The organism is Salinivibrio sp. MA440 (genome assembly GCF_001996265.1).
GTDB classification, from domain to species: domain Bacteria; phylum Pseudomonadota; class Gammaproteobacteria; order Enterobacterales; family Vibrionaceae; genus Salinivibrio; species Salinivibrio costicola.
Genome location: NZ_MUFI01000007.1, coordinates 1 through 57,671, shown reverse-complemented (window position 1 = coordinate 57,671; position 57,671 = coordinate 1). Strand labels below are relative to the sequence as shown.

The 57,671-nt window shown below is 49.1% G+C and carries 53 protein-coding genes and 1 rRNA gene (1 of these 54 running past the window's edge); 30 read left to right on the top strand and 24 right to left on the bottom strand.

Going from position 1 to position 57,671, the window contains the following annotated elements; all coding sequences use genetic code 11:
• On the top strand, nucleotides 1-188 hold the 3' end of the coding sequence (gene tcdA / locus BZG80_RS03500; protein WP_077678753.1) for a tRNA cyclic N6-threonylcarbamoyladenosine(37) synthase TcdA. The gene continues 622 nt to the left of window position 1, outside the view; the window shows 188 of its 810 coding nt (coding positions 623-810); the start codon falls outside the window, past its left edge; the stop codon is at nucleotides 186-188.
• 53 nt (nucleotides 189-241) lie between these two features.
• Here tcdA and phaC read toward each other — a convergent pair whose 3' ends face one another.
• The 6 genes from phaC to BZG80_RS03470 all read right to left on the bottom strand — a co-directional run bounded on the left by phaC (nucleotide 242) and on the right by BZG80_RS03470 (nucleotide 6,683).
• Nucleotides 242-2,065 carry a class I poly(R)-hydroxyalkanoic acid synthase gene (phaC, locus tag BZG80_RS03495; RefSeq protein WP_077678752.1) on the bottom strand — a complete coding sequence of 608 codons (1,824 nt, stop codon included), beginning with the start codon at nucleotides 2,063-2,065 and terminating at the stop codon, nucleotides 242-244.
• A gap of 79 nt (nucleotides 2,066-2,144) precedes the next feature.
• A complete protein-coding gene (locus BZG80_RS03490) occupies nucleotides 2,145-2,492 on the bottom strand; it encodes a phasin family protein (RefSeq protein ID WP_021022030.1) in 348 nt (115 codons plus the stop codon).
• Nucleotides 2,493-2,549: 57 nt separating this feature from the next.
• Nucleotides 2,550-3,761: an acetyl-CoA C-acetyltransferase gene (locus BZG80_RS03485; RefSeq protein ID WP_077678751.1), complete on the bottom strand. Its 1,212-nt coding sequence runs from the start codon at nucleotides 3,759-3,761 to the stop codon at nucleotides 2,550-2,552.
• A 15-nt stretch (nucleotides 3,762-3,776) separates the two neighbouring features.
• Complete coding sequence (locus tag BZG80_RS03480; RefSeq protein ID WP_077459746.1) at nucleotides 3,777-4,517, bottom strand: SDR family oxidoreductase; 741 nt, start codon at nucleotides 4,515-4,517, stop codon at nucleotides 3,777-3,779.
• 506 nt (nucleotides 4,518-5,023) lie between these two features.
• Nucleotides 5,024-5,449, bottom strand: a complete 426-nt coding sequence (locus BZG80_RS03475; RefSeq protein WP_077661063.1) for a SufE family protein — start codon at nucleotides 5,447-5,449, stop codon at nucleotides 5,024-5,026.
• A gap of 22 nt (nucleotides 5,450-5,471) precedes the next feature.
• On the bottom strand, nucleotides 5,472-6,683 hold the full coding sequence (locus BZG80_RS03470) for an aminotransferase class V-fold PLP-dependent enzyme (protein WP_077678787.1): 1,212 nt from the start codon (nucleotides 6,681-6,683) through the stop codon (nucleotides 5,472-5,474).
• A gap of 355 nt (nucleotides 6,684-7,038) precedes the next feature.
• Between BZG80_RS03470 and BZG80_RS03465 the strand changes: the two genes are divergently transcribed.
• The 4 genes from BZG80_RS03465 to rlmM all read left to right on the top strand — a co-directional run bounded on the left by BZG80_RS03465 (nucleotide 7,039) and on the right by rlmM (nucleotide 10,162).
• A complete protein-coding gene (locus tag BZG80_RS03465) occupies nucleotides 7,039-7,944 on the top strand; it encodes a transcriptional regulator GcvA (RefSeq protein WP_021022025.1) in 906 nt (301 codons plus the stop codon).
• On the top strand, nucleotides 7,941-8,579 hold the full coding sequence (locus tag BZG80_RS03460; RefSeq protein ID WP_077678750.1) for an alpha/beta family hydrolase: 639 nt from the start codon (nucleotides 7,941-7,943) through the stop codon (nucleotides 8,577-8,579). Before BZG80_RS03465 ends, BZG80_RS03460 begins: the two co-directional genes overlap by 4 nt.
• Nucleotides 8,576-8,974, top strand: coding sequence for a DUF423 domain-containing protein (locus BZG80_RS03455; RefSeq protein WP_077459744.1), 399 nt, complete (start codon nucleotides 8,576-8,578; stop codon nucleotides 8,972-8,974). Before BZG80_RS03460 ends, BZG80_RS03455 begins: the two co-directional genes overlap by 4 nt.
• A gap of 102 nt (nucleotides 8,975-9,076) precedes the next feature.
• Complete coding sequence (gene rlmM / locus BZG80_RS03450) at nucleotides 9,077-10,162, top strand: 23S rRNA (cytidine(2498)-2'-O)-methyltransferase RlmM (RefSeq protein ID WP_077459743.1); 1,086 nt, start codon at nucleotides 9,077-9,079, stop codon at nucleotides 10,160-10,162.
• On the opposite strand, the gene xni is transcribed toward rlmM, so the two are convergent.
• The 5 genes from xni to queF all read right to left on the bottom strand — a co-directional run bounded on the left by xni (nucleotide 10,159) and on the right by queF (nucleotide 17,440).
• A complete protein-coding gene (gene xni, locus BZG80_RS03445; RefSeq protein ID WP_077678749.1) occupies nucleotides 10,159-10,929 on the bottom strand; it encodes a flap endonuclease Xni in 771 nt (256 codons plus the stop codon). The two genes, rlmM and xni, sit on opposite strands and share 4 nt — an antisense overlap.
• 80 nt (nucleotides 10,930-11,009) lie before the next feature.
• Nucleotides 11,010-12,371, bottom strand: coding sequence for a nucleotide 5'-monophosphate nucleosidase PpnN (gene ppnN, locus BZG80_RS03440; RefSeq protein ID WP_077459741.1), 1,362 nt, complete (start codon nucleotides 12,369-12,371; stop codon nucleotides 11,010-11,012).
• 120 nt (nucleotides 12,372-12,491) lie between these two features.
• Nucleotides 12,492-14,051, bottom strand: a complete 1,560-nt coding sequence (locus BZG80_RS03435) for a GGDEF domain-containing protein (protein WP_077678748.1) — start codon at nucleotides 14,049-14,051, stop codon at nucleotides 12,492-12,494.
• Between the two features lie 76 nt (nucleotides 14,052-14,127).
• On the bottom strand, nucleotides 14,128-16,533 hold the full coding sequence (locus BZG80_RS03430) for a hypothetical protein (protein ID WP_077678747.1): 2,406 nt from the start codon (nucleotides 16,531-16,533) through the stop codon (nucleotides 14,128-14,130).
• 58 nt (nucleotides 16,534-16,591) lie between these two features.
• Nucleotides 16,592-17,440, bottom strand: a complete 849-nt coding sequence (gene queF / locus BZG80_RS03425) for an NADPH-dependent 7-cyano-7-deazaguanine reductase QueF (RefSeq protein WP_021022017.1) — start codon at nucleotides 17,438-17,440, stop codon at nucleotides 16,592-16,594.
• 63 nt (nucleotides 17,441-17,503) lie between these two features.
• On the opposite strand from queF, the gene syd reads away from it, so the two are divergent.
• Nucleotides 17,504-18,052 (top strand): SecY-interacting protein, encoded by a 549-nt coding sequence (gene syd, locus BZG80_RS03420; protein ID WP_021022016.1) that lies wholly within the window; start codon nucleotides 17,504-17,506, stop codon nucleotides 18,050-18,052.
• The gene (locus tag BZG80_RS03415; RefSeq protein ID WP_077459739.1) at nucleotides 18,049-18,828 is read left to right on the top strand and encodes a Zn-ribbon-containing protein; all 780 of its coding nucleotides are present in this window, start codon (nucleotides 18,049-18,051) and stop codon (nucleotides 18,826-18,828) included. Before syd ends, BZG80_RS03415 begins: the two co-directional genes overlap by 4 nt.
• Nucleotides 18,829-18,860: 32 nt before the next feature.
• Here the strand turns inward: BZG80_RS03415 and BZG80_RS03410 are convergent, their stop codons facing one another.
• The 4 genes from BZG80_RS03410 to BZG80_RS03390 form a co-directional block, all read right to left on the bottom strand.
• Nucleotides 18,861-19,139 carry a hypothetical protein gene (locus BZG80_RS03410; RefSeq protein WP_077678746.1) on the bottom strand — a complete coding sequence of 93 codons (279 nt, stop codon included), beginning with the start codon at nucleotides 19,137-19,139 and terminating at the stop codon, nucleotides 18,861-18,863.
• 32 nt (nucleotides 19,140-19,171) lie between these two features.
• The gene (locus BZG80_RS03405) at nucleotides 19,172-19,405 is read right to left on the bottom strand and encodes a DUF2789 family protein (protein ID WP_077459738.1); all 234 of its coding nucleotides are present in this window, start codon (nucleotides 19,403-19,405) and stop codon (nucleotides 19,172-19,174) included.
• A gap of 927 nt (nucleotides 19,406-20,332) precedes the next feature.
• Entirely contained in the window at nucleotides 20,333-20,647 is a 315-nt protein-coding gene (locus BZG80_RS03395) for a DUF3301 domain-containing protein (RefSeq protein WP_021022011.1), read from the bottom strand.
• Nucleotides 20,637-21,689 (bottom strand): DUF3549 family protein, encoded by a 1,053-nt coding sequence (locus tag BZG80_RS03390; RefSeq protein ID WP_077678745.1) that lies wholly within the window; start codon nucleotides 21,687-21,689, stop codon nucleotides 20,637-20,639. The genes BZG80_RS03395 and BZG80_RS03390 overlap by 11 nt, the downstream gene beginning before the upstream one ends.
• 140 nt (nucleotides 21,690-21,829) lie before the next feature.
• Here BZG80_RS03390 and BZG80_RS03385 point away from each other — a divergent pair, with 140 nt between their 5' ends.
• Nucleotides 21,830-22,150: a YqcC family protein gene (locus BZG80_RS03385; protein WP_077576821.1), complete on the top strand. Its 321-nt coding sequence runs from the start codon at nucleotides 21,830-21,832 to the stop codon at nucleotides 22,148-22,150.
• 8 nt (nucleotides 22,151-22,158) lie between these two features.
• The gene (gene truC, locus BZG80_RS03380; protein ID WP_175993541.1) at nucleotides 22,159-22,896 is read left to right on the top strand and encodes a tRNA pseudouridine(65) synthase TruC; all 738 of its coding nucleotides are present in this window, start codon (nucleotides 22,159-22,161) and stop codon (nucleotides 22,894-22,896) included.
• A gap of 34 nt (nucleotides 22,897-22,930) precedes the next feature.
• Here the strand turns inward: truC and BZG80_RS03375 are convergent, their stop codons facing one another.
• The 3 genes from BZG80_RS03375 to map are packed head-to-tail and all read right to left on the bottom strand — an operon-like array spanning nucleotide 22,931 to nucleotide 26,835.
• On the bottom strand, nucleotides 22,931-23,308 hold the full coding sequence (locus BZG80_RS03375) for a DUF3461 family protein (protein WP_021022007.1): 378 nt from the start codon (nucleotides 23,306-23,308) through the stop codon (nucleotides 22,931-22,933).
• A gap of 60 nt (nucleotides 23,309-23,368) precedes the next feature.
• On the bottom strand, nucleotides 23,369-25,987 hold the full coding sequence (gene glnD, locus BZG80_RS03370) for a bifunctional uridylyltransferase/uridylyl-removing protein GlnD (protein WP_077576823.1): 2,619 nt from the start codon (nucleotides 25,985-25,987) through the stop codon (nucleotides 23,369-23,371).
• Nucleotides 25,988-26,040: 53 nt separating this feature from the next.
• Nucleotides 26,041-26,835 carry a type I methionyl aminopeptidase gene (map, locus tag BZG80_RS03365; RefSeq protein ID WP_021022005.1) on the bottom strand — a complete coding sequence of 265 codons (795 nt, stop codon included), beginning with the start codon at nucleotides 26,833-26,835 and terminating at the stop codon, nucleotides 26,041-26,043.
• 462 nt (nucleotides 26,836-27,297) lie between these two features.
• Between map and rpsB the strand changes: the two genes are divergently transcribed.
• The 19 genes from rpsB to BZG80_RS03270 all read left to right on the top strand — a co-directional run bounded on the left by rpsB (nucleotide 27,298) and on the right by BZG80_RS03270 (nucleotide 49,295).
• Nucleotides 27,298-28,026, top strand: coding sequence for a 30S ribosomal protein S2 (gene rpsB / locus BZG80_RS03360; RefSeq protein WP_021022004.1), 729 nt, complete (start codon nucleotides 27,298-27,300; stop codon nucleotides 28,024-28,026).
• Between the two features lie 133 nt (nucleotides 28,027-28,159).
• Nucleotides 28,160-29,002, top strand: a complete 843-nt coding sequence (gene tsf, locus BZG80_RS03355) for a translation elongation factor Ts (RefSeq protein WP_021022003.1) — start codon at nucleotides 28,160-28,162, stop codon at nucleotides 29,000-29,002.
• An 83-nt stretch (nucleotides 29,003-29,085) separates the two neighbouring features.
• Complete coding sequence (gene pyrH / locus BZG80_RS03350) at nucleotides 29,086-29,814, top strand: UMP kinase (protein WP_021022002.1); 729 nt, start codon at nucleotides 29,086-29,088, stop codon at nucleotides 29,812-29,814.
• A gap of 53 nt (nucleotides 29,815-29,867) precedes the next feature.
• Complete coding sequence (frr, locus tag BZG80_RS03345; RefSeq protein WP_021022001.1) at nucleotides 29,868-30,425, top strand: ribosome recycling factor; 558 nt, start codon at nucleotides 29,868-29,870, stop codon at nucleotides 30,423-30,425.
• 75 nt (nucleotides 30,426-30,500) lie between these two features.
• Nucleotides 30,501-31,271 (top strand): isoprenyl transferase, encoded by a 771-nt coding sequence (locus tag BZG80_RS03340; protein ID WP_021022000.1) that lies wholly within the window; start codon nucleotides 30,501-30,503, stop codon nucleotides 31,269-31,271.
• A gap of 15 nt (nucleotides 31,272-31,286) precedes the next feature.
• On the top strand, nucleotides 31,287-32,138 hold the full coding sequence (locus BZG80_RS03335) for a phosphatidate cytidylyltransferase (RefSeq protein WP_021021999.1): 852 nt from the start codon (nucleotides 31,287-31,289) through the stop codon (nucleotides 32,136-32,138).
• 18 nt (nucleotides 32,139-32,156) lie between these two features.
• Nucleotides 32,157-33,353, top strand: coding sequence for a 1-deoxy-D-xylulose-5-phosphate reductoisomerase (ispC, locus tag BZG80_RS03330; protein ID WP_077678744.1), 1,197 nt, complete (start codon nucleotides 32,157-32,159; stop codon nucleotides 33,351-33,353).
• Nucleotides 33,350-34,705 (top strand): sigma E protease regulator RseP, encoded by a 1,356-nt coding sequence (rseP, locus tag BZG80_RS03325; RefSeq protein WP_021021997.1) that lies wholly within the window; start codon nucleotides 33,350-33,352, stop codon nucleotides 34,703-34,705. Before ispC ends, rseP begins: the two co-directional genes overlap by 4 nt.
• Nucleotides 34,706-34,738: 33 nt before the next feature.
• Nucleotides 34,739-37,168: an outer membrane protein assembly factor BamA gene (bamA, locus tag BZG80_RS03320; protein WP_077678743.1), complete on the top strand. Its 2,430-nt coding sequence runs from the start codon at nucleotides 34,739-34,741 to the stop codon at nucleotides 37,166-37,168.
• Nucleotides 37,169-37,188: 20 nt separating this feature from the next.
• Complete coding sequence (locus BZG80_RS03315; RefSeq protein ID WP_021021995.1) at nucleotides 37,189-37,698, top strand: OmpH family outer membrane protein; 510 nt, start codon at nucleotides 37,189-37,191, stop codon at nucleotides 37,696-37,698.
• A gap of 14 nt (nucleotides 37,699-37,712) precedes the next feature.
• Nucleotides 37,713-38,738 carry a UDP-3-O-(3-hydroxymyristoyl)glucosamine N-acyltransferase gene (gene lpxD / locus BZG80_RS03310; RefSeq protein WP_077459730.1) on the top strand — a complete coding sequence of 342 codons (1,026 nt, stop codon included), beginning with the start codon at nucleotides 37,713-37,715 and terminating at the stop codon, nucleotides 38,736-38,738.
• 84 nt (nucleotides 38,739-38,822) lie between these two features.
• Nucleotides 38,823-39,275 carry a 3-hydroxyacyl-ACP dehydratase FabZ gene (gene fabZ, locus BZG80_RS03305; protein WP_025744337.1) on the top strand — a complete coding sequence of 151 codons (453 nt, stop codon included), beginning with the start codon at nucleotides 38,823-38,825 and terminating at the stop codon, nucleotides 39,273-39,275.
• Between the two features lie 2 nt (nucleotides 39,276-39,277).
• The gene (lpxA, locus tag BZG80_RS03300) at nucleotides 39,278-40,066 is read left to right on the top strand and encodes an acyl-ACP--UDP-N-acetylglucosamine O-acyltransferase (RefSeq protein WP_021021992.1); all 789 of its coding nucleotides are present in this window, start codon (nucleotides 39,278-39,280) and stop codon (nucleotides 40,064-40,066) included.
• Complete coding sequence (lpxB, locus tag BZG80_RS03295; RefSeq protein WP_077678742.1) at nucleotides 40,066-41,220, top strand: lipid-A-disaccharide synthase; 1,155 nt, start codon at nucleotides 40,066-40,068, stop codon at nucleotides 41,218-41,220. The genes lpxA and lpxB overlap by 1 nt, the downstream gene beginning before the upstream one ends.
• A complete protein-coding gene (rnhB, locus tag BZG80_RS03290; protein ID WP_077459727.1) occupies nucleotides 41,213-41,812 on the top strand; it encodes a ribonuclease HII in 600 nt (199 codons plus the stop codon). Before lpxB ends, rnhB begins: the two co-directional genes overlap by 8 nt.
• Before the next feature lie 45 nt (nucleotides 41,813-41,857).
• Nucleotides 41,858-45,337 carry a DNA polymerase III subunit alpha gene (dnaE, locus tag BZG80_RS03285; protein WP_077678741.1) on the top strand — a complete coding sequence of 1,160 codons (3,480 nt, stop codon included), beginning with the start codon at nucleotides 41,858-41,860 and terminating at the stop codon, nucleotides 45,335-45,337.
• A 55-nt stretch (nucleotides 45,338-45,392) separates the two neighbouring features.
• Entirely contained in the window at nucleotides 45,393-46,352 is a 960-nt protein-coding gene (accA, locus tag BZG80_RS03280; protein WP_021021988.1) for an acetyl-CoA carboxylase carboxyl transferase subunit alpha, read from the top strand.
• A 97-nt stretch (nucleotides 46,353-46,449) separates the two neighbouring features.
• Nucleotides 46,450-47,751 (top strand): tRNA lysidine(34) synthetase TilS, encoded by a 1,302-nt coding sequence (tilS, locus tag BZG80_RS03275; RefSeq protein ID WP_198532914.1) that lies wholly within the window; start codon nucleotides 46,450-46,452, stop codon nucleotides 47,749-47,751.
• Between the two features lie 194 nt (nucleotides 47,752-47,945).
• The gene (locus BZG80_RS03270) at nucleotides 47,946-49,295 is read left to right on the top strand and encodes a sodium-dependent transporter (protein WP_021021986.1); all 1,350 of its coding nucleotides are present in this window, start codon (nucleotides 47,946-47,948) and stop codon (nucleotides 49,293-49,295) included.
• A gap of 71 nt (nucleotides 49,296-49,366) precedes the next feature.
• On the opposite strand, the gene BZG80_RS03265 is transcribed toward BZG80_RS03270, so the two are convergent.
• The 6 genes from BZG80_RS03265 to tsaA all read right to left on the bottom strand — a co-directional run bounded on the left by BZG80_RS03265 (nucleotide 49,367) and on the right by tsaA (nucleotide 54,634).
• A complete protein-coding gene (locus BZG80_RS03265; protein WP_077576830.1) occupies nucleotides 49,367-49,555 on the bottom strand; it encodes a DUF4250 domain-containing protein in 189 nt (62 codons plus the stop codon).
• Between the two features lies 1 nt (nucleotide 49,556).
• Nucleotides 49,557-49,760 carry a YaeP family protein gene (locus BZG80_RS03260; protein WP_021021984.1) on the bottom strand — a complete coding sequence of 68 codons (204 nt, stop codon included), beginning with the start codon at nucleotides 49,758-49,760 and terminating at the stop codon, nucleotides 49,557-49,559.
• A gap of 62 nt (nucleotides 49,761-49,822) precedes the next feature.
• On the bottom strand, nucleotides 49,823-50,677 hold the full coding sequence (locus BZG80_RS03255; RefSeq protein WP_021021983.1) for a GGDEF domain-containing protein: 855 nt from the start codon (nucleotides 50,675-50,677) through the stop codon (nucleotides 49,823-49,825).
• A 122-nt stretch (nucleotides 50,678-50,799) separates the two neighbouring features.
• On the bottom strand, nucleotides 50,800-51,930 hold the full coding sequence (locus tag BZG80_RS03250; protein WP_077678739.1) for a patatin-like phospholipase family protein: 1,131 nt from the start codon (nucleotides 51,928-51,930) through the stop codon (nucleotides 50,800-50,802).
• 218 nt (nucleotides 51,931-52,148) lie between these two features.
• Nucleotides 52,149-53,864: a proline--tRNA ligase gene (locus BZG80_RS03245; protein WP_077669437.1), complete on the bottom strand. Its 1,716-nt coding sequence runs from the start codon at nucleotides 53,862-53,864 to the stop codon at nucleotides 52,149-52,151.
• A 44-nt stretch (nucleotides 53,865-53,908) separates the two neighbouring features.
• Nucleotides 53,909-54,634 (bottom strand): tRNA (N6-threonylcarbamoyladenosine(37)-N6)-methyltransferase TrmO, encoded by a 726-nt coding sequence (gene tsaA, locus BZG80_RS03240; RefSeq protein WP_077678738.1) that lies wholly within the window; start codon nucleotides 54,632-54,634, stop codon nucleotides 53,909-53,911.
• A 120-nt stretch (nucleotides 54,635-54,754) separates the two neighbouring features.
• Here tsaA and gmhB point away from each other — a divergent pair, with 120 nt between their 5' ends.
• Entirely contained in the window at nucleotides 54,755-55,315 is a 561-nt protein-coding gene (gene gmhB / locus BZG80_RS03235; protein WP_108744098.1) for a D-glycero-beta-D-manno-heptose 1,7-bisphosphate 7-phosphatase, read from the top strand.
• Nucleotides 55,316-55,869: 554 nt separating this feature from the next.
• Nucleotides 55,870-57,637: ribosomal RNA gene (locus BZG80_RS03230) — 16S ribosomal RNA — on the top strand.
• Nucleotides 57,638-57,671: the final 34 nt, after the last annotated feature.

The following is a 57,671-nucleotide window of genomic DNA, read 5'->3' as shown; positions in this document are numbered from 1 at the left end:
AGCAGCTCAAATATCCGCAACCGGATGGTAGTGTGTGTGAGAGTAAATCATCGGCAGAAGGCCCTAAACGGATGGATTGTGCCAGTGGGTTTGGCGCCGCAACCATGGTGACAGCAAGTTTTGGATTTGTCGCGGTCTCACGTGTTTTACAAAAGCTAATCGCCGCTGATCAGCGTCGCGAAGATTAGAAAGTGGCGCCCCAGCCTGATCTGTCGGGGCGCCATTTTTGTGGGACGGTTGATTAAGCCTCTTCTTTTACCGGTTCAGATTCGGCTGATTTCGGCTCAACGTCCGATTTAACCGGCAGTACCTGGCGTACATATTCACCTGGTGCGGCATAAAGTACAGGGTAGCTGTCTGATCCCGTAGGGTAGGGCTCAACTTGTTCGTCGGGACTATAACTTCGTAACCATTTTTCCCAATGTGTCCACCATGATCCAGTCTGGTGAGACGCGCCTTCCAGCCACTCCTCTGCCGTATCTGCGAGGTGGTCATTGGTCCAATAGCCGTATTTTTTCTTCACTGGATGATTAACAATCCCTGCAATATGGCCGGACTCACCTAATACGAAGGTTTTATTGCCGCCGACATTGAGCGCACCACGGTACGTGCCTTGCCACAGAGCAATATGGTCTTCTTTAGTGGAAATAAAATAACTGGGAACTTTGATTTTATTGAGATCAATCCATACACCACCGACTTTAACGCCCTTATCTTGCACCAGCTTATTTTCGAGGTATAAATCGCGCAGGATAAAATTATGGGTTTTAGCTGCCACGTTGGTACTGTCACTGTTCCAATACAGCAAATCAAAGTCGACTGGGCTATTCCCTTTCAGATAGTTCTCGATGTAGTAGTTCCAATAAAGACTATTTTCCCGCAACAAGCTAAAGGTCACACTCAGCGATCGCCCATCCATATAACCGCGAGCAGTATTCTGCGCTTCTATGGCTCGGATGAGACTATCATTGATGTAAGCGCCAATTTCACCAGGCTGTGAGAAATCGAGTAAGGTAGTAAAGAAACTTGCCGACTTAATACGCGCTTTCATGCGTTTGGCAGAGTAGTAGGCAATGGTGCACGCTAATACGGTTCCACCAATACAATAGCCGACACCATTAATCTGTGATTGGCCGGTGATATCTTCAATCGCACTGACGGCTTTTACTGTCCCTTGCGTGACATAGTCTTCAAAGCCAATATCAGCTTGCTCAGCAGATGGATTGCGCCATGACATCAAGAAGACGGTGTGTCCCTGTTCTACTAACCAACGAACCAGTGAGTTTTTCTCGCGCAAATCGAGAATGTAATATTTATTGATAAAAGGCGGCACCACTAACACAGGGGTGGCATGGACGTTTTCGGTGACTGGGCGGTATTGAATAAGCTCAAACAGGTCATTTTTATACACCACGTCTCCTGGGGTGTTAGCAACGTCATCGCCAACGCGGAAAGCGTTATTATTGGTCATGCGTACTTTTAGGATGTCGGCGCTTGACTCCATGTCTTGCTTTAACTGCTCCATGCCACGCAGCAAGTTCTCACCTTTTGATTCCAGCGTCATTTTTAACAACTCTGGGTTGGTCGCGATGTAGTTGCTGGGGGCCATGGCATTAATGGCTTGGCGAGAGAAAAAAGAGAGACGCTCACGGGTTTTATCATCGAGTCCTTCGATGGCCTCAATGGTTTCCATGTAGGTACGTCCAAATAACAGATACGATTGCTTGATAAAGTTATAGAGGACATCTTCTTGCCACGCCTTGTCCTTGAAACGTTTATCGTCGCTACCTTCGCTGATCACTTCGTCCGTGTTATCACGGGCGAGCATGGCGTTCTGCCAGATTTGCATTTGTTGTTCCCACCACTGCATCTGTACTTGTAGAAGTGCAGCGGGTTGTTGAGCCGCGCCTTCCAGCAATTGAGCAGTGTCTTGCAGGCTGACTTCCTGCATGGCTTGATTAAACGGTGTGTCTACGGCTGCCTTGCCCTGCTCAAGATCCTGCCACCATTGCTGGTTTTGTTCTTGCAGCCTGGCAAGGTAGTCCGAAAAGAAGTGATGAAACATAATGTTGCCCTCTTGATCGGAAAAGCACTATAAATGCCTGCTACGGTGAGTAGCAGGCGATAGTGCAGTAACCCTGCCTTTATGCTGGGGTGCCGGCTTTCATGTTTTCAGCCGTGATTTTGTCGATATCTTCTTTGAACTCTTTAGCGATGTTTTGCAGTTTGGTGCTGTCATCCATCATTTGCTGAGACAGTTTGGTCAATGCTGCCAGTTGCTGGCTGCTAAATGATGTCATGCTGGTGACATCTTTGACTTCGCTGGCTGCTTTCATCTGCTCAAGACCGAGCGAGCTGTATGTGCGCATCGCATTCATTTGCAGTTCGGTGAGTGTTTCGACGTTTTTGGCTACCAGCTTGTTAAAATTAACGTAGGGAGCCAGGGCTTTTTCAGATTGCTCAGAAAACGCTTTAAACATATCTGTGTACATGGTGTATCTCCTGATAGTGTTGTTCTGGGGATTTACCCCAAGGTCGCAAGTGTCCGTTTATGCTTGTGTACGCTTAATTACTAAAGCCGTACCCATACCGCCGCCAATACACAAAGAAGCAACGCCATAGGTTTCGCCTCTTCGCGCAAGCTCGTGTAGCAAGGTCACAACAATTCGGTTGCCGGATGCACCAAGCGGGTGGCCAAGTGCAATTGCTCCGCCATTGACGTTAGCACGTGCCAAGATGGCATCGGGCGTCGTCTTGTGGTGCTCTGCTAGTTGGTGAACCACCCCGAGTGCTTGCGCAGCAAATGCCTCGTTGAGTTCAAACAAATCAATGTTATCGAGAGTGAGATTGGCTTTATCGAGTGCGGTGTTCACCGCACCTACTGGGCCTAACCCCATGACGCTAGGATCAACCCCGTGCTGTGAATAGGCACTTACTTCTGCTAATGGGGTGAGCCCATGTTTATTGACTGCCGATTCGGAGGCTAAGATCACCGCACTGGCACCATCGTTGATGCCTGATGCATTCCCCGCGGTCACCGAGCCTTCTTTATCAAAGGCGGGACGTAATTTTCCCAGCCCCTCAAGGGTTACGTCTTCTTTAGGATACTCATCGGTGTCAAAGGTAATGGTCTGCTTACGCTGCTTAATCTCAATGGGAGTGATCTCGCTTTTAAAGCGACCGGCTTCTATCGCTGCAACCGCTTTTTGCTGGCTGTGTAGGGCAAACTGATCTTGTTGCTCGCGAGTGATATCCATTTTTTTAGCAACGTTTTCTGCGGTGACGCCCATATGATATTGGTTATACACATCGGTGAGACCGTCATTGATGAGCAAGTCTTTCATCGCAAAGTTGCCCATCTTTTGCCCTGTTCGTAAGTTCCCGGCCGTTGCAAACGGAATCTGTGACATGTTTTCTACGCCAGCAGCGACCACAAGTTGTGCATCACCAGCGCGAATATGAGTAACAGCATCCATAATGCTTTTCATCCCACTGCCGCAGACCATATTGATAGAGTATGCGGGAACATGAGTAGGGATATCGGCATAGATAGCTGCTTGACGACCTATTCCCATTCCTTGTCCGGCGCTGACTACATTGCCAACAATCACTTCGTCGATAGCCTCACCAGTTAATCGACCTTCAGCTAATGCGCCTTTGATAGCATAGGCAGCCAATTGGCCGGTAGGGATATCTTTGAGCGTGCCTGAAAAAGCACCGATGGCGGTGCGTTTTGCCGCCACAATAAAAATGCGTTCCATCAATCTATCCTTGATTTATTGCATGTACAGGCCGCCGTTGACCGACAGCGTTTCACCCGTAATGTATGCGCCTGCCTCGCTTGCGAGGTAAGCCACGGAAGCCGCAATTTCTTCTGGCTTTGCCAAGCGTTTCATCGGGATTTGATTGGTAATCGACTCAAGTACGTCTTCGCGCATGGCCGTTACCATGGGCGTCGCGGTATACCCTGGCGCAACCACATTCACGGTGACGCCTGCGCGGGCTCCTTCGGCAGCTAACGATTTGCTAAAGCCCATCATCCCTGCTTTCGCTGCGGCATAATTTGCTTGGCCAAACTGGCCTTTTTGACCATTTACAGACGAGATATTAATGATACGTCCACCTCCCTTTTCGCACATGGCAGCGAACAAAGGTTGAGTGACGTTAAAGAGGCTATTGAGGTTGGTGTTGATGACGTCGTGCCATTTATCGGCATCCATCTTTTTGAATACACTGTCACGCGTGATCCCGGCGTTATTTACCAAGATATCGATTGTGCCTTCTTCTTCAAGCAGTTTAGCAAGACGTGTAGCGCATTGTTCTGTATCGGTAACATCAAGTTCGAATAGGCGCACTTGATCTTGTTTGAACCCTTTTTCTTCAAACCAGTCTTGTGCGCACTGACCACCGCCCGTGAAGTGTGTTGCAATGACGCGATAATTATCATCAACTAACTTTTCGGTGATCGCTGATCCAATGCCGCCTTTTGCGCCAGTTACTAATGCCAGTTTCTTCATCTATGACTCCATTCACTACAACAAGCAAATATAACGAGATGCCTGAAGCCGCATCTGGAACCACTTTAAACCAGAATTACAGTCATCCTTTCTTGTCTCATAACGGCAGCAAGAGTTATGCCAATAGTTAATAATCATGCTGCCGATATTATTAGGCAGTCTAACTTGTTGGTGTGACCCTTTTATGACTGCCTGCTTCTAAGCTAACGAATCTAGCCAAATACGCAAAGTATAAAAGCCTCGGATTACACATTCGCGATCTCGGTCAATTTTGATAGGTAATAATGCAATAATTTGTTAATAAGTTGTTATTTTTATGTGTTTTTATGTTTGTCTTTGTTTTCCGTTGGCGAGACTGAATGATCTGGAAGAAATCGATTGCACTCTTCTGTGCATTTCGATGGTGAATAGTCGGGTTGTCGGCATATGTGGGCAGTGGTGGCGCGATGTTTTAGGGGGGATAAGGTTAGAATGCCGTGACGATGAACCACGGCGTCCAACACAAATTAAGCGGTAAGGTGATGAACATATTGCACAATCGCATGCAAACCATTGGTGCGTGACTCACTTAAATGGTGCGATAATCCGGCTTGTTGGAAGACTTGATCTAAATCGAGAGCGTAAATGGCATCACTGTGTTGACCATGAACACAAGCGAGCACAACGGCTAATAGACCTTTAACGATTCTTGCATTTGAATCTGCAGCAAAGTAATGCCTTTCGTCATCCGAGTGATGTAAAAACCAAACATCACTTTCGCATCCACTGACAAGGCGCGCAGCATGCTTCTGTTCATCGGTAAACGTAGGCAAGCGTTTACCCCACACGATAAGCTGGCGGTATTTGTCCTCCCAGCTGATGTGTTGTGCAAGCATCTCGGTAACCATTTTTTGGTCGAGTTCACTGCCAAAGGGGTGAGTAGGTAAATCCATGGTAGATCCTGTTATGAAACGATTAAACACCGAGTAAATATAATGTTTTATCTAACGCTGTGAGGAAGCGTTGAATGTCTTCCTGATGATTATAGGCACCGAGTGATACACGTACGGTTCCCTCCACGCCCAGCGCTTTGATCAGCGGGTGCGCGCAGTGGTGCCCAGACCGTACTGCCACGTTTTGTTGGCTGAGCAGCTCAGCAATATCTGCGTGGTGTTCTCCTTCTACCACGAATGACACTATGGTGCTGTGTGGTTGGGGGCAGATTAGCTTGATGGCTGGGCGTTGTTTCAAGCCGTCGAGTAGCGCTTGGTAACAGTCACTAATATGGGTATCGATGGCTTGAGCGTCATATTGTTTTAGCCATTGAATGGCGGCAGCAAGGCCAATCGCCCCCGCTGTATTGGGCGTGCCTGCTTCAAAACGAGCGGGAATCGGTGCTAATGTGTGATCATCAAATGTGACGTCAGTAATCATTTTGCCACCACCGTGAAATGGCGCGAGAGTAGCCAATGCTTCTGGTTTTCCATAGAGCACGCCAATACCGGTTGGTCCATACAACTTATGTCCGGAAAACACATAGAAGTCAGCATTCAAGGTTTGCATACTGAGGGGCTCGTGAACGATCCCTTGTGCACCATCAATGATCACCGTTGCACCATGACGATGCGCGAGTGCGGTCATTGCTTCTATCGGGTGGCGTGTTCCGGTCACGTTACTGACATGACTTATCGCCACGATACGGGGGCGGGTCGTGAGTGCTTGTTGATAAGCCTCCATATCTAACTGGCCCGTGCTGACACAACAGGGGATCTTTACCAGTTGCGCGCCTGTACGCTGTGCGATCAGTTGCCAGGGAAGCAAATTAGCATGATGCTCCATTTCGCTGACGAGGATACGGTCGTTGGCGGTCAAAGTGTGGCTGAGGCTATAGGCAAGTAAGTTGATAGCTTCCGTTGCCCCTCGCGTCCAAATTATCTCACTAGGGTTTGCATCAATAAACGCCGCAACCTCACGTCGCGCTTGTTCAAACTGTGCAGTGGTGGATAACGAGGCTTGGTGTTGGCCGCGATGAACATTCGCAACCGGCGCCATGTAGCTTTGGCAAATGGCATCAATCACACACTGTGGTTTTTGTGCCGTAGCCGCACTGTCCAAATACACCCAGTCTGAGGCATTAAAAGCGGGAAACTGGGCACGCAATGCGTAGGGATCAAAACCGTCTGTCATAGTCATCGTCCAAAGTAAAATCTTGCCTATGATCGCCATCTCACTGGTGTAACTCAAGCGTGATACGTATTTAAGATAAAAAACGGACAAAAAAAAGCACTGAGCCAAGCTCAGTGCCAACAAATATGTAATGACAGACAATGTCAAAATACAGGAAGTTAAAAGTGGTAGATACGACTACCTGTCTAACCAGTGTTAGACAAATGCAAACACAACATCGCAACCACGGAAACAGTCTAAATAGAGAGACGTCACATGTGGATGCGGGATGCACTATAGGGTGTTGCTGGTATATCAGCAATCGACAATTTATAATGTCAACGATTAGAAAAATTAATGAATAGGGTGTCCGTTTATGGCAAGGCGTCTTCCTCCACTTAACGCGCTGCGCGTTTTTGAAGCAGCCGCACGACATTTGAGTTTTACTCGTGCAGCTGAAGAGCTCTTTGTGACTCAGGCGGCGGTGAGTCATCAAATCAAAGCGTTAGAAGAATTTTTGGGATTAAAGCTATTTCGTCGTCGTAACCGCTCGCTGTTGTTGACGGAAGAAGGTCAAAGCTATTTTCTTGATATTAAAGATATATTCTCTGAACTTTCTTATGCCACTGATAAAGTGTTAGAGCGAAGTGCCAAAGGAGCGCTGACCATTAGTTTGCCACCCAGTTTCGCGATTCAATGGTTAGTGCCGAGGCTCGCTGATTTTAATAAAGCGCATCCAGATATCGATGTTCGGATAAAAGCGGTTGATTTGGAGGATGGGTCATTAACCGATGATGTCGACGTAGCCATTTATTATGGCCGAGGCCATTGGACCGGTTTACGCTGTGACCTATTGTACCAAGAGTGCTTGTTGCCTGTTTGTTCTCCCATGTTGCTAGAGTCCGGCTATCCGCTCCAAGCGCCAGACGATCTCGTCCATCATGTTTTGTTGCATGATCGCTCACGCAAAGAATGGAAGGCGTTCGCAAAAGCCCATCAATTGAGTGAGGTGAACGTTGAGCACGGTCCTATTTTTAGTCATTCGTCGATGGTGCTTCAGGCAGCGGCCCACGGACAGGGCGTTGCATTAGGGAATAATGTGCTTTCCCAACCTGAACTGGCCTCTGGACGTTTGGTGCAACCTTTTGAGCAGGTGTTAAAAAGTGACAATGGTTTTTATCTGGTGAGTCAACAAAGAGACGCTGACACCGGGCGCATTACTGCGTTTCGAGAATGGATGCTAGCCACTGCAGCAAAAGAGCAAGCGAGTATGAATTTATGATAGATCTAGAATTTGATGGGCCTGATAGTGCCACTGATTGGGTGATTATTGCTCATGGTGCAGGCGCCGGCAAAGAGCATGAGTTTATGACAGATATCGCGACACGCATCGGGGTCGGTTGCCGTGTGGTGCGGTTTAATTTTCCCTATATGGAAAAGCGTCAGGAAGATGGCAAAAAGCGTCCGCCAGACCATGCACCTAAGCTACTTGCACACTTTGAAGCCGTGATTGATGCCATCGATAGTTTACGCCCAAAAGAAAGTCGTTTATGGCTTGCCGGTAAATCGATGGGAGGACGTATGGCCAGCCACCTTACCGGCCATTCATCAGTCAGCGGGGTGGTGTGCTTTGGCTTTCCTTTTCACCCTCCAGGCAAGCCTGAAAAATATAAAGGCGAGCATTTAGCGACCGTGACCAAACCGTTGCTCATTGTGCAAGGGGAGCGTGATACCTTTGGTCGGAAAGAAGAAGTGATGGGGTATTCATACTCATCAAGTATTGATATTGAGTTCGTTCCTGATGGCGATCATAGTTTCAAGCCGCGCAAAGCGTCAGGTTACACTGAGTCGGACAATCGGCAGTTTGCGGTCGACTGTCTACTGCGTTTTATTGAGCGCCAAGGAGCGAAAGCATGAAATTAAACCACTGGATCAGCCTAGCTGCTTTAGGCGCAGGACTGGCTGTCGGGCTAGGTGCCTTTGCAGCACATGGTTTGAAAATGGTTTTGTCCGATTATCAATTAGCTATTTTTAAAACCGGCGTTAACTATCAGATGTGGCATAGTTTAGCCTTGCTTGGACTGTGTGCACTTTCTTCACGGATCTCCACGCGGTTATTCAGCTGGGTCGCTTGGGCTTGGTTAGTTGGTATGATCGGCTTTAGCGGTAGCTTATACCTGCTTGCTCTCACGGAGATGCATTGGCTAGGACCGGTAACACCAGTTGGCGGCGTGAGCTTTTTAATCGGCTGGGGAGGGCTCGCTGTGGGCGCATGGCGTACAAACGTTTCTCTCTCTCATCCATCGCGTTAAAAGCGGCTATCTGCATTTCTTTCTTGTCGAGATGACAGATATAATGCGCAGCTTATTTTTATCATCACATAGCGTGATCCTATCGTCGAACCAGAGGGTGTTATGAACCAGGTTTTGCTTTACTGCCGTGCAGGATTTGAAAAAGACTGCGCCGCAGAAATCCAACAAAAAACCACCGAAATGGGCGTGTATGGGTTTCCGCGCGTGATAAATAACAGCGCGTATGTTGTGTTTGAGTGCTACCAAGAAGATGACGCTGAGCGCGTTGTGCGTGATTTATCGTTGGACTCGCTGATCTTTGCGCGCCAAATGATTGCTGTGACCGCCGCCTTGTCGAATCTTGACCCTGATGATCGTATCTCCCCGATTTTGGCGGTAGCGAGCGATCTGCCTAAAGGTGGCGATCTACGAGTGGAGACACCGGATAACGATGAGGCTAAAGCCTTATTGAAGTTTTGCCGTAAGTTTACCGTGCCACTACGCCAAGCCTTGCGCAAACAAGGCATCATGTTAGCCAAAGATAACCCCAAAAAACCGGTGATTCACTTATGCTTTACCGCACCGGGTACTTGCTTGGTGGGCTACTCGCTGACGACCAATAACTCACCTCATTATATGGGCCTACCACGGATGAAATTTCCGTCTGATGCGCCAAGCCGTTCGACATTAAAACTGGAAGAGGCCTTCCATCATTTTATACCCAAGGATGAGTGGGATACGCGTTTAGCGCCTGGCATGTGGGCGGTCGATTTAGGTGCATGCCCCGGGGGCTGGACCTATCAATTGGTTAAACGCTCGATGTTTGTCCATGCGGTGGATAATGGGGCTATGGCTGAAAGCCTGATGGAGACAGGACAAGTGTTTCATCATGCCGAAGATGGGTTTAAATTTGAGCCGACGCGCAAGAATGTGACCTGGTTAGTGTGCGACATGATTGAAAAACCATCGCGAGTGGCGCGGTTGATGGGAGAGTGGTTAATTGAAGGTTGGGCCCAAGAGGCTATTTTTAACTTGAAACTGCCGATGAGCCGACGTTATGAGCAGGTGTCAGAAAACTTGCAAACCCTAGGTGCATTTTTGGCTGACTACAATGTGCCGTATGAAATGCGCGCGAAACACCTTTATCACGATCGCGAAGAGATCACCGTGCACTTGCGCCGTGTGAAACGCCAGCAACGTGGCGGCTAACGTTCAAAGCGGATATCTTGCAGGTTAAAACCGAGTGGGATATCCGTTTTTAATTGGGCTACCTTTTTACAACGTTGGGCTAAATCCTGGTGCCCAGCGAGCTTTTTTTGCCATTTTTGTTCGACATCGCTTGCGGCGAAAATAGCCTCAAGCGTCTCGTACCGCTCAAGCAGCGTTGCTGCCGTTTTTGCACCAATACCGGGGACGCCGCTCACTTCGCTACTGCTGATCCCGGCCAGCCCCCAAAAATCGCACAGCTGTTCAGGACGCACACCAAACTGAGCATCAACAAACGCTAAATCGAGCCACCGGTGTTGGAAGTAATCACGAATGCTTAACGTGGGTTGTAATAGCTGGCAGTAGCCTTTATCGGTAGAAACAATCGTGACGTACTCATGACGCGCTGCCACTTTTAATGCCAAGGTAGCAATCATGTCGTCGGCTTCATCGCCTTGTGACAGTAACGCATCGACCCCTCGTTGCCAAAATGCTTCTTGGATCGTGTCTAAGCCTTGTTCTAGTGCCACAGGCATGGGCTTACGGTTTTGTTTATAGGTGGGAAGTATCTCGGCCCGCCAACCTCGATCAGGGCCAATATGATCAAACACGGCAACAATATGGCTAGGCTGGCTATGATTGATGATTTTATCCAAGGTTTTGATGCAAGATTGAGCAGTCGCATCGATCGATTCTTGATCCGGCTGGGCAGCGTGGACTCGGCGGATAAGATTCATCGCATCAATAATAACAACATGGAGCCTAGACATAATAAAAACCGGGTGTGCGTTTTATAAATGCCGCATTATACCCGGTTTTTGTTTAGGACGCAGGGCGTTAAAAGTCGTGCCTAAGTCTCGGAAACAATTTCATAGCAAGGCACATACGCAGTGCCAGGTAGCTTCATGCGTTGTTGTTCAACGAAACTTTGCAAAAGTTTATCCATTTTGGCCATCAAATACTTGTCGCCATCAATTTTAAATGGGCCATGGCGTTCAATATTACGCATCCCCTCATCTTTGACGTTACCTGCAACGATGCCTGAAAAAGCCTGGCGCAGCGAAGACGCGAGAAGCTCTGGGCGTTGATTCATGTGTAAGTTGAGGTTTGCCATATTTTCATGCGTGGGCGCGAAGGGATGCTGAAAGCCGGGCTCAATTTTTAATGACCAGTTATACGAGTAGGCGTCACCCGTTGCTTTGCGGTGCTCTTTGACGGCGGGCATGGCATTTTTCATCAAACGCGCGGCTTTGGCCGGATCATCAATCACAATTTCGTAGTATTGTGTGGCTTCTTCACCGAGTACATCACGAATAAAATTATCAATATCACGAAAATAGGCCTCGCTCTCTTTGGGCCCAGTGAGTACGATCGGCAGTGGCTGCGCGTGATTATCGGGGTGCATCATGATCCCGAGAATATAAAGTAACTCCTCGGCGGTACCGGCGCCACCAGGAAAAATAATGATACCGTGGGCGATACGAACAAACGCTTCTAAACGCTTCTCGATATCGGGCATGATCACTAATTCATTCACCATTGGATTGGGCGGCTCGGCGGCAATAATAGATGGCTCCGTCAGGCCGATAAAGCGGCTGTCATAAGTACGTTGTTTCGCATGACCGATGGCCGCGCCTTTCATAGGCCCTTCCATCGCACCTGGCCCGCAACCGGTGCAAATATCCAGCTCTCTCAGCCCTAACTCATGGCCCACTTCGCGGGTGTATTGGTATTCGATATCATTGATGGAGTGACCGCCCCAGCATACAACCAGGTTAGGATCGACATGGGGACGCAGTGCTTTGGCGTTGCGTAAGATACCGAATATTAAATTGGTAATATGTGGCGAGCTGTCTAGGTTTAGCGCCGGGCTGTGCTCGAGCTGCACATTGACATGAATGATATCTCTTAGCACAGAAAACATGTGCTCTTGAATGCCACGAATGATTTTACCATCGACGAAGGCATGCTCAGGCGGATTAACCAACTCGAGTTTGATCCCACGCTCTCGACGAAGCACTCGGATTTCGAAGTTTTCATGCTTTTCTAGCAGCGCTTTGGAGCTATCTGTATGACTACCAGAATTTAAAACAGCCAATGAGCAGTTTCGGTATAAACGGTATAAATCACTGCTGGCGCTGGTTTTTAAACGATCAACCTCAATTTGAGAAAGCAGATCCATCGTTCCTATGGGGCTAATGTGTGTGATCATAACGACAACCTCTTACGGACCGCCCCTCTTGAAAAGCCAAGTAGGGAAGATAGCACGGTGCTATAAAAATCAGTGTGTTAATTAAAAATACACACGCCAGCCACAATTGACCAGTAATAATTAACACCAAATAATTTGGTTGCGGCCACTGTTTTTGGCTTGATACAACGCTTGGTCTGCTCGTTCTAGAACGGGGGTTGGCGTATCTTGATCGCTAAAGAGGGTAGCACCAATCGATACGGTGATCGCGACGCGTTCGTTCTTGAATTTTAACGGCAGCTTGCGGATGGTATGGCTGATAGTGGCTAGGATTTCTGTGCGAGTATCATCGTTGGCATCGGGCAATAAGATCACAAACTCTTCACCACCAAACCGAGCTATAAAATCGGTGTCGCGCAAGCATTGATAAATTGTACGCGCGACGATTTTCAAGGCTTTATCACCGACTTCATACCCAAACTGTTGGTTAACTTGCTTGAAGTGATCAATGTCAATCACCGCGAGGCAAAACGGTCGTTGGTACTTCTTCCACAAACGGAACTCATGTTCGAGGCGATCATTGAGCGCGGCGCGATTGTAAACACGGGTCAGTGGATCCAGTAAACGCTTGCGTTCTTGGTCGCCAACATGACGGCGTTGATCCATCGTGTGTTCAGCCAGTGTACTCAGCTGGGTTTGATTGTGGCTCAGTTGCTCTTCGAGTGCGCGCTCTCGCGTTTTGAGGGCCTCGTTCTCTTTTGCTATGGCGTTCAGCGCGCCGAGTGTGCGTGTTAGTGCGGCCTCAGGATTGGACTCTGGCGTGCCTTTTAGGCCAAGTTCTTTTTCAATGTCAGTAATGGTGTGAGCTAGGCGCTGATCAACGCTTTGATGTGCCACCCGCAATTGTGTGGCGTGATCAAAAGCGCGCGTATTTTGCTGACTGATTGCAACCAGATCATCATTCACTTGGGAGAGAAACTGTTGTGATGCCTGACGCTCGGCTTGCGTAGCATCTAAAATAAGCCGAAGGGCGGACAGAGTGAGTGAGACGACAGTCGCTGGCGCGACATCGGTCAATAATTGGCGACGAATATCAAGCAACTGACTGCCAGCTTGACCATCAATATCGAGCTCGGTAATCAGGTTTTGTAGCTCATCTGCGACGCGACGAATTTGGTCTTTATCGAGCTCTATTTGCGCGTGTTGAGCGCGAGGGCGTGTGACTTGCAAGGTCACAGCCCGCTCGTAGAGCTGAAGTAGTCGGATCAAATGCTGCGTTCTTTCAGTATCACTGTTCGCCGATTTTGCTAGCAACTCGCGTAAATCTCGCTTGAGTTGAGCAGGCAGGCCGATAACACGTTGTAGCGTTTCACCACTGGTATGAAACTGCTCTTCGAGATGGGACTGTGCTTTTTTTTGTGTCATGTCTTGATGACTCACCATGCGTTCAATAACAGCTAAACGCGGAAGCAACGCGCTAACATCCTGCGCTGAGTATAATATGTCACGGAAGTCGGTTAGTTTTTGATCTACCGCGGTGTTTTTGCCTGTGCATGTCGCAATCAATCGCGATGCTAAGCGCTTGAGCGTATGGATCTCTCGACGCGACTTCAAAGCCAGCTCTCGATATGCTGAAGGCGCATGATGATGATCCGCCTGAGCGGTCTGTGCCGACAACGGTGATGGAGTTGACTTAGTCATTTGGTCGAAAAAACACCTAATTACATTCGCGATTCAGCATCACAGGTAGTGAGAATGCACCACCCATGGACGTTAGCTATACCGACTTATTGCTATCGTCATCAATAAAAGATGTTCGCTTTTTATCAGATTCGTGATCCTTCTGCCAGTCCATGAGGCCATTTGATGATGTTTTAACCTTTACTAGCCCAGACTCAATCCCTTTTAAACAGGCTTGGCGAAGGTTGGTATTGACGAAACTCGCCGCCGGCGCCGTATTAATCGCACTAAAGTGGACCCAATGACTTTCTTCACTTTGTTGAGCCAGTGCGCTTGCTTGATGTGTGGCGGTGAGCAAGATCTCTATCAGCTCCTGATCGTTGATCGAGGTATATGCGCGTGGCAAAAAGGGATACTCTGCTAAGCCAATGGCGACGTGTGGCGTTAAACGCGCTAGATGTTGAGGAGCAGCATCAATGGATGTGTGGTCATCAAGTAATTGGTCTGATGTGTCGACAGTAGCGTCCTTAGCGGGCGCTTCGTGGACGGTATTTTGGTATTGGGTGACAAAATCCTCTATCAATGTTTGTACAAATTGTGCGAGTGCTTCAGGTTTGGTGTTTTCGTCCCAGTTTGTCTCTATATAGATAAACAGGGTGTCAGCAAAATGGTACAGACGCCCAGATTGTGTCACACGTTCAGACAGATACTCACCGAGCTGGCGTTCTATGTCTTGAGCACGTTGGTAACCATGCAACAAAAACAATTCTTTGAGAAAAACCACGTCGAACATGGCGAAGCGTAGCCGATCACTGAGCGGTTGGTGAATCATGTCGTTGAGGTACCATTGCTCAAAATTGGCATTACTTTTTTCAAGCGAACGCGGCAATTTGGCATTAAGCATACGTAAGTTTCTCAGCCCAGTGCGAGGATGAGTGTAGAAGTCATCACGTAACTGCTCGAGTTCGGTTTGGCGTAACACTGCGGCGCGGTGGCGTAGATAGACAATGGCAATTAGGACACCCAGGCTGCCCAACAGAAAGTAATTGACTTTTTGTAGGTGCAACTGCTCTTGATGCGCCGTATCGAGCTGACGCTGTAATTCATCCATTTGTAACTGGCGTTCAACCACACGCTGCTGTTGCTTAAAGGTATCTGCTTGTTGCTGTTGCTTTGATTGAGCCTGTGTTGCTCGTAATTGCTCATATTCTCGCTGCATAGCGAGCGCAACTTGATATCGTTCCTGCGCCTCGAAAGCGTTTGATAATGCCTGATAGGCGTGGGTCATGGTGGTGATATCGTTTTCAGCCTCGGCGCGCTCAAGCGCGGTCTTGATTTCCTTTTCTGCTTGTTTGGGTTGCTCAAGCGCTAAATGTATTCGCCCTTGTAACAGCATGGCCTGAGTTGTCAGTGGCGAGTTTGGCAAACTCCCCACGAGTCGCAATGCATCCTGAATATAGCGATCACTGAGAGGAAAGTGTTTTAGCTCAAAGTAGGTGCGGGCGATGGCTAAGTGTATATCGGCGAGCGGTTGAGTTCGGCCAAGAGACTGCTCAACTTCGAGCGCATTAAAATAATGCACGAGTGCAAAATTATACCGAGATTGTTGCTCGTATAAGCTAGCTAATAAGCGCTGAGACGCTGAGAGTCGTCGGCTGAGTGAGAAGTGTTCGAAAAATGCCGCGGCTTGATTCGCATGCTCGAGTGCTTGCTCGAGTACACCTTGTTGAAAATAAAGTCGAGCAAGTTCCATATTGGCGTTCGCGATCAATGCGGTATATTCATTTTCACTGGCGATCCAAAAAGCGCTTAGCAGTTCAGTTAAGGCACTTTCGTGCTGTTCTTGTGCCAGTAAAAAACGTCCAAATGAGAGTTGAAACTCGACTTTGTCGCGAAGATCTTGTGGATCATTACTCAGCTGGCTGCGTGCATTTTCATACGCCACTAATGCCGATTCGTTATCTGATGTTTCAGCCAGTATGTTGGCGCGTAGTAAGGCACTACGAAAGCGAAGCTCTGGCCCATTGAGACTATTTTCCGGCAAGGCACTCATCGCCGTTTGTACTGCATCTAACTTTGCCAGTGCGCCTTGTTCATCATGGTCTAAGTGCCAAATAAGCGTCGCTTCAGTCAGAACGACTTGCACGTGAGTGTGTTTTAAATCGTACTCTTCAACGACCTGATACGCTTTTTGGAGCGCGGCTTTGGACTCAAGTGGCTGCTCCAAATGAGCATAAGCACGGGCGCTAATTAAATACGCATAAACCGTGTGCAACGGCGTCCGAATCGATCGATCGGTGTCATTGTTGACGTGTGAACGATTAGCCCCTGTCGTTAATCGTCGTTGGGCCAGGAATCGGTTGCTGATTTCTAAGGATTGGATAGGGGATGTATCCAATAATTTTTCGGCATCGGTCAAAACGGGCGAGGAGTGGATAGAAGCGAACGCCGCCATCGACGTCAACCAAAAAAGCAGGCCTACAAGTAGTGGGCTGATGCGCATGCGCCATCCTCTATGTATAAAAATGAAAGAAAGGCTGCCGATAAGCAGCCCCGTTTTGTTATTGTCGTGCTAACCGGTTATTTTCACTCGGGGTTTTGCCCATATTGGTACGATAGGGGTTTATGTCTAAACCGCCGCGGCGAGTATAGCGGGCATAGACGGTCAATTTTTCAGGCTGACAAAAGCGCATAATATCCATAAAAATGCGCTCAACGCACTGCTCGTGAAATTCGTTATGCTCGCGGAATGAAACCAGGTAACGAAGCAATTTCTCGCGGTTTATTTTCTTGCCCTTATAAGCAATTCTCACTGAGCCCCAATCGGGCTGGTGAGTGATTAAGCAATTAGATTTGAGCAAATGACTATGAAGGGTTTCGGACACAATGGCACCTTGCGCGGCGTCTTCTAGCCATTCAGGTTGGAAACGATAGTCATCAATACTGATATCTTGATGATCCAAGCACTCGCCTGATAGTCCCGCAATCACTTCCCCTTCTAGTTCACTGAGGGGCGATAAGGTGACGTCCACAGCTTCACCGGCACAAGCGGAAAGGTCGGTTTGTAGTGCATTCGCCACTTGCTGCCAGCTATCGAATCGGGTTTGGTTAAAACTATTGAGGTATAACTTGAACGATTTCGATTCCACTAGGTTTGGGCTGGATGCGGGTAATCGTACCTCGCCGATCGCAACTTGAGGTAAACCGTTCTTGTTTAACCAGGATAGTTCATAGAGCGTCCAGGTATCATAGCCAGTGAAAGGAAGCGACGCCTGATCGAGGCCGATAGCTTGGCGGTTTAATTCGCGCGGGACCGCACGCAGCTGTGACGGATCATATTCAGTTGGGTAATCAGTGTGTTGACCTAGCGATAGTTTGGCTAGGGCATCGGCATCTTGATAATTGCTCATACGGATCTGCTATTGATTCAAGTAGAATGGGTAAAGTTTACTGAATCTTGCTATAGGTTGCGAATGGAGAACACATTACATCGCGCCCTTTGGGCGCTAGCACAGAATTATGTTACCGCATGGCAGCATCAATATCAGAGTTTACCGTGCTCGGATGAGTATATCGGGCTCTCATCGCCTTGTATGGTCAGTGACAATGCGCATCAAGTACAGTGGCAGCCAGTTAAGCGTGAAACCGCCGCGGACTTTACCAATGTTGAGAAGGGAATATCGCTGCGTTTACACAGTGATATAAAAGATTTTTATAATGGCTTCTATTGCGCCGATTTACCGGTTCGGTTTGCGGGGGAGTCGATCTGTTTGGTGCAAGTTTGGAGCGATGACGATCTCGCACGCTTACAAGAAAATATTTTGGGGCATTTAATGATGCAACGTCAGCGTAAATTGACCCCGACTGTTTTCATTGCCACCACGGATGACGAAATGACGATCATTTCAATTGATAATATGAGCGGCGAAGTGGTGAAAGAAGGATTGAATACTGGCACTCGCGACGTGATAGCCAAAGATGCCGAAGCGTTTGTGACGGCGTTGGAGGTTGATGCTATATGATCCTGACAGAGCTGACGTTTGAGTGTTTCGATAACACCACAGTAGATGCCGTCGATCGTAAGCTTAATGGTTTAATGGACGCGCTGCGATATAACGGTCAGGTGCTTGGACGCGAATTTCCTATTCTCATGCAAGACGGGCAATTTCAGCTCCGTGTGGTGTGTCCAGATGAAGATGCGTTACAACCTAAGTATCATAGTCCTCAAGTCAAACGCGCGTTGCAACAATTGGCTGATGCGTGTTTGACCCAGCCAAAAGTACGCCTTTTGGGGCGCGATCTCAATTCGGAGCAAGCGGCGCCTAATGCGTCACCAAGTTGGCAAGTGTTGTACACAACCTTTGTGCACACGTGCTCACCGCTGCGCTGCGGGGATACGTTGCTACCTATCCCTTTATACCGTTTACCAGCCACCTTTAATGGTGACCATAAGTCGGTCGTCAAATGGCAAACGGAATGGCAGGCCTGTGATGAACTACAAATGGCGGGCGCCAGTGATGCCGAATTTGCTGGGCTTAACGAGATACAAAGCCCCCATACTCGGCTATTTCAACGGGGATGGGATTTGCGCGGTCGGATTGAATACCTAACGGGGATCCCGACTTATTACTATCAATATCGCGTCGGTGGCAAAGACAAGGACAGTGAGTTAACACGCCCTTGTCCGAAATGCGGCGCAGCGTGGCGATTAGATACGCCACTGCACGATATTTTCTTATTTAAGTGTGAGGCTTGCCGTTTGGTCTCAAACCTGTCTTGGGACTTTAAACTAACTTGATTGCTTGATTGCTTGATTGCTTGATTGTTGTATTACTGATTGTTCAACGTTGCTTCTAACCGGGCCAAACGCTCACTTAGCTGTATAATGTGTTGCTCAAGTTGATCGATCCGCTCAGCATCAGACAGGGTGATCTCGGGGGCTGACATGGCAGGCAGGGACTGATTTTTTTTGGCACTTTTGACGGCCTGAATGATCAGCGGCAATGGGACTTGTGTATCAAGTTGAGCTTTTATCTTTGCCACTGTCGCGCTTTGTCCTTTTGCGGCGAGCGCTTTTAACGCTCGCTCTAATGCTGCTTGATAGCTCATTTCATCTCCTTGGTTTAAAGTCAGCGGCAAGATTAGGGCTTTCTCAGTAATGCATCAAGCATATCAACTTGCTCAGCCCAGTCGGCATCCTCTTTTACGGCTTGCTCAATCAATGCCCGCTGCGCCGCGTTCCAAAAAGGAGCCTCCACCAGCGTTTGTCCGTCCACCAGACAGTGGCTGGATAAGAAGTGCTCAATCGCTGTGTGATCGCTGTCTAACCCGAGTTGCTCAAACAGATGTTGCAAATCATGCTGGAACGTTTCCATTGTCTCTCCTATCCTGTTGGTATGGGTCTATATTGACTATAGCAAGAATAAAAAGCGTAGACCTTTCCCCACCGTTGATGACTCAATCCTACCTTGTCGAGACAATTATCCCTTTTCTGTGTGCGATATCTCTTACACGCGCGTGGGATAAAAGCAGAATCGTATCAAGACAAACGACCTGACGATAGTTTATTTTTAATTTAAAACAGTGACTTACTGGATTGTAACTAGTTCGGACTAAAAAATGAGAGATTAAGCACGTGACAGTGACTTGTACCAAGCGTCTATTCGCGTAATCTTATGGGTGTCGGAAGGGAACTGACACAGGGAACAGGAATCACCAAGGACTTGGTACCTCAGGATGAGGCAGTACTTCAGGAAGAAGCGCTGGCAAGGATTGCAAAAAGGACAACGGACGGAGCCGTTCGCTGCAAGCAGGAAGCTTGTACGTCAGGAAGATTTAGGACAACCCAGGATGGGGGCTTAAGGATCACTTCAGGACGAAGTCATGGACACCTCCAGGATGGAGAGCTTATCGAAAATCGGAATTTCGGTTTGTCAGGATGACGAAAGGACACCTCCAAGACGGAGAGACATGGAACGACGCTGAAGGAATCGGCGACTGATCAAGGAATGATGCAGGGAGCACCTTTTCGTAGCAGGATAGCTGCAAGTAAAACTTTAGGGCGCGGCGCAAGCTGCGCCCTTTCCTTTTTGAGTGCTTTGGCCGACACTCGGTGGCCGACACTCGGTGACTCCCTGTCACGCATTAGCAAAAACACCCTCAGCGTGCGCATCATATTTATAATCTAGTACAGCTTATCACGATGCGCGACTATGTTTGTGCACCCAGGTCTCTGTACTCAGGTCTTTGCCCTAAGGTCTTTATACTAGGGAGGGCCTTTGCATTGACGATCTTCTCATCGATCAATCGGATTGCCCCGGCATCGTATGAACAGGCGTATCAATCGCTTTCAGCCTTAGTCCATAAAGCTGTGCTTGACCGGTGTAGTGATCATTACCCGTCGCTGAAAACTCAAACCAATAGTACGTTACCCATCGCCAACCAGCCTTCGTTTTGACCATGGTGTGGCGACCGCGCGCGATCGAGAGTAATTGCAACTCCATTCGTTGACAGTATTGACGAATATGCTGGTGAGCTTGCTCAGATTGCCGCCGCTGTTGCCAAAATAGCAAGGCAATGACGACAACTAGCAAGATGGTCAATAGATCAGTGATCATGCGATGTTTGTGTCACGGCCTGTTGCATCCGAGCCATGGCCTGCGCTAGGGCGGGTGATGTATGACCGTGGAGCCGCGTCAGTAGTGCACCGCGTAACGGTGGTAACATGACCAAATCCGTATAGATTTGCTGAAATAATGCTGCATCCTGGTGGTCTGCCAAGGCAATCAAAAAGCAGTCAAGCACGGATTCATTGGCTAAGCTACGCCAGCAGCGACCGGCAATAGCGACAAAAATTTCTCGGTGGTGGAGCTCTGGTCTTGCAAGCACCGCTTCTATCAGTTGGTGCTCGGTGTCTGAAGGCGCCCCAGCATGAGCACGAAGCAATGCACTGACCAAAAACAAGTCGACATCTTGGTTTTGGCACATTTGAGTAAACATCTCGCGTAAACTTTCCGCTAATTTCGCGTTAATTTCACAATGCTCCAAACAACCTAACAGCGCATATAGTGGTGTGCTAGGTATGTTATTCAGTGCTTTACGAACTCGAGTTGCATTATTTTGCTCCTGCATACGCACGCAGGTATCCGCTAGCCCCTGAAGTCCAACGCCTTGCCAGTTATCCCAGCCGAGCTCGCCATTGAGGTAATGCTGGGCATGGTCATAGTACTGGCTGGCAGGGTGACCCAGTTGATAGGTCAGTGAGGCGTGAAACATCGCCATCTTGTCGTCAGTTGGGGTAAAGGTATAAGGATTGTTGGCCAGTTTCTCGCGCTGTGCCTTGTTTGGCGTCGCGGTCAGGCTCTCGCCCATCGCCGCGCTGACATACTGAAGGAAATCCCCCATTGCGGTGTGATTTAATAACCCTCGCTCATCTAAAGGCATTTTTAAAAACCATACCCAAGGCGTGCCACCTTGTGGCCAAAAAGCCACGGCCATATGCGCTTGCTGACGTAATGGGTAAGGGTAAGGTTGTTGGTTGGCCTCGACGGCACGAAAAGATGCCTCTTCCAGGCGGCACACTCGACGGCCTAAATCATAGACACTGAATTGGCAACCTGCTTGATCAAATAGGGCGCTGAGGGCGTGAACCGTTTGCATGATATCCGCTCTTCGTTATCGCTTAATTAGCCGCGAGTATATCAGTTTTTATCCCTGCAATGCTCGCCTTGTTAATGTCGTCTTGAATCGGTTCGTGCTATGCTTCGCGCTTTATCGGTCGAGTAATGATGAGGTTGTCAATGACTCTTCGCCAACAATGTGAACAACTCCTTGATGAATTAGAGCAAGTGCTAAACGATCACGCGTTATGGCAGACGACGCCACCGTCAACTGAGCGGCTAGCCAGCACTGAACCGTTTGCTGTCGATACACTGGCGTGCCACGAATGGTTGCAATGGGTTTTTGTGCCTAAGATGCGAGCGCTTATCAAGACAGAGCAAGCTTTGCCACGTAACTTTGAAATCTCACCGTACGTGGAAGAAGCAATGAAAGAGCAGGCAGGCCATAGTGACGTGGTTGCTGTCGTTGTTCGAATTGATAACTTGTTTTCTGATCAATGACCGATACTTTGCTGAACATTTTATACCGTGACGAGCATTTAGTGGTGGTAAATAAACCGTCAGGGATGCTGGTCCACCGCTCTTGGTTAGACAAAGGGGAAACCCGATTTGTGATGCAAACCTTGAGAGATCAAATTGGCCAGCATGTCTATCCATTGCACCGACTGGACAAGCCGACGTCGGGCGTTTTGGTGTTTGCGTTATCCAGTGAAGTGGCCTCTAAGATGATGCCGCAGTTTGCTGAAGGGCAGGTCAAAAAAGCTTACCATGGCATTGTTCGAGGCTGGATTTCCCATGCTGGCCAGTTGGATTACCCGCTGGTGGAAGAACAAGACAAAATAGCGGATAAACACGCCAGCCAACCGGCGACAGCAAAAGCGGCGGTGACAGACTATCAGCCATTGGCGACAGTTGAGCTGCCGATCGCAACCGGACGCTATGCGACCAGTCGTTATAGCTTGGTAGCGATGCAACCTCATACTGGACGAAAGCATCAATTGCGGCGGCATATGCACCACTTAAGCCATCCGATCATTGGTGACACCACTCATGGAGACGGTCGCCACAATCGTGTGTTTAGAGAGCAATTTAATTGTCATCAGCTGCTATTGCACGCCAGTGAGATGACGCTAACGCACCCAGCTAGTGGCAAGACTGTTTTTATTCATGCGCCTTTGGATACAGTCTGGCAGCATGTTATTGAACAGTTAGGCTGGGAAGCGCCGGCGTCATCATACGATAACTAGACCTTGCTATGGGCGGTGTACTCGCATGCCGCCCTTACAGCTTTTCGAGTTCGGCCTCGATTTCTGCAATCTTACTGGCGACCACTTTTTCTAGGTGACGTAGGTCGGTAAGCACTTTTTGCTTCACGTCTTGCTCGGTATGCTCGTGTTGTACGATCTGGTCGAGCTCATCAATGACCAAAGAGAGGCTCCGGTTTATCTCTGTTACTTCTTTTGAGCGACCTGTACCGCTGTCGACGACCACATTTTTACGCTGCCGCGGATATTTAAATTTCATACTCCGCGCAAACAGATCGCCTTTTGGCTTACTAAAATAGATTTTGAGCGTATCGTAGCTTGCTTCTTGACGGAGCGAGTAGCGCTCTATTTTTTCAGGGTGTTCAACACCGATATTCTTTAACTGTTGATACATAGCCACCTCATGGTTAGACATCGTTATGGTTGCGCGTCTTACCCGCGCGATTCCCTGGTATTATTTGGCTTGCGAGAGGGCTTTCTCGAGCGCCGCTTTCAATTGTGCTTGGTGTTCAGAAGTGAGCGCTTGATTGTCGAGATCTGTGACGATAAAAAAGTCCTCTGCGCGCTCACCGATGGTGGTGATTTTAGCCGCGTGAACACTCACATTTTGCCGAGCAAAAACCGCACCGACGCGTGCCAATAGCCCTGGCGTATCGAGCGCGACTAATTCCATGAGTGTACGTCGCCCGTTTTTGGTGGGGAGAAACAATACCTGCGTTTTCACCGAAAAATGTTGTAACTTTTGCGGTGAGCGACGCTTGGGAATAGTGATCTTGCCGGTCTCGTTGAGTGCTTTCCCAACCCCGTCGATAATTCTAGGATGACGATCGATAGAAATCGCATCGTCGTTTTGATCGAGCACCATAAAGGTATCGAGTGCGTGGCCATCTTTGCTGGTCATGACTTGGGCATCATGGACACTGAGGTTTTTCTTATCTAGGGCGGCAACGACGCGTGCGAACAAGCTCGGCCTGTCTTGGCAGTAAACGAATATTTCTGTGCCGCCACGGGTCGCTTTTTTACTGACGAGCACCAGCGGCTTATCATCGGCGTGGTGGAGCAGATGTTCACTATGCCAAGCTATTTGCTTGTGGGTATGGCGAAGAAAATAATCCGCTTTAAAACGTTGCCATAATACTTCAATTTCTCGTGGACTGTGCCCCTGCTTGCGTAACATGGCAGCAGCGAGATGTTTGTTGTGCCGGATCCGTTCTCGGACATCCGGTGGGTTTTCTAGCCCACGTCGTAAGGCTTTTTGAGTGGAATAATAAAGCTCAGCAATTAAGGTACGCTTCCAACTATTCCACAAGTCTGGGTTAGTGGCATTAATGTCTGCCACGGTCAGGCAGAGAAGCAAATCGAGCCGCTCCTCGTCGCGGACCTCTTTGGCAAAGTCGGTGATGACATCGGGATCGTAAATATCGCGACGCTGGGCGGTGACAGACATCAGTAAGTGGTTACGTACCAGCCAACTGACAATGTTGGCTTCTGGCTTTGATAAACCGTGGTCAAGACAAAAATCATGGGATTCAATCGCGCCAATTTCACTGTGATCGCCTCCACGGCCTTTGCCTATATCATGAAAAATAGCCGCAACCAGCAACAGCTCTCTTCGTGCAAGACGCGGAAATACATCGCAACAAATGGGGTGGCGCTCACGATTAGCTTCATCGTCAAACAAACGCATATGTTTGAGCAAACGAATCGTGTGTTCATCAACCGTATAGACATGAAACAAATCAAACTGCATTTGTCCGACAATTTGACTCCACTGTGGGAGGTACGCAGACATGACACCGTGGCGGTGCATTAGTCCAAACGCTTTATGCAGAGCGTTTGGGTGGCGTATGAGTGCCATGAATTTTTCTCTTGCATCGTCTTGCTGACACAAAAAGTGGTTAAGTCGACGTCGAGCGGTACGCAGTTGGCGTAAAGTGGGGGCGGCGATGGCCTCGATCGAGGTGTCGTCGGCGATATGCAGCATCATATCTAAGATAGTCTCAGGGCGTGCTTGAAATAAAGCAGGTTTGCGTGCCTCAATAGTCCGTCCGCAGCGTTGGAAGTCATCACTTAATACGTCGACTTCTCCAGACCGACCATTATCGATGATCACCTGATCAAAGATTTGCAGCAGCATCTTGTTGAGCTCCCCCACGCGTCCGAGGGTGCGAAAGAAATCTTTCATCATGGTCTCGACCGCACGATTACCGTCGCCCCGGTAGCCGAGGAGTTCAGCCACTGAGGTTTGATGAGCGAAGGTCAGTCGGTTGTCGTAGCGGCGCAGCTCAAGATGAAGGGCAAAACGGATCCGCCACAGCACGTTTTGGCATTCGTTAAGTTCACGATACTCAGCATCAGTCAAAAAGCCAAAATCGCTCATTTCTCTTAAGCTGGTGGCACCAAAATGACGGCGCGCAATCCAAGATAGGGTATGAATATCGCGTAAGCTGCCAGGGCTGAGTTTTAAATCTGGCTCGAGTTTATAAGCGGTATCATGATAGCGGCGATGTCGGGCTTTTTGCTCGTCGACTTTCGCTTGATAAAAGCGTTCACTGGGCCAAAAGCTATCATGGTGCACACGGGCCTCGAGCGCCTCGAACAACTGTGAATCGCCACATAAAAGGCGCGACTCTTGTAAATTAGTCGCGACGGTAAGATCATCCAGCCCAACGTCAATACACTCTTCGACAGTCCGGACACTGTGGCCGACTTCCAATTTCAAGTCCCACAACAAAGTGAGTAGATCACTGAGGCTTTGCTGCTGATAAGCATTTAGCGGTGCTTGGCAAAGTAGGAGTAAATCAATATCAGACAGAGGGTGTAATTCACGCCGGCCATAGCCGCCCACCGCGACCAGTGCAAGAGGGCTTTGATCAAAACCAAAGTGATGCCATAACCTAGCCAGAAGGGCATCCATATAATCGGTACGCTGATAAACCAACTCGGCAACGGGAACATTGGCAAGGAAATCTTGCTTTTGCTGTTCAAGTAGCTGTTGGAACTGTGCCTTTAGCGTGATGGGGTCGAGTTGATCATCCCCCAAATGTTGTGGCGTAATTACCGTGTCTGTCATGGCGATCCTTTGCGCAAAAAAAAGCCGGAACGAAACCGGCTCTTATTTCTAGATTAGTGGTTGATGTAACGTGGGAGACTTTCTTCCTCTCGTAACGTTAACACCTCAACCCCTGTGTCGGTCACCAGCAGCGTGTGCTCCCATTGCGCCGACTTTTTACCATCGATGGTATAGACCGTCCAATCATCGTCCTCATCCAGTACGGTCCCATACTTCCCTGCGTTAATCATAGGCTCAATAGTAAAACACATGCCAGGTTTAAGAATGGTACGGTCGTTGTTTTTGTAGTGCACCACTTGTGGATCTTCATGGAAGCTCGCGCCAATACCATGCCCACAGTACTCTTTGACGATTGAGTAGCGTGTGTTGCTGCTCTTGATGAACTTTTGGATCGCTGTTCCTAAATCACCAACAGTCGCACCTGGTTTTACCTTTTTGATCGCGTGATACAGGCTTTCTTGCGTGACACGGCAAAGACGTTTGTCTTCGAGAGACACTTCCCCGACTAAAAACATCTTTGAGGTATCGCCATGGTAGCCATCTTTGATCACGGTGACATCAATATTGACGATGTCGCCTTCTTGGAGCACGTCTTCATCACAAGGTATACCATGACAAACGACATGATTGATTGATGTGCACATGGATTTAGGAAAACCGTGATAGTCCAATGTGGCAGGAATGGTGCCTTGTACGTCAGTCATATACTGGTGAGCGATGTCGTCTAGCTCACGGGTGGTGACCCCAGGCTTAACATGCTCGCCAAGCATCACGAGCACGTCAGCAGCGAGCCGACCGGCTACGCGCATTTTTTCAATTTCTTCTTCTGTTTTAATCGGGATTGTCATTTTGCTTTCTCTCTTTATTCGGGATGCTCAATGATAACGTTAAAACGAGAGCATGATTCAAGTCACGTTTTGTATCATTAAGCACAGCCACTGACGCCCTGCTACGCTTGTCTCAGCGGTGCAGGATTAGCAACTGTCTAATAGTGACTATATGGTACCAAGCCATGTCCATGGAAGAAACAGAAAGAGAAGCATTCCGCGCGGTCATCGTATAGGTTTAGGCGGATTGCGCGCGCAATTTAACTGGATTTTACCCATGTGTTTGTGATATAAAGCGCGCCGAAAACCGTCATTATGATCAATCTAGCCATGCTAGGTCTAGCCGAGCTAGGTTTCAGTTTGATGGGGTTCAATTATCATTTTTATTCTTAAATCACACACATATCGACACATTGACCGGGGTGCCCACTAACGGGTCGGTAAATGGGATATGTGGAGGCCTAACCCCGAGAGGAATTTATCATGGCTACTGTTTCAATGCGCGACATGCTCAAGGCGGGTGTACACTTCGGTCACCAAACTCGTTTCTGGAACCCAAAAATGAAGCCATTCATTTTTGGTTCACGTAACAAAGTGCACATCATCAACCTTGAAAAAACCGTACCAATGTTCAACGAGTCATTGGCTGAACTGTCAAAAATCGGTGAGCGTAAAGGTAAAGTTCTGTTTGTTGGTACTAAGCGCGCAGCAAGCGAAGCGGTAAAAACGGCAGCAGAAAACTGCGAGCAGTTTTATGTAAGTAACCGTTGGTTGGGCGGCATGCTGACCAACTGGAAAACCGTTCGCACATCTATCAAACGTCTAAAAGATCTGGAAACTCAAGCGAGTGACGGTACGTTTGAAAAGCTGACCAAAAAAGAAGCGCTGATGTACACCCGTGAGATGGAAAAACTCGACAAATCACTGGGTGGTATCAAGAACATGAACGGCCTACCTGATGCAATGTTCGTTATCGATGCAGATCACGAGCACATTGCCATCAAAGAAGCGAATAATCTGGGCATCCCAGTCTTTGCAGTGGTAGATACTAACTCTAACCCTGACGGCGTTGATCACGTAATTCCAGGTAACGATGACGCAATTCGCGCTATCCAACTGTACCTGAACGCAGCGTCTGACGCTTACAAAGAAGGCCGTAGCCAAGACATCGTCACGCAAGCAGAAGACGAGCTGGTTGAAGTCGCTGAGTAAGACGACAGCTCCTTGTGAGCGTTCTTAGCCATCAGCGTGTCATCTTTCATGCTGTAAGCTAAGTATGGTTAGCAGGGGCCGATATCGGGCCCCTGTTTTTTACCCAAAATAGTTTCGAATCGAGGATTGAACAATGGCAACTGTTACCGCTGCCCTGGTTAAAGAACTGCGCGAGCGCACTGGCGCTGGCATGATGGAATGTAAAAAAGCACTGGTTGAAGCGAACGCTGACATCGAAGTTGCAATCGAAAACATGCGTAAGAGCGGCGCGGCAAAAGCAGCGAAGAAAGCTGGCCGTGTTGCTGCTGAAGGTGTCATCCTAGTTAAAGAAAACGACGGCAAAGCTGCGATCGTTGAAATTAACTGTGAAACTGACTTTGTTGCTAAAGACGCGAATTTCGCTGCATTTGCTAACCAAGTGGCAGAAACAGCACTGGCTGAAGGCCTAGCAATCGACGCGCTGAAAGAAAAATTCGAACAGCAGCGTGCTGAGCTTGTTGCAAAAATCGGTGAAAACATGGATATCCGCCGTGTTTCATTCATCGAAGGCGAGAAAGTCGGTTCTTACCGTCACGGCGATCGCATCGGTGTGGTTGTTGCTGCGAAAGCTGACGAAGAAACCATCAAACACGTTGCTATGCACATTGCCGCGTCTAAGCCTGACTACGTGAATCCTGAAGATGTGCCTGCTGACGTTGTTGAAAAAGAGAAGAAAATTCAAGTTGATATCGCAATGGAATCAGGCAAGCCAGCTGATATCGCAGAGAAAATGGTTGTTGGCCGTATGAAGAAATTCACCGGTGAAATTTCTCTGACAGGTCAAGCATTCGTGATGGATCCAGCACAAACTGTGGGTCAAATGCTGAAAGAAAAAGGTGCCGAAGTGACTAACTTCATCCGTTTTGAAGTGGGCGAAGGCATCGAGAAAGAAGAAGTAGACTTTGCTGCAGAAGTTGCTGCTGTACAACAAAGCTAATTCTTGCTGACTCAGACCGCGGTGCTCGCCGCGGTCTTCCATAACCTTCTTCCCTAATTAGTGCCTAATAGAAAGGTAGTGAAATGACTACAAATCCTAAGCCTGCATATCAACGAATTTTACTTAAACTGAGCGGTGAAGCCCTGCAGGGCAAAGATGGATTCGGTATCGATCCCACCGTGCTTGATCGTATGGCGCAAGAAATAAAAGAACTGGTCGAGCTGGGTGTTCAGGTAGGATTGGTCATCGGTGGCGGGAATTTATTCCGTGGTGCGGGTCTTGCTGAGGCGGGAATGAACCGTGTTGTGGGCGATCACATGGGTATGTTAGCCACCGTGATGAACGGTTTGGCGATGCGTGACGCACTTCATCGTGCCTATGTGAACGCACGAGTGATGTCAGCGATTCCTCTAAACGGTGTATGTGACAGCTATAACTGGGCGGAAGCCATCAGCCAACTTCGTAATGGTCGGGTGGTGATTTTCTCTGCTGGGACCGGTAACCCTTTCTTTACTACCGACTCGGCTGCCTGTTTACGCGGTATTGAAATTGAATCCGATGTGGTGATTAAAGCGACCAAAGTCGACGGTGTATACAGTGATGATCCAACCAAAAACCCAGATGCAACACTTTATGACTCGCTGACATATCAAGATGTGTTAGAAAAAGAGTTGAAAGTGATGGATTTGGCCGCATTTACACTTGCACGCGACCATAAACTGCCTCTTCGTGTATTTAACATGAATAAGCCAGGTGCGTTACGCCGTGTCGTGATGGGTGAAGCAGAAGGCACCTTGATCACTAACAGCTAAGCCAATATTGGTGGCATAATCTTACAAATTAATTCAATCGCAAGGATATTCCCGTGATTAATGACATAAAAGACGACGCCAAAGCGCGTATGGAAAAAAGTGTAGAAGCGCTTAAGCACACGTTAGGTAAACTGCGCACTGGGCGTGCACATCCAAGCTTACTAGAAGGCCTTACCGTTGAGTATTACGGCGCGCAAACGCCTTTAAACCAACTTGCGTCTATTGTTGCTGAAGATTCGCGTACCTTGGCGATTAGCGTGTATGACAAGCAAGTAACCCAAGCGGTTGAAAAGGCGATCATGACCTCTGATCTAGGCTTGAACCCAGCCTCAGCAGGTACCGTGATCCGTGTGCCTTTGCCACCACTGACCGAAGATCGCCGTAAAGACATGGTGAAAGTTGTTCGTTCTGAAGGTGAAAATGCGCGTGTTGCAGTACGTAATATCCGTCGTGATGCCAATAGTGATCTCAAAGCACTATTAAAAGACAAAGAAATTTCAGAAGACGACGAGCACCGTGCGCAAGATGACATTCAAAAGTTGACTGATGAAGCGGTTAAGAATGTTGATGCACTTCTTGATGCAAAAGAAAAAGAGTTGATGGAAGTCTAAATCTCATTAGACTTTACCGCCAATGCTAAAGCGCTGTGCGTGCAGTACAGCGCTTTTTATTTGCCAAGGAGAAACATGAGTTCCCAGTCTCTTGATGCGCAGCTCGAATCTGCCGCTTTACCGCAACACATCGCCATTATCATGGATGGCAATGGACGCTGGGCCAAGGCTCGCGGAAAAGCCCGTGTGTTCGGGCATAAAGCGGGCGTCAAAGCGGTACGTAAGACCGTCAAGGCGGCGTCTGAGCTTGGTGTGAAAGCGCTAACTTTATTTGCGTTTAGTAGTGAAAACTGGCGTCGTCCAGAAGACGAAGTCAGCGTATTGATGGAGCTATTTATCAATGTGCTATCGCGTGAAGCTAAACGGCTCGACAGCCATGGTGTGCAATTACGCATTATTGGTGACACCTCTCGATTCAGCCCTTCTTTGCAAACGAAAATTGCCGAAGCTCAAGCGTTAACGGCAAATAATGACCGTTTGGTACTCAATATTGCGGCGAATTACGGTGGGCAATGGGATATTACCCAGGCAACACGTCGTGTCGCTGAACAGGTTGTCGCCGGTCACTTACAACCCAATGATATTGGGGAGCAGGATATTGCGCGTCATTTAATGTTAGCAGATTTACCGGATGTCGATTTAATGATCCGCACCAGCGGCGAATGCCGCATCAGTAACTTTATTTTATGGCAAGCTGCCTATGCAGAGTTATGTTTTACCGAGCAATATTGGCCTGATTTCAACGAACAAAGTTTGTATGATGCCGTGGCTTGGTATGTCAATCGTGAACGACGTTTTGGCTGCACCGGCGAGCAAATTAAAGCCATGATAACAACGGATAAGTAACCACGAGGAATCAGTTTGCTCAAACAACGTGTTTTAACCGCGGCCTTGTTAGTCCCGTTAGTGGTCGCTGGAGTCTTTTACTTACCGTTTCCTGCATTTGTTGCAGCGATAGCGGCTGTCACTTTAATTGGACTTTGGGAATGGACGCAGTTTGTCTCGGCGTCTTCGCGTCTTTTTACCTTTATTATCCCTGCTGCAGCGCTGGCGCTTTCGCTCTTTAGTATTCCTTTTAGTGCCATGGCGCTTGGGCATGTCACACTGCCACCTTTCGCACTGGCGGCAACCGGCGCGGCTTGGTGGCTATTCGCAACCGTGTTAGTGCTCTCATACCCTCGCTCAGGGGCGTATTGGACCCACAGCAAGTTACTACGCCTACTCTTTGGTCTCGTTACCCTGTTACCGTTTATGTGGAGTGTCTTGCTGTTACGTGCAACAGACTACCAGTTCTCCTCTTTTTATGGCGCCAAGTTAGTGCTGCTGGTTTTTGTCCTCGTATGGTGCGCAGATAGTGGTGCCTATTTTGCCGGGAAAAAGTTCGGTAAACATAAAATGGCCCCTGCGGTCAGCCCGAATAAAACCCTCGAAGGATTACTGGGTGGGCTCACTGCGGCAGTGGCAGTGACCTGGTTAGGGACGCATCTGTTAAACATCCATTTCGCCAATGTTGGCGTGTTCTTGGCTGTCACTGTGGTGACCGCCTTGGCGTCCGTGTTGGGTGACTTAGCGGAGAGTATGTTTAAACGCGTCGCTGGGGTGAAAGACAGTGGTAATTTGCTTCCAGGTCATGGGGGCATTCTTGATCGCATTGATAGCTTAACGGCAGCGTTCCCAGTGTTTACCGTGTTGTACTTCGCATTTGCGAATTAAGTGAAACGAGTCTTCGACATGCAAAGAATCACCGTATTAGGCGCCACAGGTTCTATTGGCTCCAGTACCTTAAAAGTGGTTGCAGCCAACCCTGAAAAGTTTGAAGTCACGGCATTGGCTGCACATACCAATGTCGAGAAAATGATTGCGTTATGTGTCGATTGGCAACCTGCTTACGCCGCGATGGCCAATCGCGCGTCAGCGCAACAGTTGCGTCATGCGTTGCTTGAAAGAGGGATCGGTACCGAAGTACTCGCTGGCGAGGACAGTTTATGTCACCTTGCGGCATTACCTGAAGTGGATATGGTGATGGCGGCAGTTGTTGGCGCGGCCGGGCTGTCTTCAACAATGGCGGCGGTTAAAGCGGGCAAACGGGTGCTGCTTGCCAATAAAGAAGCCTTGGTAATGTCTGGGCAGTTTTTTATTGATGCTGTTTATCAATACGGCGCTGAGCTGCTGCCCATCGACAGTGAACACAATGCGATCTTTCAATGCTTGCCGCAATCCGTGCAGCAACAGCCTGGACGCTGTGATTTGCAATCGGCCGGCGTCAATAAAATTTTGCTAACAGGCTCGGGTGGACCATTTCGCTATCGTGACCCACAAAGCTTAGCGACCGTCAGTGTTGAAGAGGCCATCGCACATCCTAATTGGTCGATGGGGCCAAAAATCTCGGTCGATTCAGCAACCATGATGAATAAAGGTTTGGAATACATTGAGGCGCGATGGTTATTCAACGCCCAGCCTCATCAACTGGACGTGGTGATCCACCCGCAGTCAGTGATCCACTCCATGGTACAGATGTGTGATGGCTCGGTGCTCGCGCAATTGGGTACGCCCGATATGTGTACGCCGATTGCTCATGCAATGGGATATCCTGATCGCGTTCAAGCGTCGGTAGCGCCTCTTGATTTCACTCAAATTGGCGAATTTACTTTTATGGCACCGGATGCGTGTCGTTATCCTTGTCTTTCGCTCGCGATCGCAGCCTGTAAGCAGGGGCAAGCAGCAACCACCACGCTCAATGCCGCCAATGAGCAAGCTGTCGCCGCGTTTCTTGCCGGAAAGATCAGCTTTATGGATATTGCTCGCATCAATGAGCAGGTATTGACCCAATCATCGCTTCCCACGCCAACAAGCTTGGATTGCTTATTTGAGCTGGATAGAATAGCTCGCATGGCTGCCAATGAGCAGATTACTAAGGTGACAAAATGAGCGATTTTCTTTGGAACGCGGCGGCGTTTATTGTCGCGCTTGGCATACTGGTTGCAATTCACGAATACGGTCACTTTTGGGTCGCTCGTCGCTGTGGTGTAAAGGTTGAGCGTTTTTCAATTGGTTTTGGTCGCGCATTATGGCGCTGGTACGGCAAAGACAATACCGAATACGTGATTGCTGCGATCCCGCTCGGTGGCTACGTCAAAATGTTGGATGAGCGTATTGAGGCTGTTCCTGACGCAGACAAGCACCGCGCATTTAACAACCAACCCCTATGGCAACGTAGCGCCATTGTCGCCGCCGGCCCTATCGCTAACTTTATCTTTGCCGCCTTTGCGTATTGGCTGGTGATGATGATCGGTGTTCCTGCTGTCAAACCTGTGATCGGCGAAATATCCCCCAATTCGATTGCTGCTGAAGCCGGAATCGAATCAGGAATGGAACTAACCCAAGTTTCCGGCGTCGAAACCGCTGATTGGCAAGCGGTTAATTTTGCGTTGATCGGGCATATTGGTGATGAGAGCATGACCCTCACTGCGAAACAGAGTCCGGCGCAAACTTATCAACGCGATTACACCCTAGATCTTACGCAATGGCAGTTTGATCCAGAAAAACAATCGCCTTTGACGACGCTTGGCATCACGCCTTATCGACCCGCGATCACATTGTCGGTCGCACAAGTGGTTGAACAGAGCGCGGCAGCGCAAGCTGGACTCGAGCAAGGTGATAAGATCGTTGCCGTGGATGACACTGAGTTGGCATCATGGCAAGCGCTCGTTGCGGTGATCAAACGAAGTCCCAATCAAAGTTTGTCGCTGACAATCGTCCGCGATGGGGAAACGCAAAATTTGACACTCACCCCGGATGCGCGTGACGTTGAAGGTCAAATGACAGGGTATGCGGGGATTGCTCCTCAAATGGCAGCATGGCCTGAATCATACCGTTTCACGCAACAATATGGGCCGTTAGCGGCGATACCAGAAGCGGTCAATAAAACGGGCCAAGTGATCAGCATGACCGTCAATATGATAAAAAAACTGATCACCGGTGATGTGGGTGTGAACAACTTAAGTGGTCCTATATCGATCGCGAAAGGCGCGGGCATGACAGCAGAGATCGGATTGATCTCATTTTTAGGGTTCATGGCACTGATCAGTGTGAACCTAGGCATTATCAATTTACTTCCTCTGCCCGTATTAGATGGCGGCCATTTGCTGTTCTTTGGGATTGAGGCTGTGACACGAAAACCGGTTTCCGAGCGTGTACAGGACTTTGGGTATCGTATCGGCGCTGCCGTGTTGATGATGGTGATGGCAGTGGCATTGTTTAACGACTTCGCCCGACTTTAAACGGTTAGTATTCAAGGATAAGTCAGATAGCACATGGCGATGAAAAAACTATTAATAGCGTCTCTTTTAGTAAGCAGCAGTATGGCGCATGCTGACACATTCGAGGTAAGCGATATCCGCTTTGAAGGCCTACAGCGCGTCAGCTTAGGGGCTGCATTGCTATCGATGCCGGTCCGTGTGGGTGACAACGTCGACGACGAGGATGTGGCAGATGTGATAAATGCACTGTTTGCCTCGGGTAATTTCGAGGATGTGCGCGTCTATCGCGATGATGAAACCTTGCTGGTTAAAGTCGTGGAGCGTCCTACTATTGCGAGCATTTCGTTCTCAGGCAATAAAGCAATTAAAAAAGAGCAGCTACAAGAAAACCTCACGTCTTCTGGGCTGCGTGTCGGTGAGGCGCTTGATCGGACAAAGCTTAGTAATATTGAGAAAGGCTTAGAAGACTTTTATTACAGTGTGGGTAAATACAGTGCGTCGGTAAAAGCCGTTGTTACGCCTTTGCCGCGAAATCGCGCGGATTTGAAGTTTGTATTTACTGAGGGCGTCTCGGCCAAGATTGAGCAGATCAATTTCGTGGGGAACGATGTCTTCAGTGATGAAGCATTACGCGATAGCTTCGATTTACGTGCCGATGTGCCGTGGTGGAATTTCTTAGCCAACGAAAAGTATCAAAAGCAGGTGCTTGCTGGCGATTTGGAAAAACTGCGTAATTTTTATCTCAATCGTGGGTATTTAAAGTTTCGCGTTGAATCGACCCAGGTGGCTATTTCGCCAGATAAAAAGGGTGTTTACATCACTCTGAATGTGAATGAAGGCAAGCCGTATGAGATTGCTGATGTCAACTTTCGTGGCGATCCGCAAAACGAAGACACTTACCGTTCATTGGTTAGCTTTACCCGTGGTGATACCTACAATGGCGATAAGGTGACCGCACTCGAAGAGGCCATTAAGCGCCATCTTGGTGAAACCGGCTTTGCTTACCCCAAAGTCAATACCATGCCGACTTTTGACGATGACAATCAACAAGTCTCACTGACCGTGAATGTCGAGCCGGGTAAGCGTATCTACGTGCGCAATATCCGCTTTTCCGGGAATACCACGTCTAAAGATGAAGTGTTACGCCGCGAAATGCGACAGCTGGAAGGAACCTGGCTAAACTCCAAAGCGGTCACTCGGGGGAAAGAGCGGTTGAGTCGTACCGGCTTTTTCCAAAACGTGGAAGTGGATACACAACGCGTGCCGGGAACGGACGATCAAGTCGATGTTAACTATAAAGTCAAAGAAGCCAACTCCGGTAGCATTAACTTTGGTGTCGGTTACGGTACCGAGTCTGGCGCCAGTTTACAGCTCGGTTTGCAGCAAGATAACTTTGCCGGTACCGGTAATCGCTTTGGCATTAATGCCATGGTCAATGATTACCGTAAAAACCTAACGTTGGAGTACCGAGACCCTTACTTTACCCTCGATGGTGTCAGTCTGGGTGGTAAGGTATTTTACAACGAGTTTGAAGCGCGTGATGCCAATATTGTGGAGTATACCAACGAGAGTTACGGGACAAGCCTGACGTGGGGCTTTTGGACCGATGAGTTGAATTCAGTCGATTTCTCGCTAGGGTATACCCACAACAAAATTGAAAATATTGGTAAATACTACCAAATCGATAAGTTTCTTGAACGCCATAATGATCACTTAACGAGCAATGGTGGACTCGAAGTTGATGATTTTGATATGTCTGTTTCATGGACGCGCAATAATCTCAACCGTGGCTACTTTCCAACCGCCGGTAATTATCAGCGAGCCTCTTATCGCATGACAGTGCCGGGGTCCGACGTTCAGTATTTTAAAATGCAGTACGATATTCGCCAGTATATGCCGCTGACACAAGAGCATGAATTTACGCTCCTAACGCGTGGTCGTCTCGCGTATGGTAACGGCTATGGTCAAACCAACGGCCAAGACCATATGCTGCCGTTTTATGAAAACTATTATGCCGGTGGCTTCTCATCTCTGCGTGGCTTCCGCTCGAACTCGGTAGGCCCTAAAGCTATTTATGAAGCAGATGGCTCTGAGCAGCCGGACGGGGACATTGAACAATCCGAAGGGTCTTACGGTTCAAGTGATGCGGTTGGTGGTAACGCCATGGCGCTTGCCAGTGTTGAGCTGATTGTACCGACGCCATTTGCTTCAGATGAAGCACGCGAGCAAATCCGTACCAGCGTCTTTATTGATGCCGCCTCTGTGTGGGACACTGAGTTTGATCGCCAAGAACTGGTCGATATGGGCTATCCCCCAGGTACAAAAGACTACTCAGATCCATCCAATATCAGTGCCGCTTACGGTGTGGCACTGCAGTGGATGTCACCGATGGCACCTTTGGTGTTTTCCATCGCAAAACCTATAACTAGCCAGCCTGGCGACGATGAAGAGTTCTTTACCTTCACGATCGGGCGCACATTCTGATGATCAGAAAGGAGACTATTGTGAAATCATTTTTGAAAGCAGCGGGACTGAGTGTCGCGGTATTGACCACGTCCATGTACGCATCAGCGGCTGATGCTGCACAGAAAGTGGGCTACGTATCAACCGGCGCTGTGATGTCGCAGCTGGCGCAAAAAAATAACCTCAATGAGAAATTGCGTGGTGAATTTAAAGATCGCGTCGCAGAGATTGAACGTTTGAAAGAAAAGCTCTCAAAAGGCGTAGAAAAACTTAAACGTAATGGTGAGTTGATGAGCGAAGACGAGCGCGTGAAGCTACAACGCGAGCTTCAGTCGATGGAATCTGACTATAAACTCAAAGTAAAAGCCTTGCAGGAAGATCAGCGCAAGCGCGGCGGCCAAGAAGAATCTAAGCTGGTGCAAAAGCTGAAAAAAGCCGTCGATAAAGTGGCAGAGCAAGAGGGCTATGACATCGTGATTGATGCCAATGCCGTTTTGTATGCGAACCCAAGTGATGATTTGTCTGAAAAAGTGATTAACGCAGTTAACTAACCGTCGAGGAGCCCATGGTTTCAATTACTCTCGCTGAATTAGCGGAAAAACTGGATGCACAGCTCCACGGAGACGGCGCTGTAACGATAACCTCGCTTGCAGGGATGAATTCAGCGGGAGAAGGGCAAATCACCTTCTTATCGAGTCCGAAATATCGGAAGGGTCTTGCACTGTGTCGTGCTAGCGCGGTGATGCTTAAAGAAGGCGATCTTGCCTATTGCCATGGCAATGCCTTGGTGGTGGCAGACCCCTATTTAGCCTACGCGAAGGTCGCACAAATTTTAGATACGACCCCTGCCTGCGCCACCGATATCGCGTCGTCAGCGGTCGTTGCAAATGATGCCATCCTAGGTGAAGGCGTCGCCATTGGTCCTAATGCGGTGATTGAATCTGGGGCGTTAATTGGTGACAACGTTCAAATTGGCGCAGGTTGCTTTATTGGTAAGGGCGCAAAACTCGGCGCGCGGACAAAACTGTGGGCCAATGTTAGCGTCTATCATCATGTCGTTATCGGTCAAGATTGTTTGGTTCAAGCAGGAACAGTGATCGGCGCAGATGGGTTTGGCTACGCCAATGACAAAGGCAAATGGATTAAAATCCCTCAGCTTGGCCGGGTTGTGATTGGTAACCGAGTCGAAATAGGTGCCTGTACCACTATCGACCGTGGGGCGTTGGATGATACCGAGATTGCTGATGGCGTGATTATCGACAATCAGTGCCAGATTGCGCATAATGTCTCGATTGGTGAGAACACGGCAATCGCGGGTGCAACGGTAATGGCAGGCAGCCTCAAAGTAGGTAAACACTGCATTATCGGTGGCGCCAGCGTGTTTAATGGCCATATGGAAATCACAGATAACGTGACCATCACAGGAATGGCGATGGTAATGCGGCCAATCACTGAGCCGGGCATGTATTCGTCCGGTATTCCGTTACAGCCCAACCGCGAGTGGCGGAAAACAGCCGCGCGTGTGCTCAAAATTGACGAGATGCACAAGCGACTTAAAGAGCTGGAACATCAGCTCGACAAACAAGATTAACGCCGAGAATAGCAGGCCCGCCTTAGTAACGCGGGCCGTTTTGCGTTAATGAAGTCAGTATTGGATTTGAACGGGAATACTACCTTGACTCGCGAAAAAAAAGTTCTATATATCAATGAAATCAAAGAGCTGTTACCACACCGCTATCCTTTTTTGTTGATTGATCGTGTTACCGATTTTGAAGAAGGGCAGTACCTTCACGCGATTAAAAATATTACGGTTAATGAGCCGCAGTTCACTGGGCATTTTCCGCAGTTGCCGGTGTTCCCAGGCGTACTGATCCTAGAGGCGATGGCGCAAGCGACAGGCTTGCTCGCATTTAAGACCTTCGGTAAGCCGAAAGACAACGAGCTATACTATTTTGCAAGCATTGATAATGCTAAATTCCGCCGCCCAGTCTCGCCAGGCGACCAACTGGTTCTCGAGGTAGAATTTATTAAAGAGCGCCGAGGTATTGCGGCCTTTACTGGCGTCGCAAAAGTCGATGGTGATGTTGTCTGCTCGGCTCAATTAAAGTGCGCAAGAAGAGAGATCTAATTGTGATCCACGAAACTGCCTATATCCATCCCGCTGCCGTTGTCGAAGACGGTGTAGTCTTGGGGGAAAACGTAAAAATTGGCGCCTTTTCTTATGTGGGGAAGGGTGTAGAGATCGGTGCAGGGACCGAAGTGATGACCCATGTGGTGATCAAAGGGCCTACGCGTATTGGTTGTGATAATAGAATCTATCAGTTCGCCTCCATTGGTGAAGCATGCCAAGATCTTAAATATGCTGGTGAGCCAACAACATTGGAAATTGGTGATCGCAATACCATTCGGGAAAGCGTGACCATGCACCGCGGCACGGTGCAAGATAAAGGCGAAACCAAAGTTGGCAGCGACAACCTGTTTATGATTAATGCCCACGTCGCCCATGATTGTGTGGTGGGGAATCATTGTATTTTTGCCAACAATGCGACCTTGGCAGGACACGTCCATGTCGATGACTATGCGATAGTGGGCGGGATGTCAGCTATTCACCAGTTCTGCGTCATTGGTAGTCATGCCATGCTCGGTGGCGGATCCATTGTGGTTCAAGACGTGCCACCGTATGTGATGGCTCAAGGCAATCACTGCGCACCGTTTGGGATCAATGTGGAGGGTCTCAAACGCCGTGGCTTCGACAAGTCCGCCATTCGGGCCATTCGTGCGGTGTATAAAAACATGTATCGCGCCGGTAAAACGTTAGAAGAAGTGAAAAAAGAGCTCGCGGCGCAAGCAGAAGACGAACCTGCATTGGCGTTGTTTGTTGACTTTTTTGCACGCTCAACGCGAGGCGTTATTCGTTAATGTTACCGAGTGAGCGTCCATTACGGGTTGGAATCGTCGCCGGAGAAATCTCCGGCGATGTTTTAGGTGAAGGCCTCATCAAGGCACTGCGCGCCCAGCACCCGAATATTGAATTTGTCGGCATTGGCGGCCCACGAATGATAGCGCAAGGCTGCCAGAGCCTGTTTGATATGGAAGAGCTGTCCGTGATGGGGCTGGTCGAGGTCTTGGGTCGACTGCCGCGTTTATTGAATGTGAAGGCCGCGCTGGTGAAGCACTTTACTGCTCATCCGCCTGATGTCTTTATTGGTATTGATGCGCCGGACTTTAACTTACGTCTTGAAGCATCATTAAAAAAAACCGGAATAAAAACCGTCCATTACGTCAGCCCGTCAGTGTGGGCGTGGCGGCAAAAGCGGATCTTTAAAATTGCGGCCGCCACGGATCTTGTCTTAGCGTTTCTGCCCTTTGAAAAAGCGTTTTACGATAAGTTCGACGTGCCGTGTGCCTTTGTCGGTCACACCATGGCGGATAGCATTCCGATGCAAGTGGATAAAATGGCGGCACAGCAAACCCTGGGGCTTGACCCTAATAAACGTTGGTTAGCGGTCCTTCCGGGAAGTCGCGGCAGTGAGATGGCGATGTTAGCCCCGCCGTTCATACAAGCCTGCCAACAGCTTGCGGCACGTTATCCGGAACTTGGCTTTGTGGTTGCTTTGGTTAACTCGGCACGTCGCGAACAGTTTGAGCAAGCTTGGCAGGCCATTGCCCCAGAGCTTTCGTTTACCTTGGTTGACGATACAGCGCGCCAGGTTATTAGTGCGGCCGATTCTGTGTTGCTGGCGTCGGGAACCGTCGCGCTTGAATGCATGTTACTCAAGCGTCCTATGGTGGTGGGCTACCGCGTGAAACCACTGACAGCATGGCTGGCAAAGCGTTTGCTTAAGACCCAGTATGTCTCGTTGCCGAATATTTTAGCAGACGCGCCACTGGTGCCTGAACTGCTACAGGAAGACTGTCAGCCAGAGGCGTTAGCGAAGGCCGTTAGTGATCAGCTTGATAGCGATAATCAAGCACTGTTGTCCACCTTTACTGCGTTGCATCAAACCATTCGTCAAAATGCGGATGCCTCCGCCGCCAAGGCAGTATTAACACTATTGGGTCACCATGACTGAACAACCTTTTGTATACCCGGACGCCAACGTGATTGCTGGTGTTGATGAGGTCGGGCGAGGCCCGCTTGTCGGCGCGGTGGTGACAGCGGCGGTGATTTTAGATCCCAATCAGCCGATTGTTGGATTAACCGATTCAAAGAAATTGAGCGAGAAAAAGCGGCTTGCGCTGTATGATCAGATCAAGCAAAAAGCGCTTTCATGGTCTGTTGGACGTGCTGAGCCTGATGAAATTGATGCACTCAATATATTACACGCCACGATGCTAGCGATGCAGCGTGCGGTGAATGGGCTGTCGGTTACTCCAGATTATGCGCTGATTGACGGTAATCGCGTACCTGACTTACCGATGCCGGCGCAAGCCGTTGTGAAAGGTGACTTACGCGTGGCGGAAATCAGTGCCGCCTCAATTTTAGCCAAGGTCGATCGCGATCATGAAATGGCGTTGCTGGATGCCGCGTATCCAGGCTACGGATTTGCCCAACATAAAGGGTATCCGACCAAAGTTCATATGGCCGCTTTAGCTGAGCACGGTGCCTTACCGATGCATCGTAAGAGCTTTAAGCCGGTTAAACGCGCGCTCGGTATCGACTAGTGCGCGCTATTTATCTCAGCCAATCATAGTGAAGTAGCGAGTTTTATGTCTGAGCCACGTTTCGTCCACTTACGCATTCATAGTGATTACTCCATGGTTGATGGAGTGTCCAAAGTGCCGCCATTGGTAAAAAAAGTGGCGGAAATGGGCATGCCTGCGATGGCACTCACCGATTTCAGTAATTTATGTGGGTTGGTTAAGTTCTATAACACTGCGAACAATGTGGGTGTTAAGCCCATTATCGGGGCAGATTTTAATGTTCAGTCTGATGCGTTTGGCGATGAGTTATGTCAGCTAACCCTGCTTGCCACCAATAAAGTTGGGTACAAAAACCTGACATTACTGATCTCCAAAGCGTATTTGCGCGGCCATGTGCAGCATCGTCCTGTGATTGATCAACAATGGCTCGTTGACCATGCCGAAGGCCTAATTGTGCTATCTGGCGGCTGTCGTGGTGATTTGGGTCGTGCTTTACTGAAAGGCAACCAAGCGCTCGCCGAACAGTGCGCACACTTCTACCAGCGGTACTTTCCTAACGCTTACTATATGGAGTTGGTGCGGACCGGACGCCAAGATGAAGAGAGCTACCTCCATTTTGCGGTCGACTTTGCTGCCGAGCATGATTTACCTGTCGTGGCGACCAATGAAGTCTGTTTTCTCTCGCCCGATGAATTTGATGCTCACGAAATTCGCGTCGCGATTCATGATGGCTTTACGCTCGATGATCCGCGTCGGCCTAAACACTACAGTGCAGAGCAGTATTTACGCACTGAGCAAGAAATGTGTGAGCTGTTTGCGGATATTCCCGAAGCACTCACCAACAGTGTTGAAATAGCCAAACGCTGTAATGTGCCTGTTCGGCTAAACGAATACTTCTTACCGAACTTCCCGACCGAGGGAATGGACATTGATCAGTACCTGGTTAAACGCTCGCAAGAGGGGTTGGAAGAACGTCTCGCCTTTTTGTTTCCTGATGAAGCAGAAAGAGCACGTCGACGACCCGACTATGACGCACGCTTGGAGCGTGAGCTTGGCGTGATTAACCAAATGGGATTTCCCGGGTACTTTTTGATCGTCATGGAGTTTATCCAATGGTCAAAAGATAACGATATCCCCGTTGGTCCAGGGCGCGGTTCGGGCGCTGGCTCATTGGTTGCGTATGCCCTCAAAATCACCGACCTGGATCCGCTGCAATTTGATCTGCTTTTCGAGCGCTTCTTGAATCCCGAGCGTGTCTCGATGCCGGATTTCGATGTCGATTTCTGTATGGATAAACGCGATCTGGTGATCGACCATGTCGCCGAAATGTACGGACGTGATGCGGTATCTCAGATCATTACCTTTGGTACCATGGCGGCCAAGGCGGTTATTCGCGATGTAGGTCGGGTGTTGGGACACCCTTACGGCTTTGTTGATCGCATTTCTAAACTTGTGCCTCCTGATCCAGGGATGACTCTTGAGAAAGCCTTTGACGCAGAGCCCCAGCTGGTCGAAGTCTATAACAATGATGAAGAAGTCAAAGCGCTGATCGACATGGCGCGGAAGCTGGAAGGGGTCACACGTAACGCGGGTAAGCATGCGGGCGGGGTAGTGATTTCGCCCACGACGATTACCGATTTCTCGCCACTCTATTGTGATAGCGAGGGACACCACCCTGTTACCCAGTTCGATAAAAATGATGTTGAAACCGCAGGCTTGGTGAAGTTTGATTTCCTGGGCCTGCGAACCCTGACGATCATCGACTGGGCGTTGGGCATGATCAATCCTCGCTTGAAAGCCAAAGGGCTGGATCCGATTGATATTACCGCGATCCCGATGACCGATCAGGCATCCTTTGCGATGTTGCGTAAAGCCGAGACGACCGCGGTTTTCCAGCTGGAATCACGTGGCATGAAAGAGCTGATCAAGCGTCTTCAGCCCGATAGTTTTGAGGACATGATCGCTTTGGTGGCGTTGTTCCGGCCGGGCCCGTTGCAATCAGGGATGGTCGATAACTTTATTGACCGTAAGCATGGCCGAGAGCAGGTTTCTTATCCCGATGAGAAGTGGCAACATCCGTCACTGCAAGAAACGCTTGAGCCGACTTATGGCATCATTCTCTATCAAGAGCAGGTGATGCAGATTGCGCAAACGCTAGCGGGGTATACTCTGGGCGGTGCAGACTTGCTGCGTCGTGCCATGGGTAAGAAAAAGCCCGAAGAAATGGCCAAGCAGCGTGCAATCTTTGAGAAAGGGGCGATCGCCAACGACATTGATGGCGAGCTGGCGATGCGCATCTTCGACTTAGTAGAAAAGTTCGCCGGTTACGGCTTTAACAAATCGCATTCAGCGGCATATGCGCTAGTTTCTTATCAAACGCTGTGGCTAAAAGCGCACTATCCCGCTGAGTTTATGGCGGCGGTGATGACCGCTGATATGGATAACACCGATAAAGTCGTGGGGCTGGTTGAAGAGTGTCGCCGCATGAAGCTGACGGTGTTACCGCCCGATGTGAATGCGGGTCTGCATCATTTTACCGTGAATGACGAAGGTGAGATTGTCTACGGTATTGGGGCGATTAAAGGGGTTGGCGAAGGCCCTATTGATACAATTGTCGCCGCTCGCGAGCAAGACGGTTATTTCCGAGACTTGTTTGATTTTTGTGCTCGAATTGATACTAAAAAAGTCAACAAACGTGTGATTGAACGGCTGATCCGCGCCGGTGCTATGGATAAACTGGGGCCACATCGTGCTGCGATGATGGCGTCTGTCGATGAAGCGATTCGCGCCGCGAGCCAACACCATCAAGCTGAAGCATATGGGCAAACCGATATGTTCGGGGTATTAACGGATGCCCCTGAAGAAGTTGAGCACGCCTACGCGCATGCGGCCCCTTGGCCAGATAAAGTATGGCTAGAGGGAGAGAGAGAAACGCTAGGGTTGTATTTAACCGGTCATCCCATTAATAGTTACCGCAAAGAGCTGAAAAATTATGTGACCTGGCGGCTGGAAGATGCGCACGCAACTAAACGCGATGTGATCTCGACCGTTTCAGGGTTGGTGATTGCTGCGCGAGTCATGACCACCAAACGCGGCTCTCGGCTGGGGATACTGACCCTGGATGATCGTTCGGGCCGGATGGAAGTGATGCTTTTTTCTGACGTGCTCGACAAATATCTTGATCTAGTGGAGAAAGATCGCATTCTGGTGGTCTCAGGACAGGTCAGCTTTGATGACTTCAACGGGGGGCTTAAAATGACCGCCCGTGAATTGATGGACATTAGCCAAGCGCGGGAAAAATACGCGCGTTGTTTGGGCATATCGATGTCATCTAAGCAAATAGAGGCCCCCTTTTTTGAACGATTTCATGATGCACTGGCGCCGTATCGTTCGGGTACGGTGCCGGTGAATATCTATTATCAGCGTGATGATGCGCGTGCTCGGTTGCGTTTAGGCGCGGAATGGCGTGTGACGCCAACCGATGAATTAATCGACACCTTGAAAGGCTTGCTCGGTAATGATCAAGTCGAATTAGAGTTTAACTAAGCCAGGCTGGTGACGTATCGCGTACACTGGCGGTGACCAATAGGATTCTCTTGGTATGAGTCTTAATTTTTTAGAGTTCGAAAAACCGATCGCAGAATTAGAAGCCAAAATTGAGGCCCTTCGTGCGGTGTCCAAGCGTGGCGGAGAAGACGCGGTTAACTTAGATAAAGAAATCGAGCAGCTGGAAACCAAAAGCGTTGAGCTTACTCGAAAGATTTTTGCTGATTTAGGTGCTTGGCAAGTCGCGCAGTTGGCGCGTCATCCACAACGCCCTTACACCTACGATTATCTGAACCGGATTTTTCACGAATTTGATGAGCTGGCCGGCGATCGTGCGTATGCCGACGACAAAGCATTAGTCGGTGGATTGGCGCGTCTTGAGGGGCGTCCAGTGATGGTGATCGGTCACCAAAAAGGGCGTGATACCAACGAAAAGGTAAAACGTAACTTTGGAATGCCAAAACCAGAAGGGTACCGTAAAGCATTACGCCTGATGAAGATGGCGGAACGGTTTAATATTCCTGTGATCACCTTTATTGATACCGCCGGCGCGTATCCTGGTGTGGGCGCGGAAGAGCGCGGCCAGTCGGAAGCGATTGCTCGAAACCTTAAAGAAATGGCTGGGTTAACTGTCCCCATTATTTGTAATGTGGTTGGTGAAGGAGGCTCTGGAGGAGCGTTAGCGATAGGCGTAGGCGATTACGTCAACATGCTGCAATACTCAACCTATTCGGTGATTTCGCCTGAGGGATGTGCGTCGATTCTTTGGCGTGATTCAGCAAAAGCCCCTCAAGCGGCGGATGCAATGGGGATCACAGCGCCACGGCTTAAAGAGCTGGGTTTAATTGATACTGTGATTAGCGAACCACTTGGGGGCGCCCATCGCGATTTAACCGCGATGGCAGAGCGTATTAAAGACACCTTGTTGGCCCAGCTGGCTGATTTGGAAGGCTTGGATACGGAAAGCCTGCGCGATCGTCGTTACCAGCGTTTATTGAACTACGGTTATTGCTAAGCCGTTATGGTATTTATAGGGATAAAAGGGCCTTCGGGCCCTTTTCTTTTGACCAGCGGCCAGCAACAATGGCGGATTATATCAACAGTGAATGCCTATGCTTTACCAACAACTTTGTGATTGTTTGGCACCGTTAACCACGACGCCACGGCAGATCATTCTCGCATTAAGCGGTGGTCTGGACTCTCGGGTGCTGCTTGCACTGTTGGCTCAGTATCGTGATCAGCATCCTCAGCATTGTTATCGGGTGGTCCACGTTAATCATGGTTTGCAACTGCAGGCTGAACAATGGGCGAGACAATGCCAACACTGGGCTGCACAAGCGGGCTTTGACTGTCGAGTTGAGCATGTTGAACTCGACAGTGCGCTCAGTCTTGAACACGCCGCGCGTGAAGCAAGGTATCAGGCCTTGCAACAACATCTAGAGCCGGAAGGTTTAGTGTTGACGGCGCAGCATGGTGACGATCAGGTTGAAACATTTTTCCTCGCGCTAAAGCGTGGCAGTGGCCTCGACGGATTAGCAGGGATGCCCGAGGTGCGTCCATTAGGGCAGGGCTGGCTCGTGCGGCCTCTCTTAGCCCAATCACGTGCTGCCCTTGCAAGCTATGCCAGCAGCCATGGGCTGAGTTGGATTGATGACCCTAGCAATCAGCAAACTCGCTTTGATCGCAACTTCTTACGTCAGCACTGGTTACCGGAAGCCGATGCGCGCTGGCCTGGCTTTCGACAAGCCGTTCAACGCACACAGCGCCTATGTGCAGAGCAATCCTCACTGCTGACGCGTTTTATCGCGCCGATAGTGGAAAATGCAGTCAGTGATTCAGGCGCGTTACCGATCGCGGTACTCCCCCAAGCGGATCCTGCCATGGCGCATGCGCTGCTCCGTCATTGGCTAAAGCGATATAAGTTGGTGCTCACTTATGCGCAGTTACAGGTGCTTATCCGTGATGTGATCCACGCCAAACAAGACGCTAACCCGTGTTTGACGATCGCAGATGTCAGTATTCGTCGCTATCAGCAACAGCTTTATGTCGTCACACCTTGTGCCGACTTATCGCAGTGGCAAGGAGAGTTAACACTGGAGCAGCCCCTGACGTTACCCGATGGGCTTGGACAATTGCACTTGTTGCCCTTTGAGGCGACAGCGCCAGGTTTAGCGCTCGGACCATTAACCTCAACGCTCAAGGTCCACTTTAATCCGAGTGGCTTAGCAATGCATCCTGTTGGGCGGCAAGGGCGGCGAAAATTAAAGAAGCTTTATCAAGAGGCGGCGATCCCAAGTTGGTTACGTCGTCGGCAACCTATTGTCTGTGACGATCAGGGCGTGGTAGCGGTGGCTGACCATTTTGTTCGTCTAGGGGCGAGTGGTCAGCAATGGCGACTCGTTTGGCAACGTTAGCGTTAGTCTTTGCAAACGGATGTTTACCTATTTTTACTCCGTTAAACCGAGGACAAAAGAAACATCGCGCATCATGGCGGCATAATAGCATGCCCGTCTAGTGATGATTAATTGAGCAGTTAAGCGCCCCGGGCTTGCTTAATTTTCCCGAATTACTTAATGTACTAGTCTAATGATACATGAGGTGAGTGGTAATGGCATCAAGTCGCGAGTTATTCGGTACTAGAATTGGCTTCGTTCTCGCTGCAGCAGGGGCTGCGGTTGGGCTCGGTAATATTTGGGGGTTTCCGACACAAGCGGCCAGTAATGGCGGGGGCGCTTTTTTGCTCGTCTATCTTCTGATGATTCTGCTGGTCGCGTTTCCGATGCTGGTGGTCGAGATGGCGATAGGCCGTCATGGTCGAGCTAACCCGCTAGATAGTATGCGTGCATTAAGTGACAACCCACTAATGAAGCGCTTAGGCAGTGGTGTGGGTCTTATTGGCCTGGCGGTGCCTTGTATGGTGTTAGCGTTTTATAGCATCGTTGGTGGTTGGTTAGTGTCATTTTTGCTCGCCGCGGTCGCAGAGATCCTGCAATTTACCGATACAGCGGCATGGTTAAAAGGCTTTTCGGCGTCGCGTAACCTGTTTGGTGCTATCCTTTTTTATGTTTTGACTATTTTTATCGTCCAAGCCGGGGTCAAGCAAGGGATCGAACGCTGGTCAACGCGTTTGATGCCTGCGCTATTTGTCTTATTTGCCGCCATGTTCATCTACATCATGACATTGCCAGGCGCGACAGAAGGACTAAAGCACTATCTCATCCCAGACTTTAGCAAGATCATGGACAAAGACTTGTTGCTAGCCGCGATGGGGCAAGGCTTCTTTTCGCTGACGATTGGTGGGTGCTCGATGTTGATTTATGGCTCTTACCTTAGCCAGAAAGAGAATTTGCCGAAGATGGCCTTGAGTGTGACCTTGGTGGATACTGCTGTGGCGGTAGTTGCGGGGTTAGTGGTATTGCCAGCGATGTTTGTGGCGATGCATCAGGGCGTCGAAATCTATGCTCAGGATGGCAGCTTACTTAGCGCCGATACCTTAGTATTCACCGTGTTACCCTTGCTGTTTGAAAGCTTAGGTGCTGCTGGCCCCTATGTGTCTTTGGTCTTCTTCTTATTAATGACGATTGCCGCACTGACGTCCTCTATTTCTATGCTCGAGTGTCCGGTTGCACTGGCTAGCGAGCGGTTAGGATCAAATCGTAAATTGACAAGCTGGGTGCTTGGCGGCTTGATTGCGGCGTTGAGTGCGGTGATTGTTTTCCACTTTGGTACTTTGTTCGGGTTAGTGGCAAAAGTGGCGACTCAATACTTCCAGCCTTTTGCTGCTTTACTGTTTTGCTTATTTGGTGGCTGGATCTGGGCGCGTGACCGTAAATTGTCTGCCTTACGTGAGGGCTATGAAGAGATTGAACAGAGCCTTTTTTGGAAAATTTGGCCCGCCTATGTGAAGTTCGTGTGTCCTATTTTGGTGGCAACCGTGTTATGGGTGTCACTGGGTTAAGCGAACACGCTCACAGGGTGAATTGAGATAAAAAGCGGACATCATGTCCGCTTTTCTCGTTTTAATCCTGATTATCGAAATTGCTTCGTTGCTTCCAGGTAGTCAAAGCCCGCGTCTTTAAGCCGAGCACAGAGAGCGGCTTTATCTATCTCGTAATAGCGAACCAAATCGTCCAAGCCATCGAATTCATCACGCAGCTTCATGTTGATGATGCTCATCAGCATCACAGGATCCATGGTCGCGTAATTGTTTAAATCCATCTTAATCCTCGTGATCGCTAATCAATAAATTGGCGGCTGCAAATGCAGCTTGGTCGCGACGTGACTGAGGAATCGACGGATCTTGTGCAACGTCGTTTAGGGTGTTGATCGCGCAGTGGATCGCCGCGGGAATATAGCCTTGCTCACCACTGCCTATTTCGGCATAGCGTTGGCGAATAAGATCACAGCAGTCTGCAACTTTCATGATTGTCTCCTCAAGTGATGATAAGGAGCACTATACCCAATCTCACCGGCAGGAGGAAAGTATTAACGTGCGCGCTTCTGGCGGTACATGCTCTGGTCAGCACGCTCGTAAAGAGAGAGGTTATTGTCGCCTTGTCGATACTCAGAAAATCCGACCGAGGCACTGATCTGATGGCTGGATAGCAGGTGGTCTTGGCCAACGAGTTGTTTAACGCGTGTTGTGACTCGCTTGACTGACGTTTGGCTGGCGGGCTGTAAGATGACGGCAAACTCATCGCCGCCCAGTCGATAGCAGCGATCACTTCCTCTTACCGCTTCCCTAACCAGCAAGGAAAAGCGGCGTAACACTTTATCGCCGTCCAAATGACCATAGGTGTCATTGACTTGTTTAAAGTTGTCCATATCGAACATCACCATCACAAGGCCGATATTTTCTCGCTCGCATACAGCAACCGCATGCTGAAGATCCTGCTCAAAGCTCGTACGGTTGTGTAAGCCTGTTAAACCATCAAGTAACGCCATATTTTTCACACGCGTATACTCAACGGCATTATTAAGCGGGCCGGCTAATAACTTGTGATAGGTGTGTAACAAGCTAATTTCGTCTCGGTCGAGCTTATAAGGTGTCGAATATTGAAGGACACCAAGCGGCTGTTTATTGAACTTGATTGAAAACGTTTGACGAAAGGTATGTTGCTCACCACGGCGAATGATATTGGAGATGTCATCGTGCTCCCAAATAATCCGACCGATATCGATATGTTTTTCTAATTGGCGCGCATAGACCTCGAACAGGACCTTTATATCAAGGTGGCCTTGCAGTTTTTGCAGCAACAACAAGCGCTGATCGGCGCCCAACGGAATAATCCGCGGGGGGGAATCAGCCTTTGTATACTGCTTTATGTGCGAGGCATTCATTAAAGGATAACAACTCTACAATCGTGTGTGTTTGTAATGGTAAAGCAGAAATCATGCCAGCCTTTAATATTCATCCTAATCATGGTGAGGAGAGGCTAATAAGCATGTTGTTTTTTAGATAATTAATCGGTCAGTAGAGAAAGAATATCAGACTGATGATTGTGTGCATCGCGATAACCAATGTCAATCAACTGGCGAAGGTATGCCGGCTCAAATAACAAATAACTCGCTAGGGTCGCATCTTGACCGGCATTGATGCCTAATAATTTGAGTAAACTCCGCAAGGCTATCGGCATATGTGGGTAAAAACGCTTGGCTAGGGGCTCAAAAGGCTCAGAAGGACGCAGATGTAAGACATCAATATGGCGTAATCCCAACTGTTGCTGCTGTGATGGCGTCAGCGCACTAGCTACTTGATTAAGTCGTTGAAGGTGCTCCAAATCTGCAGACAGTGTATCGGCGAAAATGGCATTCATCAGGTGGCCGCCGAGCATTGCTAGCCCAGGAGCTGCATGATTTATTTGAGCAGATTGCCGGATCCCAGTGGTCAAATCTAAAATGAGGATACGCTCTGCATCCATTTTTACCGCTGGCCGCAAAGGTGCGATCTGGTGGATGGCACCGTCACCGTAAAACTCATGGCCAATTCTAGATGCTGGAAACATGAACGGAATAGCGGAAGAAGCGAGTAAGTGTTCTGTTGATATTTGACTGCGGCGGCCCACCGCACGGGCACGTACCCAAGGCGGAATCTCCGGATCTCCTTGGAAAAAGCTGACTGACTGGCCGGTTTGATAGTTAGAGGCGGTGACGGATAGCCCGTGTAAGTGCCCAGCTAAGAGCTGATAATTAAGTTTATTAAAGTTAATGGTTTGATTAAGCAGATAGCGTAAAGGTCGGTTATTTAGTAAGCCAAAGGGAATGGGAGGTTGATAGTGAGACTGAAAACGTTGCCCGGTTTGTGACAACAGGTGGCCAATCAATGCGCTGGGGTGACTCGCAATGACACGAGACGTACTCAATCGGCGCCATAGCCACGACAGTTTTTTGACGCCTAGTCGAAAACATGACGCATGGCTCGCAAGGGAGACGGCATTAATCGCATCGGCTGATGTGCCACAATAAATAGTAAACGGGCTAGTATGCACGCGCGGATACCACTGCGCGATCGCCGATAACACACCAACTTGGTAAGCGGCTCGGGCCCCACCGCCAGTCAGCACCAAAGCTGTCTTAGGTTTGCTTTTGGCCATACATATCTCATCCTCGCGCTAACAGTTTGATTATAGACAGCCTGTGTGCGCCGATGCATGGTCATTGTCACACTCTTTCCAACATTCAATCTTTTAAACATTGCGGATGGTGACTGCGTTGAATAGAGGGCTTTGTAATCAGTGAGGCCGATTGGCAACAAATCAGCAAAAAAATACCCCGCTAAAACGGGGTATTGAATGCAACCATCACGCGTTATTTAAGCGAGTTTTGATTGAATGAAAGTCAGTGCATCGTCAATCGCAAAAGGCACTTTCTCGCCATCACGACGGTGTTTGTACTCGAACACTCCGTTATCCATGCTGCGCTCTCCGATAACAATCGTGTGAGGAACACCGACAAGCTCAATGTCGGAGAACATTACGCCTGGGCGCTCTTTACGATCATCGAATAATACATCGATACCAGCGTGAGTCAGATCAGCATAGAGTGCTTCTGCTGCTTCGCGTACGCGCTCAGACTTATGCATATTCATCGGTACAATGGCAACTTTAAATGGCGCAAGGGCATCGGGCCAGATAATGCCATTTTGGTCATGGTTCTGTTCGATGGCGGCAGCAATCACACGCGTAATGCCGATACCGTAACAGCCCATTTCTAGCATCGCGTTCTTGCCATCCTGTCCAAGCACGCCGGCATTCATTTTTTGCGAGTAGTTATTACCAAGCTGGAAAATATGACCGACTTCAATACCGCGTTTAAACATCAGCGTTCCTTTGCCACACGGGCTAGGGTCGCCTTCGACAACGTTGCGTAGGTCCTCAACTTGGCCAAGCGCCGCATCGCGTCCCCAGTTGATCCCGAAGTAGTGCTTATCGTCGATATTGGCACCTGCGCCAAAATCGTTCATGACTGCCACACTGCGGTCAACGATGAAAGGAGACGGTAAGTTGACAGGCCCTAAAGAGCCAGGACCCGCTCCAACCAGTGCGCGGATTTCTTCTTCAGTCGCAAAGGTAAGTGGTGCAGCAACCTGTGGTAGGTTCTCTGCTTTCACTTCATTCAACTCGTGGTCACCACGGATGATTAGGGCGATAAGATCAGACTCTACCTCGTCAGAGGCTTTGACAAATAAAGTTTTTACCGTCTTTTCAATCGGAAGCTCAAACTGCGCAACCAACTCAGCGATGGTTTTCGCATCAGGAGTATCGACGAGCGTCATTTCTTGGGTCGGTGCATCAGCCTGCGTTTTAGGTGCCAAAGCTTCGGCTTTTTCAATATTTGCTGCGTAGTCGGACTCGGTTGAAAATGCAATCAGATCTTCACCACTGTCGGCCAGGACATGGAACTCGTGTGATGCTGACCCACCAATCGCACCGGTATCTGCTAACACAGCACGATAGTCCAGCCCCATACGATCAAAAATGGCACAGTAGGCCGCACGCATCTTCTCGTAGCTTTGTTCCATGCCTGCTTTATCAATATCAAAACTGTACGCGTCTTTCATTGTGAATTCGCGTGAGCGCATAACACCAAATCTTGGACGTACTTCATCACGGAACTTGGTTTGGATTTGATAAAGATTGAGCGGCAGTTGCTTGTATGAATTAATTTCATTACGTGCCAAGTGCGTAATCACTTCTTCATGCGTAGGGCCTAAGACAAAATCACGCTGATGGCGGTCAGCAATACGAAGTAGCTCAGGACCAAACTTCTCCCAGCGCCCCGTCTCTAACCAAAGATCAGCAGGTTGGACAACGGGCATCATGGTCTCAACGGCCCCGGCTCGATTCATTTCTTCGCGCACAATGCGTTCAACATGGTGAAGTACGCGGACACCCGAAGGCAACCAAGTATAAAGGCCAGAGGCAAGTTTTCGAATCATGCCCGCGCGCAGCATCAGCTGGTGGCTGACAATCTCTGCGTCGCTAGGGGTTTCTTTCAAGGTAGAAAGCAGATATTGACTGGTACGCATTTAAAGTTATCCGTTGAAATTGGCGTTCAATAAGTCCAAACATATTAACAGTGTGGGGGAGTTTCGACAAAAGCTTCTACCGCCACGACCAGGATTTGCGTAGGTTGTACATAAAACCGCACGTTAAAATCAAAAAGGTGTACGGCGTAACATTTATCATCCTTTTTACCCTGTTTATAAGCAGGACGAGGATCCTGGGCTAATACTTCGCTAATCACGCGTTGATGGTAGGCTTGATAAGGAGATTGAGATAAATCCTGTAATGCGTTGTCAGAAAAACGGACGTCCATTGGGGGCGGTTTGGTTTGAGCAAATCCGCCTTGAGCGTCGGCTATGCTATCTGAATAGGGAATGTATGGTTTTATATCGATAATAGGTGTCTGGTCGACGAGATCGCATCCGCGCAGTGTTAAGGTGACCTGCCCGTTATCCTGTGACACATCAACCAGCTCGACGGCTGACATGCCAATACCGTTAGGGCGAAACGTTGCTCGGCTAGCAAAGACGCCAATACGTTCATTCCCACCTAAACGAGGGGGACGCACTGTCGGTCGCCATCCTTTCTCTAAGTTTTGGTCAAAGAGAAAGAGCAACCATAGATGGGAATATTGTTCGATGCCTCGGACAGCCTCAATCTGATTCGCGTCATCGTGTAATTTAAGGTGGGCAAGCGCACTCGGTGCCAGCCCCGGTTGGCGAGGAACAGCAAACTTTTCTTTAAACGGTGATTGGAGCGTGCCGATCGGCGTGATAGAAAATGGGGAGCGCATAAACGAATAAACCCGACAATAAAGCCGCTATACTAGCATGCGAAAGAGACGGGGAGTATGGATGCAAGTCAGTCTTGAGCGTGACATAATCTGGTGACTATTGATGAAGAGGAAAAATGCGTGAGGCTACCAGCAATTTTTATCGATCGTGATGGCGTGGTGAATGTTGACCACGGTTATGTGGCCAGTATCGATAACTTTGAATACATTGACGGTGTGTTTGAGGCGTGCCGCGCGTTAAAAGAAAAAGGGTATCTTTTAGTGTTAGTCACTAATCAAGCGGGCATTGCTCGGGGTTACTACAGCGAAGAAGATTTCTTACAATTGACAGAGTGGATGGATTGGAACTTTGCCGATAAAGGTGTCGATTTCGATGGCATCTACTATTGCCCGCATCATGCATTAGACGGCATCGGTGAATATCAACTTGATTGTGACTGCCGAAAACCTAAACCAGGCATGCTTTTAGAGGCAGCGAAAGAGCTTGATATTGATTTATCTCGCTCTGTGATGGTGGGTGATAAAGCAGATGACATGAAAGCCGCTCAAGCAGCAGGCATCGAAACGCGATTTCTGGTTCGTTCAGGGAAGCCTATTACCGAAGAAGGGATGGCGTTAGCGACTGAGGTCCTCGTATCGATTGCCGATGTGCCGGATGCATTGAAAGATACCCAAGCGTAAACGTATATTTAACGATGCGGCGAAAAGTTGTGCGATTAGATTTTTTTGAACAAAAACACTTGCATCAAAAAAACAACTCTCTATAATTCGCTTCTCGTTGGCACGGCAAGCCGAGCTAACAACGGCAACACAGACAAGCAAAACAAAATGCTTGACTCAGTGCCAAAGTGGCGTATTATGCCACTCCCGCTCAGCGATGAGCAGCGCTCTTTAACAATTTGACCTATGCAATCTGTGTGGGCACTCGTTGAGAATAGACAAAAAGATTTATTCGATGAACTGAGTGACCAATTCATGTTGGTACAGCCTTGAGCTGTTTTGATTTCACTTTTTTAAAAGTGGATGCCAACAAGAGCACAGTCAATTCGTTTGTCTCGCAAGAGACGAACAAAACAGTATTTATCGAGCCGTTTGTCTTTTCTTWGGAAAAGCAAACACCAAAACTTTAATTGAAGAGTTTGATCATGGCTCAGATTGAACGCTGGCGGCAGGCCTAACACATGCAAGTCGAGCGGAAACGGCAGTATTGAAGCTTCGGTGGATTTACTGGACTTTAATTGAAGAGTTTGATCATGGCTCAGATTGAACGCTGGCGGCAGGCCTAACACATGCAAGTCGAGCGGAAACGGCAGTATTGAAGCTTCGGTGGATTTACTGGACGTCGAGCGGCGGACGGGTGAGTAACGGCTGGGAACCTGCCCTGACGAGGGGRATAACCGTTGGAAACGACGGCTAATACCGCATAATRTCTTGATTCGTTAGAGTCAGGACCAAAGGTGGCCTCTACATGTAAGCTATCGCGTTGGGATGGGCCCAGTTAGGATTAGCTAGTTGGTAAGGTAATGGCTTACCAAGGCAACRATCCTTAGCTGGTTTGAGAGGATGATCAGCCACACTGGGACTGAGACACGGCCCAGACTCCTACGGGAGGCAGCAGTGGGGAATATTGCACAATGGGGGAGACCNGGACCAAAGGTGGCCTCTACATGTAAGCTATCGCGTTGGGATGGGCCCAGTTAGGATTAGCTAGTTGGTAAGGTAATGGCTTACCAAGGCAACGATCCTTAGCTGGTTTGAGAGGATGATCAGCCACACTGGGACTGAGACACGGCCCAGACTCCTACGGGAGGCAGCAGTGGGGAATATTGCACAATGGGGGAGACCCTGATGCAGCCATGCCGCGTGTGTGAAGAAGGCCTTCGGGTTGTAAAGCACTTTCAGCAGTGAGGAAGGTCGTGTACTTAATACGTGCACGGCTTGACGTTAGCTGCAGAAGAAGCACCGGCTAACTCCGTGCCAGCAGCCGCGGTAATACGGAGGGTGCGAGCGTTAATCGGAATTACTGGGCGTAAAGCGCATGCAGGCGGTTTGTTAAGTCAGATGTGAAAGCCCGGGGCTCAACCTCGGAACCGCATTTGAAACTGGCAGGCTAGAGTCTTGTAGAGGGGGGTAGAATTTCAGGTGTAGCGGTGAAATGCGTAGAGATCTGAAGGAATACCAGTGGCGAAGGCGGCCCCCTGGACAAAGACTGACGCTCAGATGCGAAAGCGTGGGTAGCAAACAGGATTAGATACCCTGGTAGTCCACGCCGTAAACGCTGTCTACTTGGAGGTTGAGGTTTTAGACTTTGGCTTTCGGCGCTAACGCATTAAGTAGACCGCCTGGGGAGTACGGCCGCAAGGTTAAAACTCAAATGAATTGACGGGGGCCCGCACAAGCGGTGGAGCATGTGGTTTAATTCGATGCAACGCGAAGAACCTTACCTACTCTTGACATCCAGCGAAGCCTTTAGAGATAGAGGYGTGCCTTCGGGAGCGCTGAGACAGGTGCTGCATGGCTGTCGTCAGCTCGTGTTGTGAAATGTTGGGTTAAGTCCCGCAACGAGCGCAACCCTTATCCTTGTTTGCCAGCACRTAATGGTGGGAACTCCAGGGAGACTGCCGGTGATAAACCGGAGGAAGGTGGGGACGACGTCAAGTCATCATGGCCCTTACGAGTAGGGCTACACACGTGCTACAATGGCAGATACAGAGGGCAGCGAGACAGCGATGTTTAGCGAATCCCTTAAAGTTTGTCGTAGTCCGGATTGGAGTCTGCAACTCGACTCCATGAAGTCGGAATCGCTAGTAATCGTGGATCAGAATGCCACGGTGAATACGTTCCCGGGCCTTGTACACACCGCCCGTCACACCATGGGAGTGGGCTGCACCAGAAGTAGATAGCTTAACCTTCGGGAGGGCGTTTACCACGGTGTGGTTCATGACTGGGGTGAAGTCGTAACAAGGTAGCCCTAGGGGAACCTGGGGCTGGATCACCTCCTTACTGACGCTATTCTTGCGAGTGTTCACACAGATTG

Coding starts and splice junctions, on each gene's coding strand:
- BZG80_RS03390 (WP_077678745.1), bottom strand. CDS start 21,689: ATGCAAACGGTTCACGCCCTCAGCGCCCTATTTGATCAAGCAGGTTGC.
- rlmM (WP_077459743.1), top strand. CDS start 9,077: ATGAACCAGGTTTTGCTTTACTGCCGTGCAGGATTTGAAAAAGACTGC.
- BZG80_RS03405 (WP_077459738.1), bottom strand. CDS start 19,405: ATGGAAACGTTCCAGCATGATTTGCAACATCTGTTTGAGCAACTCGGG.
- BZG80_RS03395 (WP_021022011.1), bottom strand. CDS start 20,647: ATGATCACTGATCTATTGACCATCTTGCTAGTTGTCGTCATTGCCTTG.
- lpxB (WP_077678742.1), top strand. CDS start 40,066: ATGTTACCGAGTGAGCGTCCATTACGGGTTGGAATCGTCGCCGGAGAA.
- BZG80_RS03410 (WP_077678746.1), bottom strand. CDS start 19,139: ATGAGCTATCAAGCAGCATTAGAGCGAGCGTTAAAAGCGCTCGCCGCA.
- BZG80_RS03490 (WP_021022030.1), bottom strand. CDS start 2,492: ATGTACACAGATATGTTTAAAGCGTTTTCTGAGCAATCTGAAAAAGCC.
- rpsB (WP_021022004.1), top strand. CDS start 27,298: ATGGCTACTGTTTCAATGCGCGACATGCTCAAGGCGGGTGTACACTTC.
- ppnN (WP_077459741.1), bottom strand. CDS start 12,371: ATGATCACACACATTAGCCCCATAGGAACGATGGATCTGCTTTCTCAA.
- queF (WP_021022017.1), bottom strand. CDS start 17,440: ATGAGCAATTATCAAGATGCCGATGCCCTAGCCAAACTATCGCTAGGT.
- syd (WP_021022016.1), top strand. CDS start 17,504: ATGGAGAACACATTACATCGCGCCCTTTGGGCGCTAGCACAGAATTAT.
- BZG80_RS03415 (WP_077459739.1), top strand. CDS start 18,049: ATGATCCTGACAGAGCTGACGTTTGAGTGTTTCGATAACACCACAGTA.
- BZG80_RS03460 (WP_077678750.1), top strand. CDS start 7,941: ATGATAGATCTAGAATTTGATGGGCCTGATAGTGCCACTGATTGGGTG.
- rseP (WP_021021997.1), top strand. CDS start 33,350: ATGAGCGATTTTCTTTGGAACGCGGCGGCGTTTATTGTCGCGCTTGGC.
- BZG80_RS03245 (WP_077669437.1), bottom strand. CDS start 53,864: ATGCGTACCAGTCAATATCTGCTTTCTACCTTGAAAGAAACCCCTAGC.
- BZG80_RS03470 (WP_077678787.1), bottom strand. CDS start 6,683: ATGACAGACGGTTTTGATCCCTACGCATTGCGTGCCCAGTTTCCCGCT.
- BZG80_RS03260 (WP_021021984.1), bottom strand. CDS start 49,760: ATGAAAGTTGCAGACTGCTGTGATCTTATTCGCCAACGCTATGCCGAA.
- BZG80_RS03485 (WP_077678751.1), bottom strand. CDS start 3,761: ATGGAACGCATTTTTATTGTGGCGGCAAAACGCACCGCCATCGGTGCT.
- rnhB (WP_077459727.1), top strand. CDS start 41,213: ATGACTGAACAACCTTTTGTATACCCGGACGCCAACGTGATTGCTGGT.
- accA (WP_021021988.1), top strand. CDS start 45,393: ATGAGTCTTAATTTTTTAGAGTTCGAAAAACCGATCGCAGAATTAGAA.
- dnaE (WP_077678741.1), top strand. CDS start 41,858: ATGTCTGAGCCACGTTTCGTCCACTTACGCATTCATAGTGATTACTCC.
- glnD (WP_077576823.1), bottom strand. CDS start 25,987: ATGACAGACACGGTAATTACGCCACAACATTTGGGGGATGATCAACTC.
- BZG80_RS03255 (WP_021021983.1), bottom strand. CDS start 50,677: ATGAATGCCTCGCACATAAAGCAGTATACAAAGGCTGATTCCCCCCCG.
- tilS (WP_198532914.1), top strand. CDS start 46,450: ATGCTTTACCAACAACTTTGTGATTGTTTGGCACCGTTAACCACGACG.
- xni (WP_077678749.1), bottom strand. CDS start 10,929: ATGTCTAGGCTCCATGTTGTTATTATTGATGCGATGAATCTTATCCGC.
- tsf (WP_021022003.1), top strand. CDS start 28,160: ATGGCAACTGTTACCGCTGCCCTGGTTAAAGAACTGCGCGAGCGCACT.
- BZG80_RS03265 (WP_077576830.1), bottom strand. CDS start 49,555: ATGGATTTAAACAATTACGCGACCATGGATCCTGTGATGCTGATGAGC.
- BZG80_RS03430 (WP_077678747.1), bottom strand. CDS start 16,533: ATGCGCATCAGCCCACTACTTGTAGGCCTGCTTTTTTGGTTGACGTCG.
- map (WP_021022005.1), bottom strand. CDS start 26,835: ATGACAATCCCGATTAAAACAGAAGAAGAAATTGAAAAAATGCGCGTA.
- BZG80_RS03465 (WP_021022025.1), top strand. CDS start 7,039: ATGGCAAGGCGTCTTCCTCCACTTAACGCGCTGCGCGTTTTTGAAGCA.
- BZG80_RS03270 (WP_021021986.1), top strand. CDS start 47,946: ATGGCATCAAGTCGCGAGTTATTCGGTACTAGAATTGGCTTCGTTCTC.
- BZG80_RS03455 (WP_077459744.1), top strand. CDS start 8,576: ATGAAATTAAACCACTGGATCAGCCTAGCTGCTTTAGGCGCAGGACTG.
- BZG80_RS03385 (WP_077576821.1), top strand. CDS start 21,830: ATGACTCTTCGCCAACAATGTGAACAACTCCTTGATGAATTAGAGCAA.
- bamA (WP_077678743.1), top strand. CDS start 34,739: ATGGCGATGAAAAAACTATTAATAGCGTCTCTTTTAGTAAGCAGCAGT.
- BZG80_RS03250 (WP_077678739.1), bottom strand. CDS start 51,930: ATGGCCAAAAGCAAACCTAAGACAGCTTTGGTGCTGACTGGCGGTGGG.
- ispC (WP_077678744.1), top strand. CDS start 32,157: ATGCAAAGAATCACCGTATTAGGCGCCACAGGTTCTATTGGCTCCAGT.
- BZG80_RS03480 (WP_077459746.1), bottom strand. CDS start 4,517: ATGAAGAAACTGGCATTAGTAACTGGCGCAAAAGGCGGCATTGGATCA.
- phaC (WP_077678752.1), bottom strand. CDS start 2,065: ATGTTTCATCACTTCTTTTCGGACTACCTTGCCAGGCTGCAAGAACAA.
- lpxD (WP_077459730.1), top strand. CDS start 37,713: ATGGTTTCAATTACTCTCGCTGAATTAGCGGAAAAACTGGATGCACAG.
- BZG80_RS03475 (WP_077661063.1), bottom strand. CDS start 5,449: ATGGATTTACCTACTCACCCCTTTGGCAGTGAACTCGACCAAAAAATG.
- tsaA (WP_077678738.1), bottom strand. CDS start 54,634: ATGCGCTCCCCATTTTCTATCACGCCGATCGGCACGCTCCAATCACCG.
- BZG80_RS03435 (WP_077678748.1), bottom strand. CDS start 14,051: ATGACTAAGTCAACTCCATCACCGTTGTCGGCACAGACCGCTCAGGCG.
- BZG80_RS03375 (WP_021022007.1), bottom strand. CDS start 23,308: ATGTATCAACAGTTAAAGAATATCGGTGTTGAACACCCTGAAAAAATA.
- pyrH (WP_021022002.1), top strand. CDS start 29,086: ATGACTACAAATCCTAAGCCTGCATATCAACGAATTTTACTTAAACTG.
- BZG80_RS03340 (WP_021022000.1), top strand. CDS start 30,501: ATGAGTTCCCAGTCTCTTGATGCGCAGCTCGAATCTGCCGCTTTACCG.